Origin of the sequence: Shewanella metallivivens, assembly GCF_028750675.1 — a bacterium.
GTDB lineage: Bacteria > Pseudomonadota > Gammaproteobacteria > Enterobacterales > Shewanellaceae > Shewanella > Shewanella metallivivens.
On the sequence record NZ_JAQQPZ010000006.1, the window covers coordinates 4,094 to 61,764 of the forward strand.

Annotated in this window: 50 protein-coding genes (1 of these 50 cut by a window edge); 6 read left to right on the plus strand and 44 right to left on the minus strand. The window is 39.9% G+C overall.

Features of this window, described 5'->3' with window-relative positions; translation table 11 throughout:
• From PQR79_RS20285 to rfbB, 21 genes are all read right to left on the minus strand, one after another.
• Positions 1-112 (minus strand): pentapeptide repeat-containing protein (locus PQR79_RS20285; protein ID WP_368389130.1); only part of this gene is annotated, 112 nt, incomplete at its 3' end.
• A gap of 278 nt (positions 113-390) precedes the next feature.
• The gene (locus PQR79_RS09415) at positions 391-1,557 is read right to left on the minus strand and encodes a nucleotide sugar dehydrogenase (protein ID WP_238102800.1); all 1,167 of its coding nucleotides are present in this window, start codon (positions 1,555-1,557) and stop codon (positions 391-393) included.
• A gap of 47 nt (positions 1,558-1,604) precedes the next feature.
• Entirely contained in the window at positions 1,605-2,240 is a 636-nt protein-coding gene (locus PQR79_RS09420) for a hypothetical protein (RefSeq protein WP_238102797.1), read from the minus strand.
• 33 nt (positions 2,241-2,273) lie between these two features.
• Positions 2,274-4,985: a glycosyltransferase gene (locus tag PQR79_RS09425; RefSeq protein ID WP_238102795.1), complete on the minus strand. Its 2,712-nt coding sequence runs from the start codon at positions 4,983-4,985 to the stop codon at positions 2,274-2,276.
• A gap of 36 nt (positions 4,986-5,021) precedes the next feature.
• A complete protein-coding gene (locus tag PQR79_RS09430; protein ID WP_238102794.1) occupies positions 5,022-5,915 on the minus strand; it encodes a hypothetical protein in 894 nt (297 codons plus the stop codon).
• Between the two features lie 40 nt (positions 5,916-5,955).
• Entirely contained in the window at positions 5,956-6,405 is a 450-nt protein-coding gene (locus tag PQR79_RS09435) for a GDP-mannose mannosyl hydrolase (protein ID WP_238102793.1), read from the minus strand.
• A 355-nt stretch (positions 6,406-6,760) separates the two neighbouring features.
• Positions 6,761-7,789, minus strand: a complete 1,029-nt coding sequence (gene recA, locus PQR79_RS09440) for a recombinase RecA (protein WP_274408461.1) — start codon at positions 7,787-7,789, stop codon at positions 6,761-6,763.
• Between the two features lie 100 nt (positions 7,790-7,889).
• Complete coding sequence (gene fcl, locus PQR79_RS09445) at positions 7,890-8,849, minus strand: GDP-L-fucose synthase (protein ID WP_238102786.1); 960 nt, start codon at positions 8,847-8,849, stop codon at positions 7,890-7,892.
• A gap of 1,221 nt (positions 8,850-10,070) precedes the next feature.
• A complete protein-coding gene (gene gmd, locus PQR79_RS09450) occupies positions 10,071-11,186 on the minus strand; it encodes a GDP-mannose 4,6-dehydratase (RefSeq protein ID WP_238102784.1) in 1,116 nt (371 codons plus the stop codon).
• Entirely contained in the window at positions 11,186-12,097 is a 912-nt protein-coding gene (locus PQR79_RS09455) for a Stf0 family sulfotransferase (RefSeq protein ID WP_238102780.1), read from the minus strand. The genes gmd and PQR79_RS09455 overlap by 1 nt, the downstream gene beginning before the upstream one ends.
• Complete coding sequence (locus PQR79_RS09460; protein ID WP_274408462.1) at positions 12,090-12,899, minus strand: hypothetical protein; 810 nt, start codon at positions 12,897-12,899, stop codon at positions 12,090-12,092. Before PQR79_RS09460 ends, PQR79_RS09455 begins: the two co-directional genes overlap by 8 nt.
• Before the next feature lie 26 nt (positions 12,900-12,925).
• Positions 12,926-15,232, minus strand: a complete 2,307-nt coding sequence (locus tag PQR79_RS09465) for a glycosyltransferase family 4 protein (RefSeq protein WP_238102778.1) — start codon at positions 15,230-15,232, stop codon at positions 12,926-12,928.
• Positions 15,232-15,843, minus strand: coding sequence for a hypothetical protein (locus PQR79_RS09470; protein WP_238102774.1), 612 nt, complete (start codon positions 15,841-15,843; stop codon positions 15,232-15,234). The genes PQR79_RS09465 and PQR79_RS09470 overlap by 1 nt, the downstream gene beginning before the upstream one ends.
• On the minus strand, positions 15,843-17,159 hold the full coding sequence (locus PQR79_RS09475; RefSeq protein ID WP_238102772.1) for a glycosyltransferase: 1,317 nt from the start codon (positions 17,157-17,159) through the stop codon (positions 15,843-15,845). The genes PQR79_RS09470 and PQR79_RS09475 overlap by 1 nt, the downstream gene beginning before the upstream one ends.
• Before the next feature lie 30 nt (positions 17,160-17,189).
• Positions 17,190-18,725 carry a sulfotransferase domain-containing protein gene (locus PQR79_RS09480; protein WP_238102770.1) on the minus strand — a complete coding sequence of 512 codons (1,536 nt, stop codon included), beginning with the start codon at positions 18,723-18,725 and terminating at the stop codon, positions 17,190-17,192.
• 2 nt (positions 18,726-18,727) lie between these two features.
• Complete coding sequence (locus PQR79_RS09485; RefSeq protein WP_238102768.1) at positions 18,728-20,941, minus strand: coiled-coil domain-containing protein; 2,214 nt, start codon at positions 20,939-20,941, stop codon at positions 18,728-18,730.
• Positions 20,942-21,017: 76 nt separating this feature from the next.
• Positions 21,018-22,250, minus strand: coding sequence for a hypothetical protein (locus PQR79_RS09490; RefSeq protein ID WP_274408463.1), 1,233 nt, complete (start codon positions 22,248-22,250; stop codon positions 21,018-21,020).
• A 90-nt stretch (positions 22,251-22,340) separates the two neighbouring features.
• Positions 22,341-24,437: a hypothetical protein gene (locus PQR79_RS09495; protein ID WP_238102765.1), complete on the minus strand. Its 2,097-nt coding sequence runs from the start codon at positions 24,435-24,437 to the stop codon at positions 22,341-22,343.
• 91 nt (positions 24,438-24,528) lie between these two features.
• The gene (locus tag PQR79_RS09500) at positions 24,529-25,956 is read right to left on the minus strand and encodes a phosphomannomutase (RefSeq protein ID WP_238102763.1); all 1,428 of its coding nucleotides are present in this window, start codon (positions 25,954-25,956) and stop codon (positions 24,529-24,531) included.
• A gap of 5 nt (positions 25,957-25,961) precedes the next feature.
• Positions 25,962-27,368 carry a mannose-1-phosphate guanylyltransferase/mannose-6-phosphate isomerase gene (locus PQR79_RS09505; RefSeq protein ID WP_238102761.1) on the minus strand — a complete coding sequence of 469 codons (1,407 nt, stop codon included), beginning with the start codon at positions 27,366-27,368 and terminating at the stop codon, positions 25,962-25,964.
• Positions 27,369-27,459: 91 nt separating this feature from the next.
• The gene (gene rfbB, locus PQR79_RS09510) at positions 27,460-28,539 is read right to left on the minus strand and encodes a dTDP-glucose 4,6-dehydratase (protein ID WP_238102760.1); all 1,080 of its coding nucleotides are present in this window, start codon (positions 28,537-28,539) and stop codon (positions 27,460-27,462) included.
• A 104-nt stretch (positions 28,540-28,643) separates the two neighbouring features.
• Here rfbB and PQR79_RS09515 point away from each other — a divergent pair, with 104 nt between their 5' ends.
• Entirely contained in the window at positions 28,644-28,850 is a 207-nt protein-coding gene (locus PQR79_RS09515; protein ID WP_238102758.1) for a hypothetical protein, read from the plus strand.
• 103 nt (positions 28,851-28,953) lie between these two features.
• Here PQR79_RS09515 and PQR79_RS09520 read toward each other — a convergent pair whose 3' ends face one another.
• The 23 genes from PQR79_RS09520 to PQR79_RS09630 form a co-directional block, all read right to left on the minus strand.
• Positions 28,954-29,295, minus strand: a complete 342-nt coding sequence (locus tag PQR79_RS09520) for a four helix bundle protein (RefSeq protein ID WP_238102756.1) — start codon at positions 29,293-29,295, stop codon at positions 28,954-28,956.
• A 547-nt stretch (positions 29,296-29,842) separates the two neighbouring features.
• Positions 29,843-30,937, minus strand: coding sequence for a dTDP-4-dehydrorhamnose reductase (gene rfbD, locus PQR79_RS09525; RefSeq protein WP_238102754.1), 1,095 nt, complete (start codon positions 30,935-30,937; stop codon positions 29,843-29,845).
• A gap of 42 nt (positions 30,938-30,979) precedes the next feature.
• A complete protein-coding gene (gene rfbC, locus PQR79_RS09530; RefSeq protein WP_238102752.1) occupies positions 30,980-31,525 on the minus strand; it encodes a dTDP-4-dehydrorhamnose 3,5-epimerase in 546 nt (181 codons plus the stop codon).
• A gap of 359 nt (positions 31,526-31,884) precedes the next feature.
• Positions 31,885-32,796, minus strand: coding sequence for a glucose-1-phosphate thymidylyltransferase RfbA (rfbA, locus tag PQR79_RS09535; RefSeq protein WP_238102747.1), 912 nt, complete (start codon positions 32,794-32,796; stop codon positions 31,885-31,887).
• A 64-nt stretch (positions 32,797-32,860) separates the two neighbouring features.
• Entirely contained in the window at positions 32,861-34,357 is a 1,497-nt protein-coding gene (locus PQR79_RS09540; protein ID WP_238102740.1) for a KpsE/RkpR family capsule polysaccharide export protein, read from the minus strand.
• A gap of 2 nt (positions 34,358-34,359) precedes the next feature.
• On the minus strand, positions 34,360-35,010 hold the full coding sequence (locus PQR79_RS09545; protein ID WP_238102738.1) for an ABC transporter ATP-binding protein: 651 nt from the start codon (positions 35,008-35,010) through the stop codon (positions 34,360-34,362).
• 27 nt (positions 35,011-35,037) lie between these two features.
• On the minus strand, positions 35,038-35,823 hold the full coding sequence (locus PQR79_RS09550; RefSeq protein ID WP_238102736.1) for an ABC transporter permease: 786 nt from the start codon (positions 35,821-35,823) through the stop codon (positions 35,038-35,040).
• Positions 35,823-37,562 carry a polysaccharide biosynthesis/export family protein gene (locus PQR79_RS09555; RefSeq protein ID WP_238102726.1) on the minus strand — a complete coding sequence of 580 codons (1,740 nt, stop codon included), beginning with the start codon at positions 37,560-37,562 and terminating at the stop codon, positions 35,823-35,825. The genes PQR79_RS09550 and PQR79_RS09555 overlap by 1 nt, the downstream gene beginning before the upstream one ends.
• A 5-nt stretch (positions 37,563-37,567) precedes the next feature.
• Positions 37,568-37,957 (minus strand): hypothetical protein, encoded by a 390-nt coding sequence (locus PQR79_RS09560; RefSeq protein WP_274408464.1) that lies wholly within the window; start codon positions 37,955-37,957, stop codon positions 37,568-37,570.
• Positions 37,958-38,003: 46 nt separating this feature from the next.
• Entirely contained in the window at positions 38,004-39,041 is a 1,038-nt protein-coding gene (gene wecA / locus PQR79_RS09565; RefSeq protein WP_238102722.1) for a UDP-N-acetylglucosamine--undecaprenyl-phosphate N-acetylglucosaminephosphotransferase, read from the minus strand.
• A gap of 891 nt (positions 39,042-39,932) precedes the next feature.
• Positions 39,933-40,442: a transcription/translation regulatory transformer protein RfaH gene (gene rfaH, locus PQR79_RS09570; protein ID WP_238102710.1), complete on the minus strand. Its 510-nt coding sequence runs from the start codon at positions 40,440-40,442 to the stop codon at positions 39,933-39,935.
• A gap of 390 nt (positions 40,443-40,832) precedes the next feature.
• Entirely contained in the window at positions 40,833-41,390 is a 558-nt protein-coding gene (locus tag PQR79_RS09575; protein WP_238102700.1) for a DUF4136 domain-containing protein, read from the minus strand.
• A 574-nt stretch (positions 41,391-41,964) separates the two neighbouring features.
• On the minus strand, positions 41,965-43,707 hold the full coding sequence (locus PQR79_RS09580) for a sugar phosphorylase (RefSeq protein WP_238102698.1): 1,743 nt from the start codon (positions 43,705-43,707) through the stop codon (positions 41,965-41,967).
• An 18-nt stretch (positions 43,708-43,725) separates the two neighbouring features.
• Positions 43,726-44,949 carry a glycosyltransferase family protein gene (locus PQR79_RS09585; RefSeq protein ID WP_238102697.1) on the minus strand — a complete coding sequence of 408 codons (1,224 nt, stop codon included), beginning with the start codon at positions 44,947-44,949 and terminating at the stop codon, positions 43,726-43,728.
• A gap of 1 nt (position 44,950) precedes the next feature.
• Complete coding sequence (locus tag PQR79_RS09590; RefSeq protein WP_238102696.1) at positions 44,951-45,808, minus strand: HAD-IIB family hydrolase; 858 nt, start codon at positions 45,806-45,808, stop codon at positions 44,951-44,953.
• A gap of 1,017 nt (positions 45,809-46,825) precedes the next feature.
• A complete protein-coding gene (ruvX, locus tag PQR79_RS09595) occupies positions 46,826-47,245 on the minus strand; it encodes a Holliday junction resolvase RuvX (RefSeq protein WP_238102695.1) in 420 nt (139 codons plus the stop codon).
• A 298-nt stretch (positions 47,246-47,543) separates the two neighbouring features.
• Positions 47,544-48,104: a YqgE/AlgH family protein gene (locus tag PQR79_RS09600; protein WP_238102694.1), complete on the minus strand. Its 561-nt coding sequence runs from the start codon at positions 48,102-48,104 to the stop codon at positions 47,544-47,546.
• Positions 48,105-48,132: 28 nt separating this feature from the next.
• On the minus strand, positions 48,133-48,462 hold the full coding sequence (gene yciH / locus PQR79_RS09605; RefSeq protein WP_188916676.1) for a stress response translation initiation inhibitor YciH: 330 nt from the start codon (positions 48,460-48,462) through the stop codon (positions 48,133-48,135).
• A 157-nt stretch (positions 48,463-48,619) separates the two neighbouring features.
• A complete protein-coding gene (gene hemH / locus PQR79_RS09610; protein WP_238102693.1) occupies positions 48,620-49,633 on the minus strand; it encodes a ferrochelatase in 1,014 nt (337 codons plus the stop codon).
• 367 nt (positions 49,634-50,000) lie between these two features.
• Positions 50,001-50,534 carry a glutathione peroxidase gene (locus PQR79_RS09615; protein WP_238102692.1) on the minus strand — a complete coding sequence of 178 codons (534 nt, stop codon included), beginning with the start codon at positions 50,532-50,534 and terminating at the stop codon, positions 50,001-50,003.
• Positions 50,535-50,649: 115 nt separating this feature from the next.
• Positions 50,650-51,753, minus strand: a complete 1,104-nt coding sequence (locus PQR79_RS09620; protein WP_238102691.1) for a putative porin — start codon at positions 51,751-51,753, stop codon at positions 50,650-50,652.
• A gap of 116 nt (positions 51,754-51,869) precedes the next feature.
• Positions 51,870-52,982, minus strand: a complete 1,113-nt coding sequence (locus PQR79_RS09625; protein WP_238102690.1) for a PilT/PilU family type 4a pilus ATPase — start codon at positions 52,980-52,982, stop codon at positions 51,870-51,872.
• Positions 52,983-52,993: 11 nt separating this feature from the next.
• Positions 52,994-54,031, minus strand: coding sequence for a type IV pilus twitching motility protein PilT (locus PQR79_RS09630; RefSeq protein ID WP_238102689.1), 1,038 nt, complete (start codon positions 54,029-54,031; stop codon positions 52,994-52,996).
• Positions 54,032-54,058: 27 nt separating this feature from the next.
• On the opposite strand from PQR79_RS09630, the gene PQR79_RS09635 reads away from it, so the two are divergent.
• The 5 genes from PQR79_RS09635 to rdgB all read left to right on the plus strand — a co-directional run.
• On the plus strand, positions 54,059-54,745 hold the full coding sequence (locus PQR79_RS09635) for a YggS family pyridoxal phosphate-dependent enzyme (protein ID WP_238102688.1): 687 nt from the start codon (positions 54,059-54,061) through the stop codon (positions 54,743-54,745).
• 274 nt (positions 54,746-55,019) lie between these two features.
• Positions 55,020-55,838: a pyrroline-5-carboxylate reductase gene (proC, locus tag PQR79_RS09640; RefSeq protein ID WP_238102687.1), complete on the plus strand. Its 819-nt coding sequence runs from the start codon at positions 55,020-55,022 to the stop codon at positions 55,836-55,838.
• A 124-nt stretch (positions 55,839-55,962) separates the two neighbouring features.
• A complete protein-coding gene (locus PQR79_RS09645; protein ID WP_238102686.1) occupies positions 55,963-56,511 on the plus strand; it encodes a YggT family protein in 549 nt (182 codons plus the stop codon).
• A gap of 184 nt (positions 56,512-56,695) precedes the next feature.
• Complete coding sequence (locus PQR79_RS09650; protein ID WP_372942299.1) at positions 56,696-57,103, plus strand: DUF4426 domain-containing protein; 408 nt, start codon at positions 56,696-56,698, stop codon at positions 57,101-57,103.
• A gap of 168 nt (positions 57,104-57,271) precedes the next feature.
• Positions 57,272-57,671, plus strand: the 5' portion of a protein-coding gene (rdgB, locus tag PQR79_RS09655; RefSeq protein ID WP_238102684.1) for an RdgB/HAM1 family non-canonical purine NTP pyrophosphatase. The gene runs 233 nt beyond the window's last position; the window shows 400 of its 633 coding nt (coding positions 1-400); it begins with the start codon at positions 57,272-57,274; its stop codon lies beyond the right edge, outside the window.

Consider the following 57,671-nt stretch of genomic DNA (forward strand, 5'->3'; position numbering starts at 1 on the left):
AAGCGCCTTGAAGCGAAGCGCCTTGAAGCGAAGCGCCTTGAAGCGAAGCGCCTTGAAGCNNAGNNGAAGCGCCTTGAAGCGAAGCGCCTTGAAGCGAAGCGCCTTTCACCACAGCCAGTAGGTATCAAAGAGCTGATCCCCGATAAAATCACTCGAGGATGACGGCTTTTTGAAGGTAGGTATCAAAGAGCTGGATCCCCGATAAAATCACTCGAGGATGACAGGCTTTTTTTAAGCGCAGCGCCTTGAAGCGAAGCGCCTTTCACCACAACCAGTAGGTATCAAAGAGCTGGATCCCCGATAAAATCACTCGAGGATGACGGCTTTTTGAAGCGAAGCGACCTTGAAGCGAAGCGCCTTGAAGCGAAGCGACCTTGAAGCGAAGCGACCTTAATCACTACCAAATAAATCGCGTGTGTATACTTTGTCGGTTACATCTGCAATCAAATCATCAATACGGTTGGCGACAATGACATCTGCAATTTGTTTAAATTCATTAAGGTCATTGACTACTTTGGAGTGGAAAAACTCAGGTTCGGTCATCACCGGCTCATAAATCACAACCTCAATACCTTTCGCTTTTATGCGCTTCATAATGCCTTGAATAGCAGAAGCCCTAAAGTTGTCGGAACCCGATTTCATCACCAAACGATATATGCCAACCACTTTAGGGTTTCGGCTCAAAATTGAATCGGCAACAAAGTCTTTACGAGTACGGTTTGCATCAACAATGGCACCAATAATGCTGTTAGGCACATCAGCATAGTTTGCGCGTAATTGTTTAGTGTCTTTTGGTAAACAATAACCACCGTAACCAAAAGAAGGGTTGTTATAGTGCCCACCAATGCGTGGATCTAAACTCACCCCTTCAATAATTTGTCTGCTGTTTAAACCATGGCTTTCTGCGTAGCTGTCTAACTCGTTAAAGTAGGCGACACGCATGGCTAAGTAAGTATTAGAGAACAGTTTAACGGCTTCCGCTTCTGTCGAGTCAGTAAACAACACTTCAATGTTGTCTTTTTTTGCCCCCTGCACTAATAAATCGGCAAACTGTTTGGCACGTTCTGAGCGCTCACCCACAATAATCCGTGACGGATACAAGTTGTCGTGTAACGCTTTTCCTTCTCGTAAAAACTCAGGCGAAAAAATAATATTATTAGTATTAAATTTTTCAGTTAAACTTTTGGTATAACCCACTGGCACTGTCGACTTTATCACCATAACGGCATTTGGGTTAATGGCTAATACATCACGAATTACCGCTTCCACTGAACTGGTATTAAAATAGTTTGTTACCGGGTCATAATCGGTCGGGGTGGCAATAATCACAAAATCAGCATTTTGGTAGGCTTGCTGTTTGTCTAAGGTCGCACAAAAATCGAGATCAACATTGTCTAAAAAAAATTCAATTTCAGTATCAATAATTGGTGACTGTTTATGACCTAATTTAGCAACTCTGTCTGCCATAATATCTAAAGCAACAACCGTATTATGTTGCGCCAACAGTATCGCATTAGATAAACCAACATAGCCTGTACCCACAACAGCAATTTTCATGCACTGCCTCAAACATTCACTAAACTGTAAAACAACAAATAAAAGGCTTATTTAGATTGCAGCAACTTGCGATACTCCATCACTTTATCACGAATAAAAGGGCCTTCTGGGCGTGCCTTGTGAGCTAACTCCATTAACCTTAGGGCTTTCGGCAAATCCGTTTTCTCAATATTAACTGCATGATCACGAATAAAATCGACATCCTGCTGGCATTCTATATCGTCAAAAACCACTTTGTTAATGTCAATTCTAGTGGGAGGGGTCATCCGCAAAAAACGATATCCACGATTAACAATATTATCTATTTGTGGTTGGGTGATTGCCTCAAATGCACTTAAAAAGGCTTGCTTGTCTTGATTATTCGCAACAACGCAAATCGCCCCACTTTCAAGCGCATTAATTAATTGGCTGCGGCGTTGCGAAGCAAAAATAGTCGCTAAATCTGTACTTAATTGTATATCGTTATCGCCAACCACCTTTTGAGCTAAAGGCATAAACCCTTTGGCTGTTAAGCGCATAAACCACTGCTTATTTAAATCGTTTACGCTAACAGATACCGTTTTATCAGCATCTAACGTTATTTTGTTAACAAACAATAAATTCAATGCCGAACAAATTGCCTTATCTTGTAATCTGTTCGGCATAATTTTTACCGCTGCCGAAAGAATTTTTTTGTTTATCATTTAAAAATATCCATTGTACTAATATTGTTCACCTTAGTGGCTGTTCATCCCTAAAAACTCAAATACGGTTCGCATTTTGTTTCGGCCTTGCTCAAAAGAATACTGCTCAGAGGCTAGTATCCGTTGGTTATGAGATAATCTGCTCCACAGAGATTTGTCATTATTTAACGACAATATGTGCTCCACCCACTGTTGTGGTGTCTCGGCAATAAGCGTGCTGATGTTATGGCTTAAGCCTGTGCTTTCGGCGGCAATAGGCGACAACACACTAGGCAGCCCATACGCTGCCGACTCAAGCACTTTGCCCTTAATCCCCGCACCAGATAATAACGGCGCAATAAAAACTTTATGGCGTTGAAAAAGCTCACTCAAGTTTTCAACATAACCAATAAACTTAACTTGCGGATGTTGATACTGTTTAAAAGTATCGGGCATATTACTGCCGTAAAAATACACCGTAATGCTTGGGTCTTGGTCTACTAATAAAGGGAAAACCTGCAGCATAAAATATTCAACCGCGTCCACGTTTGGTATATGGCGATATCCGCCCAAAAAGGCAATCCCTTCTCTGCTTTCAAACGATGCCGGTAATGGTTTTTCATCCAACACCCATGGGCATTTAAAAATATTGTCTTGCCTTAACACATGCGAGGTAATCACTGCGTGTTCAGTGTCATTGTACGACAGCACAGCATCCGCTTTGCTGATCACATCAAGCTCAAGCCGTTTAGTGTTTAAAGCATTTGCTAAAGCTTGTTGAGTATGCTCAGGCGAAGATTGCATGGCTAAAGCGGAGCGTATTTCACGTAAAAAGTGTAAGTCTGCATTATTAAAAATAATCGGTAGATTTGGCGCGGTTTGTTTTAAAAAATCGATAAAATGAGTCGCAACATTATAACGGGTAATATAAATCGCACTCAGCTCCGGCAAACGCTGACAAATCGCATCGCCTAGAGTGGGGTAATACGGTGCATAACACATCTCTACCCCTTGCGACTGTAACTGAGCGGTATAGCGGTCAGACTCAACAAAGTTCATCGGCACAAAGATAACCTTGTAGCCTAATGACTGTATTAATTTCAGTTCTTGGATTGCCGCATACGATCCCGCATCTTGGTCAGGTGATGGCGTTTGAATATCTAACATCAGCACTGTGCCCAAAACGGGTTGGCCGGTCACTACAGAAAGGGGATGGTGTTCGGCAAACTGTTGCCTAGCCTGCTGTAGTAACTCCGGATTAATGTGCGAAAGGACAGACTTATCGACATTGGGGGCAACGTGACAATAATCTTGGGTTTCACACACCTCAAGCCCCTGCTTGCGTTGTTGTTTCAACGCTAACTGCCAATAAAAAAACATATCCTCAATGCTCTGGCAGTAAGACGGAATTGCTTGTAAAGATAAGTCACACTTACGGTAAGCCGTCGCCGTGCCTATGGCAAAATCAATTGCTTTTACAAAACGCTTACGGCTGTCATTAGCAGAATATCGGCGCTGCTTGTCCGTCGACTCGGTTAATAAAGTTGATAGTTCAGAATATAAACCTGAACTATCAACCAATAACCCAGTATCATCAACAAGACGCTGAGCAGAAAAGCCGACATGCTCAATCATCAATGCATTAACCAAACGGTCAATACTCCCGACACCCAGTTCGCAATAGCTTGGGCAAAAAACGATATTATCACTGTTAGCTCGGCTTAATAGTGCTGCCATTATCTCTGCCAAGCTTGCTTGCTCAGCAACATCAACGTTAACAATATGGCTCGCATAACGGTTAATGCCATGACGACTGAGCACATTCGTTAGCCCTAAAACCTCGTAGTCGTTATTAGGCATACTGAGATACAGTGATGCTAACAACTTACTTAAATCTGCAGTGACATTTTCACTGTCATTCATTCTGCCATTAGCACTTTTATTATCACAGAAAGTGAACGGCAAAATAATGCTAACCCTAGGGTTAGTCACATGTGGAAAACGAAAACCATTTTGGCTATTCAGCGTTAAATGGTGATAGGCATTAATTGCATTTGCACTGTCTAGACCATCTGCAGCAACAGCGTTAATTTTGTTGGCTAGTAACGCTAACCGATTTGTGTCAACACAGCCTTTTTGTTGACGCGTTTTTTGAACAACATCGACATGTTCTGCCACCAAAGGCAAGAGTTCAATATAATCGCCCCAAACAAAACAAGGTGAACCATTAACGGCCAAACGAAAAAAGCCAGCAGTGAGCCAGCTAAATTGTGGTGGTATGGTAAGCGTAAACTGATTGGTACCCGGTGAGACTTGAATCGTTTTTGATGCTAAAAGCTGCTCATGGCTATATAAACTTAACTCAAGCTCACGAGCTTCAACACTTTGGCAAACAAACTGAAATTGACGAGGCTGGCATGCCAGCAGCTCGATAAAAAAAGAAGGCTCACCCGCAGGAATAGCAAAACTTGCATCTGCTATCGGTAAGCCTTGTTCATCAATTAGGGTCAAGGTTTTACCGGCCAATGCATGTAGGGGTAAATCAATTGAAGTTGAAAAACCGCAATGACCCGAGCCAAAACCTGCTTGTTCGAGGTCTTCACGAAACAGGTTAGCAACGCCTTGAGCGACAACATGACCATTGAGGCAAACATAAAAACTCGCTGCCACATCTGGGGTTAACGGGTTAAAAACCCAGCCCAATAATTTGCCAGAATCAAGCACATCAATGTAGCCCATCACTGGGCTTTGTTGGTTTTCTAACATAACGGTTGTCACCACTGCGTTGAAATAAATGAGCCGTTATTTAACGAAATGGGCTGTTAATACTTTTTCTAACACATTCATACGGGCAGAAAGCTCAGCAATATTACTCACTGCCACATTAACTACCGTATTCATTGAGGTTTGTTCGTTTGCAGGTGTCGCGGTTTCAATTTGCTCAGCAATGCGGGCTGCTTCAGCAGCAACAAGTTGCTGAAAATCACCTAACTCATTTGCAAACTTAGCTAAAAACTTGGCTTTTTCTATCTCTTGGGCACTGGCTTGCAACTCGACCGGAGCCACAGGGCTCAGTAAGCCATCCACGTAAACGTTACAGCTCACTGCTTCAGCCGGAAAGTTTGCCTTATTTAGCAATAAACTAAAACCGTACTTACCATCACCAATATTAGCTTGCAGCAAATCGTCACGAAACATGTCTGCAACACCATGAGCAAGTACCGTGTCATTATGTTTTAGCTCTACCACAACACGGCGCTCAGCTTGATTCACATGACGACACCAACCAATCACTTTGTTGTTGTCTACGGCATCAACATAACAAGTGTAGTCGTCAACACTTGGCGCACTTAACGCTAAAGGATAAGCTTGCTCGTTAACCTTATGGCCGTCGATATACACATCAACTTGGCTAATATCTTCCTTTAAAATCGACGGATTTGGTACTAACGAAAAGGCTGAATCACCAAAGCCTGCTGCCGCTAAGTCTTCACGTGCCGTATCTGCTACGGTCTGCCATAGTAACGTAGACCCAGAATAAATTTCGATTTTTGCAGGTGTATTTTTAGCCTCTTTATTGAATGCCCAACCAGAAATCATCTCAGCAGACACAATATCAATATGAAACTGATATTGCTGTAACGGAGCCGGTGCGCTCATCTGTTGTTTTAGTTTTTTTTCAATTTTTTTAAGCATAATTTAGTTGCTCTATTGCTAATGGGTAAATCACTCAGTATTAATCAATATACCATGCACTGTGCTTATGCACATCGTCACGGCTGATCATTTCTTCTCGGGTAAACCAACGGTATTGTTGGTGCTGTTGGGCTGGTAATGCCGCCAAATCAATATCTAACCGTATTTTATAGCCTAACACAACATAATGAGTTGAAACTTCATCACCAAACACACTATCGGTATAAAAGTGCTCAAACGGCCCAAGACATGCCGCCTGGCTTCGGTTTATTGTAACGCCTAACTCTTGTTGCCCGAGTCGAGTAAATGCATCATCCAGTGTCTCATTTTTTAACACTCGTCCACCTGGAACAAACCAAAACCCCTGTGCAGGCTTGTTATTTCGCAGGCCTAATAAAAATTGGCCTTGGCTGTTTTCAACAAGTAAATCGATAGACACTAACGGGGTTGAATCAATAACCGTTGTAAAGGTATTTTTATCTAAGAACATAAATGACCAACTAGAAAGTGACAAGTAACAAGTGACAAGTAGCAAGTGACAAGTAGCAAGTGACAAGTGACAAGTGACAAGTGACAAGTGACAAGTGACAAGTAACAAGTAACAAGTAACAAGTAACAAGTAACAAGTGACAAGTGAGAAGTAGCAAGTGACAAGTGACAAGTGACAAGTGACAAGTGACAAGTGACAAGTAACAAGTGACAAGTAACAAGTGACAAGTGACAAGTGACAAGTGACAAGTGACAATATATTACAAAATATGCCATGGATAACATGGCATACTTTTAATAGTGAGTAATTTGGAGAGCAACGATAAGCAGCATCAAAATAATCAATGATATAACAGTTAACTTAGAGCAATGGCATCTTTGCGAGGAAAATGTATGTCGAGAATTTTTTGTTTAATTTCTTCATATATATGAGGTGTCGAACGTAAAAACTCGCTGGTATTATCGCGCCCTTGGCCAATTTTATTATCACCATAAGCATACCAAGAACCTGACTTCTCGATTATTTTACCATCAACAGCTAAATCTAATAATTCACCGTAACGATTAAAACCTTGCCCATAAATAATTTGCGTTTTAGCTTCTTTAAAAGGCGCTGCAATCTTATTCTTTGCAACTTTAATTTTAATTTCATTACCGATAACCTCTTCACCTCTTTTTATTTGCCCAGAAGAAGAGCTATAAGCACGCATCTCTAATCTCACTGAAGCATAAAACTTAAGCGCATTACCGCCAGTGGTCGTTTCAGGGTTACCAAACATCACACCTATCTTCATTCTAATTTGATTAATAAAAATACATGTACAATTAGATTGTTTTAGATGGCCTGCAATTTTTCGCATCGCCTGAGACATCATACGAGCTTGCAAGCCCATGTGCGAGTCGCCTATTTCCCCTTCAATTTCTGCTCGAGGAGTCAATGCAGCAACTGAGTCAATAACAATTAAATCAATCGCACCAGAACGCGCAAGGCTATCACAAATCTCTAAAGCTTGTTCGCCATTATCTGGTTGAGAAACATATAAGGCATTAATGTCCACACCTAACTTTTGAGCATATATTGGGTCTAATGCATGTTCAGCGTCAATAAAAGCACAAGTTTTACCTTCGCGTTGAGCAGAGGCAATAATCTCCAACGTTAGCGTTGTTTTACCCGATGCCTCTTGACCATATATCTCAATAATTCTACCAACAGGCAAACCACCAGCACCAAGGGCGATATCTAACGCAAGCGATCCCGTAGGGATGGTTTCTACATCCATTGCTCGGTTCGCGCCCAAGCGCATAATAGACCCTTTACCAAATTGCTTTTCAATTAGCTTAATCGCGGTATCTAATGCATTTTCTTTACTCATCACCAACCTCACAAAAACACTGTATGTAAAAACAGTATCATTTTGGCGGTTTGCGCTATTATAAGCAAGGTTTTATTTCAATAACTCAATAAAGAAGTTACCGATAACAAGTTTATCCACGAAAGTTATCTTGATTGGCTAAAAACCACTGATAGGCATTTTTTAATCCGGCTTCAAGGCTATACGAATATTGCCAGCCTAATGCTGCCAGTCTATCAACATTCATTAATTTACGTGGAGCACCATCGGGTTTCGTGGTATCCCACACGATGTTGCCATTAAACCCTGTGACTTTGGCTACCGTTTCAACTAACTCCCTGATGGTGCAATCAACACCAGTACCAACATTAATATGGCTTAGCATTGGTTCAGTGTTGGCATCGTAAATCGCCTTATCCAGTTCCATAACGTGAATAGAGGCTGCCGCCATGTCGTCAACATGTAAAAACTCGCGCATCGGCTTACCACTGCCCCAGGCAATCACTTCATTGTCGCCACGAAGTGCCGCTTCATGAAAACGGCGCAATAATGCGGGGATAACATGAGAGTTTTCTGGGTGAAAGTTATCGTGCGGGCCATATAAATTGGTTGGCATCACGCTGCGATAATCCACGCCATATTGGCGATTATACGATTCACATAACTTAATACCGGCAATTTTAGCAATGGCATATGGCTCGTTGGTTTCTTCTAACGTACCTGTTAATAAGGCCGTTTCTTGCATTGGCTGTGGCGCTAACTTAGGGTAAATGCACGATGAGCCTAAAAATAATAATTTTTGCACACCAGCTTTATAGGCACCATGAATGATATTGCATTCAATCATTAGGTTTTGGTAAATAAACTCAGCAGGGTAAGTATTGTTAGCATGAATGCCCCCAACCTTTGCGGCCGCCAAATAAACCTGCTCAATGCCCGAACCGGCAAAAAAATCGGCTACGGCTTGCTGATTAGTTAAATCAAGCTCTGTGCGGCTACGAGTGATTATCTCAACATCACCTTGTGCTTGAAGTTGTCTTACAATGGCTGAACCAACCATACCATTGTGGCCAGCAACAAATATTTTTTTCATCTCAAATCACTTAATTAATTTCATATAAAGAGAACACTGAGAAACACAGTAGTAAAAAGATTACATTATCACCACAGAGAACACAGAGAATCGTTCTGAGTTAAACAATAAACATCCTATTTTTACTCGGCGCCTCGGTGGTTAATAGCGCTTGATTGCACCACAAGCAACCCCAGAAGTTAAAAGCCTTGTTTCACCACAGAGGACACAGAGAGCATCGAGAAAGATAATCAAAAGAAATTCTTTAGTCTTTACTCGGTGTAGCGCGCAGCGCCTCGGTGTACTCGGTGGTTAATCGCGCTTATTTACTCAAAAGGACCAAGCCTAAAGATTCAATAATCACCACTGAGGACACAGATAGCACCGAGAAAGATAATCAAAAGAAATTATTAATCTTGACTCTGTGTAGCGCGAAGCGCCTCGGTGTTCTCGGTGGTTAATCGCTCTTATTTCCCCAAAAGGACCAAGCCTAAAGATTCAATAATCACCACAGAGGACACAGAGAGCACCGAGAAAGATAATCAAAAGAAATTCTTTAGTCTTGACTCTGTGCAGTGCGAAGCACCTCGGTGTACTCGGTGGTTAATCGCTCTTATTTACTAAAAAGGACCAAGCCTAAAGCTTCAATAATCACCACTGAGGACACAGAGAGCACAGAGAAAGATAATCAATAGAAATTCTTTAGTCTTGACTCTGTGCAGTGCGAAGCACCTCGGTGCCCTCGGTGGTTAATCGCTCTTATTTCCTCAAAAGGACCAAACCTAAAGATTCAATAATCATCACAGATAACACAGAGAAAAACTCGGAGTCAGAGCAAAACCAAATAAAATATCTGATCTTTACTCGGTGTAGCGCGCAGCGACACGGTGCACTCGGTGGTTAATCGCTCTTATTTCCCCAAAAGGACCAAGCCTAAAGATTCAATAATCACCAAAGAGGACACAGAGAAAAACTCGGAGTCAGAGCAAAAACAAATAAAATATCTGATCTTTACTCTGTGCAGTGCGAAGCACCTCGGTGCCCTCGGTGGTTAATCGCTCTTATTTACTCAAAAGGACCAAGCCTAAAGATTCAATAACCACCACAGAGGACACAGATAGCACAGAGAAAGATAATCAAAAGAAATTCTTTAGTCTTGACTCTGTGCAGTGTGAAGCACCTCTGTGCACTCGGTGGTAGATAACTCTTGATCTCGCCTTAGTGGTAAAACGCTTAAAGCCTTTACTCTTTAGCCACAGACACATCAAAACCGTGTTTTTCGAGTAAGGCATGCTGCTTAGCTTTACCTAAATCGTGTTGAACCATTTCAGCACACATTTGCTCTACGGTTATTTCTGGTGTCCAGCCCAACTTAGCTTTTGCTTTAGCAGGGTTACCCAATAAGGTCTCCACTTCTGCAGGGCGGAAATAACGCGGATCAACTTTTACAATCACATCACCCACTTTTACGCCTGGGGCATTATCGCCGCTTACAGCAGTCACTGTTGCTATCTCATTGATACCTTCACCGCTAAACTCAAGCTCAATGCCCGCCTCTAGTGCTGACATTTTTACAAACTCACGCACAGAGATTTGCTTACCTGTGGCAATAACAAAATCATCTGCTGTATCTTGTTGTAACATCATCCATTGCATACGCACGTAATCTTTCGCATGGCCCCAATCACGTAATGCATCCATATTACCGAGGTACAAGCATGGCTCTAACCCTTGAGCAATATTGGCAATTGCACGGGTAATTTTACGGGTTACAAAGGTTTCACCACGACGCGGAGATTCATGGTTAAACAAAATACCGTTACAAGCATACATGCCGTAAGACTCACGATAGTTAACCACAATCCAATAAGCGTACATTTTCGCTACAGCATAGGGTGAACGCGGGTGAAACGGCGTAGTTTCTGTTTGCGGAATTTCTTGTACCTCGCCGTAGAGCTCAGAGGTAGATGCCTGGTAAAATTTGGTCTTTTTCTCTAAGCCTAAAAAGCGAATCGCTTCTAATAAACGTAGCGTCCCCATAGCATCAACATCAGCGGTATATTCTGGGCATTCAAACGATACAGCCACATGGGATTGCGCACCAAGGTTATACACTTCGTCTGGCTGCACATCTTTAATAATGCGGGTTAAGTTAGATGAATCGGTTAAATCGCCATAGTGTAAGAAAAACTTTGGGTTGGCGGCATGACGGTCTTGATATATATGATCAACTCGTTCAGTGTTTAGCGATGAGGCACGGCGTTTAATACCATGTACCTCATAGCCTTTTTGTAATAAAAATTCGGCTAAATAGGAACCATCTTGCCCAGTTACACCGGTGATAAGTGCTTTTTTCATTAATGACTTCCCGTATAAGATAATAAATAATCTGTAATATATTCACCGTACTTTTTTCTCATATGATTAAGAACGGCTAGTTTAAAGTCTTCTTTCTGAGAATTAGATCTCGGAGGTTTGAGAACTTGATGGCTATCATTAGAGCCCATTTGCTGCCCAGATAATGCAAAAAATGACTGTACTTTTTCGCTCACTCCATCGACTAAATCATCTTCGTATATTATACTGTTAACTGATTCGTTGGGTAATAATCCAATTAGATTATCTAAATATAAATCTGACCATATTAAAGCAAACCAAGACCGCAGTAAAATATTGTCATCGACATTAAACTCTAGTTCCTTGCCAATTCCCCCTCCAAAATAGGTGCCAGTCTGTTGAGCACTTAAAGATGAAAGCAATTGATCTAAGAGGGATTTTCTTTCCACCCTATACATTGTTAAATCTTCGAAAGAGCCGAAAAAACTTGCTAGTGATTGATTCAATCCTTTTCCTGGAAACTTGTTATTAAGTAAGTGCGATATCACAGGTAAATCAGAGCCCATCAATTTATGAGACACAGTATTATTCATCTCACCTTTATACCAAACATCATTAAAGTTTATTGGTCCAAAGTCTCCGCGAAAAGAATGATTGAAGTGTTCTCTAGGATTACCTTTTTTTGTTTTCGATTTCAATAATTGACAGAAGTAAGTTGACCCACTTCGTTGCGTAGATAAAATTATCGTGGTTTTTTTTGCAAATAATTTATCATCTAAAAATGTTGATGAAACGGATCTTTGACTATGATTTATCCAAGGCATACCTTTAAAATCTGAGAGACTATAACTATTAGATATCAACATCTCTTTAAACTTATTAAGCTTTTGCTCAATTGTCAAAAAAGCAACAACAAATTCATTATTAGTCATTGCTAATCCTCTTAAAATCACCAACTTTGATTGGCACAGTTACATCATCAAGATGTTGCATATTATGTACATCCATAAACTTTAGTAACGAAGAAGGATTTGACACTTTCAAAGATGCAAGATTTCTAGAATCTTGCTGCTTCAAACTTGGTTGAAACATCATATTAACGTCTCGACTTTTGAGCCCTAAACTCTCTATAAAGTTCTTTTTACCGTCTAAATAAAAGAACCCTTCATATGTTGAGAACGAAACATTAACATTAAAATTAAGCAGTGCTGCTTTAACCGACTCAAAAAAATCAAAAATATGATTATTCCACCAAACAAATTCAACCTCATCAAACACTACCTTTTTACCTCCTGTACTAGCATTTGCATATATTCCAGTTTGTGTTGATATCTTATTGGAAATGTAACTATGAAAAGGATTTCTCAATAAAAATACAACATGATCAACAGTTGACAAAACACTATTTATTTGCTCTTTATTTTTAAGGTGGTTTGGGAATATTTTAAAAACAAAGTTATTTTCAACAGACATTGATGATATTCCATCCAAATATCTAGCAGGATCATTCAATGCAAAATCCCTTATCCCACTCAAAGGAAATCCAAGATGAATAAAATTATCTTCTTTGTTTTTTTGGGAGCCAAAGCCTAACTCTAAATGTTCATGAATTATCGCCTCATTCATATGAAAAATCTCATAAAACGTACGAACATTATAATTATTTTCTAACTCACGCATTATGGATGTTGAGCCAGATCTTGGGTGTGATATAAAGCATATTTTTCTATTCATTTAATACTCGACAATATAATTAAAATTTAAACATTACTGTATAATTTAAGATTATGTAAACTTGTCACTTTTGACCAAGAGAAATCTACTAGGTATTCGCAATGTTCATCCTCAGAAGTTAACAAATTTATTTCATCAACAAATTGAGTTTTAAAATTACAGAACTTAGCAGCATTATTAGTATAATAACGAGTAGATGGCAAGTCTGAAGTGACTATCGTTGTACTTGCTGCAACAGCTTCTAAGATTGCGTTGTTAGCAGCCCCTCCTTTCAATGGCAAAAACATCAACTCACAACGCCGGTATAACCAATGAAGTGCTCGGTCTGAAATGCCGCTATTCAGCAACAGAATATTTTCATCATCGTTACCAAGCACTAATTCTAAGCCTCTTGATACCGCAACAAATACAATGTCGTTTTGCGCTTTAAACGAACGAGCTACTTCTAAAAACATATCATAATCACGCAACCAGTTACCGACGGTTATGATAATTTTTCTACCTGCAAACTTAGTTTGCAACTGATCTATTTCTTCAAGTGCGGCATCGGCAACATCAACGGGTAATGAAGGCATAAAATGTTCATGCGCAACACCGTGAGGTACAACAACTAATTTACTTTCTTCAACGCCCAAATCCAAAAAACTTTGCTTTTGACAAGGGGACATCAACTGTATAGTGTCAAAGCCTTTAAGGAAAGATGCATCAATTATTAGCTCTTTAATTACATAGTCTGGCTGATGAAAAGTAGCTACTAACTTAGGGCCATTTTTGACGGCACCATTCAATTTTGCCAATGCAATCATTAACCCAGCATGCTCACCATCAACAAAATGAACGACATCGTAGCTGTGGTATTGAGCTAAAATTTCCTGCTCTGTTTGAAATGCATTTACTTGATAAGATTTAATATACTGATTTGCAGTATTTAACAAGTCCCAACGTTTGCCATCATTTCTAAATGGTGTTTCTTGATGACCAAGAGGTATAAGCACTTCTTCCACATCAAAGCCATATTCAGGTAAATATTCTACAAAACCTCCTGGGCCAGATAACTTAGTAAAATGTCCATATGCAGTGCGTACCACCAGAATTTTCTTTTTAGCTTCAAAAATCGAGTTTTCACTGGTTTTTTCAGAAAGATTTAATGCTTTAAATAAGTGTTTACCAAAATCATCCAAAAGTGTTTTTACGTAAATATTATTGTAAATTTTGGGCGTGATTACATTTAAATGATTTGACTTAAGCAATCGAACAAGTGCGTCACTATCACCATAATCAACAGCATTAAAGTTAGCACCAATTTGAGTTAACTCCTTAGCATGCCATGTGTTATTACAAACAACTATAGACTTATCCTGAGCATGCCTTAAAGTGTCCCATAGAACGCCAGACGTTTTATATTGATAATATTCAGGATCATAAAGTAAAAAGTAGCACGATGCAGAAGCAAGTAAATTCTCATAAGCTTTCTTATCAAGATTGCCATTAATAACTTGAATATTCTTGTCGTTTAAAGCAACAAGTTTATTGACTAAAGGTAAATATACATCTGAACCTGGGAATTCATCATTATAGTGAAAAACAAACTCATAATTTTTGCAGGCTTCGCTCAACTTACAAATAGCATCTATAGTAAACTCGATACCTTTATCCCATTTAGGTCCACCAAGATAGGTTAATACTCTTTGTTTTTTTCCATTTGAAATATTTTTACCTCCACCACATACCGATGGATGAAGGTTCATTTGCTTCTCTGGCCACAACATCTGGTAAGCATCAAGGTAAAGTTGTGTTGGAGACTCAATTCTAAAACAAAAACGTCTTTCATTTTCTAACTTTTTAAAAATACCAAAAGCAAATTTATGCCTCATGTATTCTCGTAGACTTTGCGTTTTAGCCTCTCCAAACTCGACAATTCTACCAGGAGAAAACATGGTAGATATATACACATCAATGCCTGAAACACCGTAATGATATAATGCTCTCGCTAATCCCTCATATACATAACTAAATGCCGTGTGTATGATTATTTTTTCACCTACATTTAATTCAAGCATTTTAAACAAGTCACAGAAATGCTGATAAAAGTCTTCAACAATCACTTCATATTCATCAGGTCCTAAATCATGATAACCAACGGGATACATGTTAAGGTCAAAATACGATAACACCTTAGCTTGCCCGAAATGACCTCCAGAATAATGTTTCCCTGCCACGATAATTAGTTCATCACATTCTTGACATCCTGAAGAAATAAGGCTGTTTACAACTTGATGATGGGAATCTTGATGTTCAAAACCAGGATCTAAGACAATATATTTCTCGGCCATTATTTAGCTCCTAACCCATTTTTGATAAAATAGTCTGCAGCATTATCGAGTTGATAGCCTTGTTCTATATGCGCTACAATTCCATTTGAAACTAAACCTGTGCGAATACAAAAATGTAATTCTTGCTGTGTCATTTTATTATACTCATTTCGTTCAAACATCAACAAAGCAGTGAGTGGTAATGTAAGTAGTCTCTCACCAGATTCTTCCTTGAAAAATGTTTTAAATTGAAAGTGAATAGAACCTGAACCTTCAGGGATATCTAATTCAACAAATAAGTCCCCCTCTTGGTTTTCAGTCACTGTAAACTCAATGTCGCCACCCAAATCATTCACAATACTTACAGACTCTAATCGCTTTATAACTTCACTTATACTTATTATTCCTAGTGGTAATACAAGAAGCGCACTAAACGGCTGCGGTATACATTGAAAGTAAATTTCTGGTTTATCACTCAGCCAAGAAAAAACGATACCGTTATAAACTTCTGCAGGATAATTTCCTGCCAAACATATTTGTTTATTCTGTTTTAATTGCTGAGCAACTCGTTTTACTTGCGATATATTTTTCACATCGCTATTTGAGATGAAGTGATAAAAAGGTGATAACACTAGATTGTACTCCTGACTTTTTTATATAACGCAAGTAGTTCATTTGCAATATATTGAGGTGAGTAGTTGACTGAACTCCCCTCTCTCCAAGCAATAGTTGTCTCTCGTAAATCGCTCACTATCCCTTTTAACAGAATGTCACATAAAGCTTCAGAGTATCCATCTTCCGACACTTCCTGAACTAATCTTCCGTTTAAATTGTGATGAACAATATCCGGGATGCCACCTAAATTGAAGCCTAATACAGGACAACCACACATCAAAGCTTCTAAAATGATATTGGCAAAATTTTCTTCAATTGAAGTAAAGGAAAGTAAATCGGCCGACTGAAATAATTCTTTTACTTGCTGCTCATTCAAGATACCCAAATGTTGGTAAGAAACATCTGGATGAGTGCACTCTAGAATATGATCTCCTCCTCCAAAAGCTACAAATTTGATTTTAGGTAGACTTTTCAAACCAAACTTTTTAGTGTTAATTTTTTTTACAGCGTGCTCAAAAAAACTAAAACCTTTACGGATTTCATGATTGTTTTCGGCACCAGATACAATAACCAACTCTCTTGAGTGAAAGCCTAGTTTTGATCTAAGCATTTCACGTTCGCTGTTAGAAAGCGGTTTGAAAAAATTAATATCCACACAGTTCCTTATAACCGAACTGCTTTTATTGCCAAGCGTACCACCTATGGATGAAGCTCTATATTCCTCTTCTAACCAATTACTTGGAAAAATATAATGAGGTTTTATTTGTTCGAAGGTGCTTTTCTTTTCGTGATGAGAAGATGAGATCAATGCCATCGAATCTGCATTCAAGTGTGAGCAGTCACTGCAATCAAGTGTATGTTTATTACAACCAGCATCATAATGGCATGCACCTGTAAAATGGTTCATGTCATGTCCTGTTATAACTATCTTGACCTTTATTTCATTCAGGTCTAGCAACAACCGGGAACTAACCAAATTAGAAGTCCAGTGAAGATGAACAACATCAAACTTCTCTTTTACTATATAATCAAATATTAACTGATCAAATTCTGTTTCTTTTTTCCAAAGAGACATGTATGTGTTACTTACATTTGTTCGGTTTTTAACAAGGTAGTTTTGAAAAATCAAATCTGTTTTTACATATTTAGCCATATTAGGCTTTATAAAAATATTATCCCCATCTACTTCTAAAATCGCTTCATATTGCTCCCAGCATTGCTTAATAAATAAATGCTTTACTTCACAACCAATTGATCTTAGTGCTTCAGCTTGGCGTTCTGCGGCTATTGTAGCCCCGCCACCATGATTCGTTGATAGCTTTAAAATTTTCAAGTTAACTTAATCCTTTATCTTCATAAACTATTATAAATACGCGTTATCTGTTAACCACTTCCTATAACTGACTTCAATTTTATTTACAATATCTGGAGATAGTTCACTCCTGAAATCAGTCTTCATACTTGAAATATGGTTTGGATGAAGTTGAGTTTCCTTATCATATTTAGTAGGTGCTTTGGTCTCAGCGAGAAAATGTAAAACGTCATCAACTGTTGCTTTATCTGATTCTATTTCTAATACACTGCACACTTCATCAACCAAATTGTTAGGTTCATTTAAAATTCTTGTATATTCAATCTCAAAATTTGACTTGTTTTTCCAAAATGGATGGACGGAATCAACTAAACGAGCAGCTTCTTTTAACACTGTTGTTTCTTCATTTTCTATCCACCCCATTCTCATTAACGATACAAGAACATTTCTAATATCTCTGCGTGTTGAAATAATTACATCTGCCTGACTAGAAAGCCTATGTTCGGGGCTATGCACTTTAACAATATGAATTTTTGATGGGTTACTAGGAGAATAATCGTCGATCCAACAGCTATAAAAATCTAATTTTTTACTTTTATGAATTTCACGCACACAGTTAAATAACCAAGTGCTACCGCTTCTTGGCATGGTTGCTATAAGTATAAGCCTTTTATCTTTAGGCTTTAATAAATTTTGCAAAATAAAATAACTTTCTGAACTACCAACGTCCTCCATATCAGGACATGTTTTAAGTTTGGTGTTATAGCAATCAATATCACTTGCTTTCCATCTATCGAGCAGGGGCATATTAATTTCAAAAGACATTAATTCAAAACTGTCATTAAAACCTATTTGAAAATATTCACATATTGTTTCAACTGTTTTTTCTGGCGAAGCGCATAAATCCTCATACTTAACAAGTTTTGCAGAAGAATAATCTGATATAAAAGTTAACACTCTATCGCAATACTCATTAAATGATAGAGTTCTATTTTTAAAGAAATCTGCACACGCTAATGACGAAAAGGAATCTATAGTATCTCGGTATAACACTACAGATATAACATTGAAGTCTTCCTCTAGCAATTTCAATATCGATTGATTACTTATTTCTTCTGAGAACAAGTAATCATAATAAGCATTATCCCGAATAACCAAATTTAAACCAAGCTGAGTCACATGTTGATAGATATTTTTAATATTTTCTAGAAAAAGCTGTCCATTTAGTTTTGAACTTAGAGGTATTTTTGTATTTTTTACTGCACTTGTCAGCTCCAATGAGGGTGAATCACGGCTAGCAACTAGAAATGGGTGAACTTCATTTAGTAAATAGACGTTAGGCATTGCCGAGATATACTGAGCAAGTTCAGCACCACCGCTACATGCTAAATGGTGGATTATACGAATCGTTGGTTTTTTAGGTTCATGCTTTTGGCAAATAGTCTCACAACGATCTAATAGTGATTGCGTATCTAGGGCCTCGTCTAATATTGCTGGATAATTAGTCTCATCCATTAACACCGACTCATCGATGAGTTCTACAGCTTCATCCAGTTGTTTTTTAAATAATTCAAAATTAGAAGGCATTATTAATCCCTCTCAACATGTTCTATAGCATTAAGTAACTCTGGGTGCTCCTGCTGCAATTTAAAGTAATATTTTGATGCTAAAGTTAACTTTTGCTTTAACTCTTTAACCAGCTCAATCAACTCTTGTTCTGACTGTACTTTTTCAGCATAACTTTTACGCAGGTGTTCTAAGTCTAACTGTGATTTAGCCAATATTTTTTGGCCTAAATGACTGCTACGACTCATTTCTTTTATTTCTTGCTTATGTATTTCAAGTTGGTTGCTTAATGATTCAGCCCAGCTTTTATGCTCTAAATGCCATTTATTCTCATTGTCACGCTGCGTAGTTCTCTCTATTAACTCTGCTTCTAATTCGGTGATTTTAGATTGTAGTTTTGTGATGTGTGATGAGGACTCATCGCATTTAGCCTGTAAATCTTTTTGTTGTTGTTCTAATTGGCTTTTTATCTGCGTTTTTTCAGCCTCAACCTTGTTCCTCTCATCTCGCAACTTGTCACTTGTTACTTTTAACTCGTCTCTCTCTACTCGTAACTGGTTACGCTGCTCTACTGCCTGTGCTCTTTCAGTTTCAACCTTGTCACTTTCTGCTTGCAACTTTTTACATTGCTCTACCGCCTGAGCTCTTTCAGCTTCAACCTTGTCTCTTTCGACTTGTAACTTGTTACACAGCTCTACTGCTTGCGCTCTTTCAGCTTCAACCTTGTCTCTTTCTGCTTGTAACTTGTCTCTATCTTCTCGCAACTTGTCACTTGTTACTTTTAACTCATCTCTCTCTGCTCGTAACTTGTTTCGTTGCTCTACCGCTTGCACTCTTTCAGCTTCAACCTTGTCTCTTTCGACTTGTAACTTGTCACTCTCATCTCGCAACTTGTTTCGTTGCTCTACCGCTTGTGCTCTTTCAGCTTCAACCTTGTCTCTTTCTGCTTGTAACTTGTCTCTATCTTCTCGCAACTTGTCACTTGTTACTTTTAACTCATCTCTCTCTGCTCGCAACTTGTTACATTGCTCTACCGCTTGCACTCTTTCAGCTTCAACCTTGTCACTTGTTACTTTTAACTTCTCTCTATCTACTCGTAACTGGTTACACTGCTCTACCGCCTGGGCTCTTTCAGCTTCAACCTTGTCTCTTTCTGCTTGCAACTTGTTACATTGCTCTACTGCTTGTGCTCTTTCAGCTTCAACCTTGTCTCTTTCTGCTTGTAACTTGTCTCTATCTTCTCGCAACTTGTCACTTGTTACTTGTAACTTGTCTCTCTCATCTCGCAACTTATCACTTGTTACTTTTATCTCGTCCCTCTCTACTCGTAACTGGTCTCTTTCTGCTTCTAACTGGCTAAAGTCATTGGTTAATGCTAAAAACTCTTCACTTGCATTGAGCTGATATTGCTCTAATTGTAATTGTGCTTTTTTATCATTTTCACTAAGTCGTTGTTCATTTTTTTGTAACTCAGCTTTCAGTGATTCTACATTTTTAGATAATTGTTGATTTAACTCATTGACTTGCGAAATTGAATCAGACAACTTAGTATCACCTGAGATTGATGATGATTGATTTTCATTTAGCACCAACTCGTAAGTTATAAATACTGAATCTGACTTTACTGAGACCAACTCATAACCTAGAGCAAGTAAATGATTAAACGCCTTGAACTTCGCTGTTGAATATTCAGATGATGAGCTATCTTTAATTGATTGAATAATAATATTATCAAATAAAGCCAACTCGCTATAATGGCTTTGATTAATAAAATCAAACTCTAATCCATTAAGCTGAACAACTAACATTGTTATTTTGCTTTCGGTGAGTTGCTTATCATTAATGGCAGGGATTAACTTTACGACATCTTCAAGACAAAATGGATCGGCTAATGACTCTTCAATAACTTTTAAATTTTTAAATTTTTGCGTGAGCTTATTGACACTCTTTATACCACTAAACTGTACCGGTTGTGTTAATTGAAAGTTAACTGAGTTTTCAAAAGGGTTGACCACCTTGTGATAAACAGAAACATTACCAACCTTTTCAAATTGTTCATTTAATGACTCGCACTGACTTAACACCCCTTCGAACAAGTGAATGTGTGTAGGTGATAACGTTTGATAATAAGTTACATCTGTTCCTGTACCGGCTCCTAAATGAACAATAACATTCATTTTTGCTGATTTAGTTTTTTCATTACTTAACGGTTTTGATGATGAAAGATTGTTACTCATTACATTATTCCTTTAAAGGAGGCACTAAGCTTATTTTTATTTTTTAAAATATTAATAAAAATATTAACTAGCAAACTTAATCAACAATATTGTTAAACCATTCTGTTAGTGCAACGAACAGTTTATCACTGTAGGTGTTATTTTTTTCGCCTACTGGTTCTTTTGGATTAACAACCTTAGTCACTTTTAAGTTTTTAGGGCGAATGTTAACTAACGTTTTATTAAGTTCTATAATACTGTTACAGTAAAAATGGGTTAAATTGAGTCGTTTGGCTTCACGACTTATCCAATTCTCTGACATATTTATAACGTCTAGTTGGTGGTATGCTGCTAACCAGAGCACGCCAGAACTTTGATGTTGATACACTGTTGCATCATAGTTAAATAAAACCGCATCACTCGCTTTAAACAGTTTGATGAGTTCATGATGTTCTAAAAATTGATTAATTACGGTCAAATCACTATGTTCACCAGCTAAGCTTTTAAGCTTTATATCTGTTTCACGTAATATTTTTGAGTTATTGGTTATAGAGTACTGAATGACAAATTGACAGTTTGAGGCATTCGCTAACAAAATATCAGTAATATTAGGGAGTTCTGAAAAACCTTTATTTAACTTTGCATCGCCTGTATACAAGATAATCGTCACTTTATTATTGTCTGATTTATCTTCCACATTATCAGCTGTGATGACACCTGAATTATAAACATTTATTTGTTGATTGGAGTTATGGTTATTTTTTTGGTTTTCTCCAACCAGCAAACAAGGTTGGATATCAATGTTTATATCTAATAGTGATGAGTATTGTTTTTGTAACTCATAATCTACTGCAAAAAATTTAACACTGTCGTGTTTGGTTAAATGTCTAAAGGCCAACTCATAATGCATTTTACGCTTAATGCTTTGTGTTGAATCTAACGGGCTGTACATTAAACCGACGATTATTGTTGTTTTTGCAACATATTCAGCCCCATGATTTTGTTTCAATACATCTAATGCTAATGCTAACGCTTTAGCATGTTGCCAATTTAGGGTATGGCACCAAAATACTATTTTTTGCTCTTTCTTATTCGTCGAAAGGCACAATCTGATTGCACTAATATATTCTAAGGCAAGACGGCTGCAGTATTGCTGTAATTCTTGATAGCTAGGTAACTGGTAAAAATACTGGTAAAAATCGGTTGTAAAGTGATGAGTGACCTTAACCTTGCTGTTTAAGTTTTCTGTAAATGCTGTTGGGCAATCTTGGTGGCATAAAAGCTCAATACTAACGTGTTCATTATTTGTGAAGGCATCAGCTATCGCCAACACCGTCGCGGGGTGATGCCCTCCTAGCTCTCGTAAACCTGGGTCTAGTATTATCAGCCGTTGTTGAGAAGTTTGGTTAACCGACATTGATTATAACGTCATTAACGATAAGGTATTTTGGAGGTAATGTGGTGCACTCACATCACTGCTTATTGATATTGGTGTCCACAGTCCGCCTTGCTGGAATTTGATGTAATAAAACTCTAATTCTTCTTGCAATTGATTAATTTGCAATAATGCTAATTCATTTTCAGACTCTAAATCACATACCTTTAATTCAAGAGCATTAATTTTTGCTTGATATTCATTATCGTTGGCAATGGATTGCTCAATTGAAATGCTATTGGCCATTTTTTGGTTATACTCATCTTTAAGCTGTTTTAGTTCAGCATTTTTATGTTCAATCTTTTGCGACAGTGTCTGATTGTTTAAAAACGTTTGCTCAAGTTCTTCTTGTAACTGACTTATTTGCAGTAATGCTAATTCGTTTTCGCTAGTCAAAAACTCTTTTTGTCGTTCAGTTTGTACTAACAACTCGAGATTACCTTGATTATCAGCCTTGAGTTGTTCGCTATTAACAAACGATTGCTCAAGCTTTTCTTGTAATTGACCGATTTGCTGTAAGGCTAACTCGTTTTCACGAATTAACGATTCTTGTTGTCGTTCAGCTTGTGCTAACAGCTCGAGATTAGCTTGATTATCAGCCTTGAGTTGTTCGCTATTAACAAACGATTGCTCAAGCTTTTCTTGTAATTGACCGATTTGCTGTAAGGCTAACTCGTTTTCACGAATTAACGATTCTTGTTGTCGTTCAGCTTGTGCTAACAGCTCGAGATTAACTTGATTATCAGCCTTGAACTGTTCGCTATTAACAAATGATTGTTCAAGTTCTTCTTGTAACTGACTTATTTGCAGTAATGCTAATTCGTTTTCACGAATTAACGATTCTTGTTGTCGTTCAGCTTGTGCTAACAGCTCGAGATTAACTTGATTATCAGCCTTAAGTTGTTCGCTATTAATAAATGATTGTTCAAGTTCTTCTTGTAACTGACTTATTTGCTGTAAGGCTAACTCGTTTTCGTTGGTCAACAACTCTTGTTGTCTTTCAGCTTGTGCTTGTAACAGCTCGATACTGACTTGATGATCAGCCTTAAGTTGTTCGCTATTAACAAATGATTGTTCAAGTTCTTCTTGTAATTGACCAATTTGCAGTAATGCTAATTCGTTTTCGCTAGTAAGCTTTGCTTGCACTATTTCTGACTGTGCTAATCTGTCAATGAATGACGCCGTATCAAGGGCTAACTGTTGTTGTATTTGTTTGTTTTGCTCTGTAACAGCATGATGCTCAATTGCCAGCTTTTGGCTTTGGGTGTGCGCGAGCTCAAGCTCTTCTTGCAACTGGTTTATTTGCAATAACGCTAATTTTTTTTCGGCATCGCCTGCCGTAGCTTGCTCTTTTAACACGCTATTTTGCTGTTGCAAATCATCATTGTGGCTTGCTAATTGTGTTACATCATGTTGAGTCTCTTTAGCCGTGGTTAGCAACATTGATAACCCAATCGCTAGCCTTGCTTCTGCAGGTAAACCATAGTCGGTTTTAGTAATGTCTGCAGCGCCTTCTAACTGCTCGAACAATTGCTGTAGCTGAGGATTGTTTTTGATACTGTTAATAGACTGAACGATTTGGGCGATGCTCAGTAAATTTTCAGCTTGTTGTTTTACTGTTAGCGTTTTAAGCACTAAGCCAGAAACACTATTGAGTAATTTAACGATTTGCTCAACATGGTTAACGATATCTGCTTGATTTATAAGATAAGAGTGCTCCATATTGGATAAGTGCAGATCTAGTATTGCGCTTGAATGACTGACCCAATCTTGCTCGCTGAGTGATGGCGCTATACTCACTTCAGGCGCTGAATAAAATGAAATATAATGATAATTATCGCTATTTAAAGGGGTACTATTTAGTAACTCAACATCACCATTATAAAAGTAAATCGCGACTTTATCTTGGTATTCTGTTTGTGTTTTACCTTGCTGTAAGTGCAATAAATAGTCATTTAATTGTTGTAGGTTATTACTTGCTACAGCGTCATTTAAGTTAATTGCATTGTGACTTACAAACATATCAACTAACGCTTGTTTATTTTCGATATTTAATAAACCACAAAAAACCAATAATTTCATGATATGCCCATTAGTGTATGTTATGACTTAAATTGTTATTTACCCAATCAACCTGAAGATGCATCTTCAGGTTGATTGGGTATAGGTCCCATTATAGGGTTTGTAGTTTTAACAGCGTGTTATTAACATAATCGATTGCATGTTGCTCAACATCTGATTCGGCATAACAACGTAGCTCTGGCGCATTACCTGATGGACGTAAATGGATAATATCTCCGTCATGAAAGGTAATTCTTAAGCCATCTGTTTGGTTAATATTTGCGATAATTTTTTGGGTATAACCCAGTGCTAAAACAAATTGTTGTGGTGCTTCTGTCGCGTTGGCGATGATAGCGTTACTGCGCTCGGTTGCGAAATTTTTAATACGATCGCTAGCCGTAATGCGTTTAGGTAAAGCATTAACCGATTTTGATAACGGTTCTGTCATGCTTGCAGTTAAGGCAATAATCGCCGGTAATACTGCGTCTCGAGTCGGTAAGCTTTTTAATACCTTGTCACCTACTGCAATATCACTGCCTAACAAAAAGCCACCGTTGGCCTCAAACCCAGCAAAAGAACGGTATTGATTTTTTAGCGTGTCAAATGCGGCAATAACATAAGGTGAACCGATTTTTGTTCTTATAACTTGCTTAAAACGCTTTGTTAACTCAATGGCCGTATTACAACTCACAGGAACCGCTAGCGCCTCAATATTTAGTGCTTGGGCGCACAGTAAGCCTAAAATATCTCCTCGTAACCATTCGCCATGTTCATCGGCAAGCAATGGTCTATCGCCATCCCCGTCGGTAGAAAATATTGCATCGAGTTGATATTGTTGAGCCCATGCTCTGGCTTTTTGTCTGTCTTCTTCGGCTACGGCCTCGGTATCGATGGGCACAAAAGTATCTGTTCGCTCAAGTGCAATGACCTCTGCACCCAGTGTAGTGAAAATATGGTGGTATAAGTCTCGGCCCGCGCTTGAATGCTCGTAAATACCAATGCGCTTACCCATCAGTGGTTTATTTGAGTACAGTGACGTGTAACGTGCAATATATTGAGTAGAAGCATCACTATTTGTTGATAAACTAGGGATATCGGTTATGGCGTTAAATTCAACGCGAGCATTTAAGATGTCTTGTTCATCTTGTTTACTTATTTCACCGTCTGCTCTGTAAAACTTTAAGCCATTACGGTCAAACGGAATGTGGCTGCCTGTAACCATAATGCAGGGTATGCCTTGTTGCATGGCTACATAGGCAAGAGCAGGCGTTGGCACTACACCATAGAAAATAACCTCTATATTGGCTTGTTTGGCTGCTTGCGCGCAAGCCATTGCCATAGTGTAACTACTGGGCCTATTATCAATAGCAAGTGCTAATTGAGTCAATTTGCTGCTAGCCTGCATGACGCTAATAAACGCATGGGTAAATGCTGCACACACATCGTGAGTAAAGTCGCTGACTAGGCCCCTAGCGCCACTCGTACCAAATGCAATATTGCTGTTGGTTAGCACATCATAACTATTGAGTGTAGTTGACATAGTGATTACCCCTTGACTCGGCCATAACGGTCTTCGAACCTAACAATGTCGTCTTCGCCCAAATAACTCCCTGTTTGCACCTCAATCATTTCGAGTGGTATTTTCCCTGGGTTTTCTAGTGCGTGAATTGTCCCTAGAGGAATATAGGTTGATTGGTCTTCTGTAACAATAATGGTTTGTTCACCGTTGGTGACTTTAGCGGTGCCAGAGACAACAATCCAATGTTCGCTGCGGTGATGGTGCATTTGAATTGATAATTTTTCACCGGGCTTAACCGTAATTCGTTTCACTTGGTCGCGGTCGCCAAAGTCAATAGAGTCGTACTTACCCCAAGGTCTGTACACTTCACGGTGCAAATGATGCTCAGTTCTATTGCTTGCTTTAAGTTGTTCGACAATGGCTTTAACATCTTGAACGTTATCTTTATGGGCAACCAATACTGCATCTTTGGTTTCGATAACGACAATATTATCAACACCCACAGCAGCAATTAATTTATGCTCAGCATTAAAATAGCTATTGGTGCTATTGTGGGTTAATACATCGCCTTGCAAAACGTTATTATTTTGGTCTTTGTTAGAGATATCCCATAGCGCAGACCAGGCACCTACATCACTCCATTGTGCATCTAATGGGATGACCACAGCATTAGCTGTTTTTTCCATGACGGCGTAGTCGATTGACTCCGATGGGCATTGTTCAAATTGCTGTTGATTAATGCGTACAAAATCTAAATCGGCACTTACGTCTGCCATTGCCGCTTCGCATGCTTGATAAATATCTGGACGGAATAGCTTTAACTCATCTAAATACTGCGAGGCTTTAAATAAGAACATACCGCTGTTCCAGTAATAATCACCGCTGTCTAAATATTGTTGAGCCGTCTCTAGGTTTGGTTTTTCAACAAATTGGCTGACAGTGAAGCCATCAAAGCTATTGTCACCACGCTTAATATAACCGTAACCCGTTTCGGCATGTGTAGGTACAATACCAAACGTCACCATTTTACCTTGCTGAGCAGCAACAATGGCTTGTTTAACGCTTTGCTCAAATGCTGCAGAGTCTTTAATGACATGATCGGCAGCCAGCACCAGCATCATGGCATCTTTATCTTGTTTTTGTAATTGAAAAGCAGCTAGTGCAATGGCTGGGGCGGTATTGCGCCCAACGGGTTCTAAAATAATTTGCTGTAATTGGTCAATTTCTCTTAACTGTTCTGCCGCCAGAAAACGATGGTCTTCGTTGCAAATAACGATATTACTGTGAGTAAACGGCAAGGTGCGATTAACCGTTTCTTGCAACATGCTATATGAACTGGTTAATTTTAAAAATTGCTTTGGGTGAAGAGCTCTAGACATTGGCCATAAACGACTGCCCGTTCCACCGGCCATAATAACTGAAGTAATATTCATTTCGACTACCATAATATAATTTAAATAAGTGCGTTATTAGTGTTTAAATACCTAAAAGTACTTAATTGAAGTCAGCTTAGCGGTAAGCTTGTTAGAGTAATGGCTGCCACCATTGCTGGTTGTCTAAGTACCAGTCTAAGGTTTTAGCAAAGCCCGTTTCAAAACTTTCTGCTGGGACATAACCTAGTTCGTTATTGGTTTTTGTGGCATCAATAGCATAGCGTCTGTCGTGACCGGCACGGTCTTGCACATAGGTGATTAAGTTTTCAGTTTTACCGGCAATCGCTGATAAAGCATTTGGGTAACGTTCAGCTAAGTTTGGATTGGCAGCAAACTTTTCGCTCATCACTTTACAGACTAACTTAACGATATCGATATTCGCCCACTCGTTGTTACCGCCAATGTTGTAGTTTTCGCCTATGCGGCCTTTGTTAAGCACTAGGTCAATACCTCGGGCGTGATCTTCAACGTATAACCAATCACGAATTTGCTGACCATCACCATAAACCGGCAATGGTTTGTCGTTAAGGATGTTGGTGACAATTAACGGGATCAGTTTTTCAGGGAAGTGGTATGGACCATAGTTATTTGAACAATTTGAGGTTGTTACCTCTAAGCCATAAGTGTGGTGATAAGCACGTACTAAATGATCGCTCGCCGCTTTTGATGCTGAATAAGGCGAATTAGGCGCGTATGCCGTTTCTTCGGTAAATGCAGGGTCTGTTGCACTTAAAGTACCGTAGACTTCGTCGGTACTCACGTGATGGAAACGGTGTTCTGGTGTAGGGTTGCCTTGTGCTTTTGGCTCGTCTATCCACTTTTTCTTAGCTGCTTTTAATAGACTATAGGTGCCTAGAATATTGGTTTCAATAAAGGCATCTGGCCCTGTGATTGAACGGTCTACATGTGACTCTGCGGCAAAGTGAACAATGGTATTGAGTTGATGGGTATCAATAAGGGATTCGATTAGTGCGGTATCACATATATTGCCATGCACGAATATCATATTACTGTTATTGGCAACGATATCTAAATTGGCTTTATTACCTGCATATGTCAACGCATCTAAAACAATCACTTTATCTTGTGGATATTGTGCTAACCAATAGTGAACAAAATTAGCACCGATAAATCCTGCACCACCTGTGACCAGTAAATTACGTTGTTCCATTTTTATATTCCATTTAACGATTTTAGGGCTTTACGCCCGTTAGTTTTAATCTAAAGTGACGAGTGACGAGTGGCAAGTTACAAGTGACAAGTGACAAGTGACAAGTGACAAGTGACAAGCTGCAAGCGGCAAGCGGCAAGCTGCAAGCTGCAAGCGGCAAGCTGCAAGCTGCAAGCGGCAAGCTGCAAGCGGCAAGCGGCAAGCTGCAAGCGGCAAGCGGCAAGCTGCAAGCGGCAAGCTGCAAGCTGCAAGCGGCAAGCTGCAAGCGGCAAGCTGCAAGCGACAAGCGACAAGCTGCAAGTGACAAGTGACAAGTAACAAGTGACAAGTAACAAGTGACAAGCGGCAAGCGGCAAGCTGCAAGTGACAAGTGACAAGTGACAAGCGGCAAGTGAACAAGTGGTGTGACTGAAGTTATTGAAGCTTTTTGGCCATTAGACTTGCAATCATTCTTGAAATTTCTTCTGACTCTCTAATCCATTTATTACCGATTTCAGATGAAATATATTCAATCTTAATTCCGATATAGATTTGAGTTCTTAATTCTCCGCAAGAACCTTTGGCATAAGACAAAAAGTTAGCAAACTCTTTCCTACTTTTTCTTTCAAAACCCTCAGCAATATTTGAAGGTACTGACAATGAAGAACGTGTGATTTGATCTTTAAAACCAAAATCACGTGAACTCCTGAAATAAGTATAAATTTCAGCTGACAAAATCACCGAACGATTCCAAATTTCAAGGTCTTCAAATCTCATAAACAGTCCTTTTCACTGTTATTTAGTGATTCTAAACCTTAGCCCAACACTTAACTTTTGTCTGTTTGCTTTTTAGCTTATTTCACTTGCTAATTTCTCAGATCTTCTTGTTACTTGTCACTTTCACCTTTAACCTGCTCTTTTCTCAGATCTTCTTGTTACTTGTCACTTTCACCTGTTCTTTCTCAGCTCTTCTTGTTACTTGTTACTTTCGACTTTAACCTGCTCWTTTCTCAGCTTTTCTTGTTACTTGTCACTTTCACCTTTAACCTGCTCTTTTCTCAGCTCTTCTTGTTACTTGTCACTTTCGACTTTAACCTATTCCTTTCTCAGCTCTTCTTGTTACTTGTCACTTTCGACTTTCACCTGTTCTTTTCTCAGCTCTTCTTGTTACTTGTCACTTGTCACTTTCGACTTTCACCTGTTCTTTCTCAGCTCTTCTTGTTACTTGTCACTTTCGACTTTCACCTATTCTTTTCTCAGCTYTTCTTGTTACTTGTTACTTGTCACTTTCGGCTTTAACCTATTCCTTTCTCAGCTCTTCTTGTTACTTGTCACTTTCGACTTTCACCTTCTCAGCCTCAAGCGCCTGTAGCATAGATTTTAATTGTGCGCGCCAGTGTATGGTTTTTACACCTGTCAGCTCTTCTGCTTCGGTTTTGTTAATAATACTGAATGCAGGGCGTTTTGCTGGCGTTGGATAGCTTGATGCAGGTATTGCGCTGATGGGTATTGCTTTATTGAGCAAGCCTTGTTCTATTGCTAGCTCTTGGATTGCAACTGCAAAGTCGTACCAGGATGCTACGCCCGCATCGGTCCAATTAAGAATTGTCGTCTGATTTAATGTCTTGCTCTCAGCTCCAACCTTGTCTCTTGCATCTTGTATCTTGTATCTTGCCTCTTCAGCCTTGTTACTTGCTACTTGTATCTTGTATCTTGCCTCTTCAGCCTTGTTACTTGCTACTTGTAACTTCTCTCTTGCCTCTTCAGCCTTGTTACTTGTTACTTGTATCTTGTCTCTAGTCTCTTCAGCTTTGTCACTGCTCTTCTGCACTAACGCCCAAAGCATATTAGCAAGACCTGCAGCCCAAGTGGGTGTACCGACTTGATCATACACAACACCTAATTGCTCTTTTTCACTCATTAAGCGCAGCATGGTTTTTACAAAGTTATTACCAAACTGAGAGTACACCCAAGCTGTACGCACTATGATGGCCTGTGAGCCTAAAATGCGGCTAACAGCTTGCTCACCTGCGAGCTTAGAGGCGCCATAAACACCCAGTGGATTTGTTGCATCAGCAGACACATAAGGCGTGGTTTTAGTACCATCGAAAACAAAGTCTGTTGAAATATGAATTAATTTTGCATTAATGGCTTTACATGCAGTTGCAAGGTTAGCTGCACCCATTTGGTTAACGGCATAGGCTGCATCAATGTCTGACTCGGCTTTATCAACTGCTGTGTAAGCTGCAGCATTAATAACGATGTCGGGCGAAAAACTGATTAATATCTCGTTCACCATAGCAATATCGGTAATATCAAGTGACTGACTGTCAAAGCATTGAATTTCTATATTGTCAGGGCAACTGCGTTGTAGTTCTGAACCAAGCTGGCCATTTTTACCTGTTATTAATACTTTCATTTTAGTTTTTGTTCGTCTTTTTATGGGTGGTATTCAATAACGTTAAAAAGTTGGCGCATCTGCAAACGCTAATCCTGCTTCATCTTTGGCTGACAATGATGGTAATTTACCATCAACGAGTGGCCACTGAATGTTAACAGTTGGGTCGTCCCATTTAAGCGACACTTCAACCGATGGGTTATACACATCAGTACACTTGTATACAAACTCGGCCTCTTTAGATGTTACATAAAAGCCATGAGCAAAGCCTTCTGGCACCCAAAGTTGGCGTTTATTTTCTTCGGAGAGATACACCCCAACCCATTGGCCAAAGGTGGCTGAATTTTTACGCATGTCAACGGCAACATCAAACACTTCACCGCGCGTGACACGAACTAGCTTGCCTTGTGTATTAGCTGTTTGATAGTGAAGACCGCGTAATATGCCATGAGAAGATTTACTGTGATTTTCTTGTACAAAAACACGCTCAGCGCAATGCCGGTTAAATAATTCTGTGCGAAAGGTTTCCATAAAAAAACCACGCTCATCACCAAACACTTTTGGCTCAATGATTTTTACATCTGGAATGGCTGTTTCTATAAATTTCATAATCTCTCTTGATGTTTAAGTGACAAGCGGCAAGTGACAAGTAACAAGTGACAAGTGACAAGTGACAAGTAACAAGCGGCAAGCGGCAAGCGGCAAGTAACAAGTAACAAGTAACAAGCGGCAAGTAACAAGCGGCAAGTAACAAGCGGCAAGTAACAAGCGGCAAGTGACAAGCGGCAAGTGACAAGTGACAAGTGACAAGTGACAAGCAGCAAGTGACAAGTAACAAGCGGCAAGTGACAAGCAGCAAGTAACGAGTTGCAAGTGACAAGTAACGCGACGAGTGGATTGTTTTTTCTAAGCCTTTACTTGTGACTTGTGACTTTCTACTTTAACCGTCTCAGCTTTTCTGCTTCTGCTTAAAATACTTTTTGTTCTAATATGTCGAGAAGGTATTGTCCGTAGCCTGACTTTTTAAGTGGTGCGGCTAACTCGCGAAGCTGTTGTTCGTTGATATAACCCATGCGGTAGGCTATTTCTTCTGGGCAATTGATTTTTAATCCCTGGCGTTTTTCGATTGCACGGATAAAGTTTGCGGCATCTAATAAATCGTCTAATGTCCCTGTGTCTAGCCATGCGGTACCACGGCCCATGATTTCAACATTTAACTCTTGTTTAGCCAGGTATTGCTCAATGACATCCGTAATTTCTAGCTCGCCACGGGCTGAGGGCTTCACATTTTTAGCGTACTCAACCACTCGGTTGTCGAAGAAATATAGCCCTGGAACAGCATAATTTGATTTAGGCTTTAACGGCTTCTCTTCAATCGAAATCGCTTTACCAGATTCATCAAACTCGACAACACCATAAGACTTAGGATTTGAGACATGGTAACCAAATACGGTTGCCCCCGTTTCACGCGAGGTTGCATTTTGCAGTGAAATCGATAAATCGTGACCATAAAACAAGTTATCGCCAAGTACTAATGCCGCACTTTGCCCTTGTAAAAAATCTTCAGCGAGTAAAAACGCTTGCGCTAAGCCATCTGGGCTTGGTTGCTCAACATAGTCAAAGCGGATGCCCCAATCGCTACCATCACCTAATAACTCTTTAAAACGCGGTAATTCATCTGGGGTTGCAATGACTAAAATTTCAGTCATACCAGCAACCATTAACGTTGAAATTGGGTAATAAATCATTGGCTTGTCATACACTGACATTAATTGCTTACTGACAACTTTAGTTAAAGGATATAAACGTGTACCCGTTCCACCCGCTAAAATAATGCCTTTACGTGTAAATTTGTTAATAGGTTTTGAAACAATGTTCATATAAAATCCGAAAAATAAATCGAGATACGAGATACTCTCAAAAGTAAGAATCAGTCAATGGTGACTAACGAAGTTCTTTTGCTGTGGCGATAATAATTTTACCGATACCAAATAACATTAACTGAAAAAGTAAGAATAATAATATGTTATAAATACTTTTGGGATATTGATTGTCTTGAGGCAGTGTTGCTGACTCTACAACCACTAAATATTTTAGTTGTCGATATGCCTCTATTCTTGCTTTGTCGAGCGATATTTCTGAAGATGTATAGCCTTTTAGTGCTAATTCTAACTCAATTTTTAAATCGGCAAATTGTGTCAGAATTTCGCTCACAGAAGTCATATTTATTGCCAACGAAGGATCTGAACTGTTGCCATTACTTGAATCGTTTGTCCCTTTACGCTGTAAAGACAAACGCTCGCGCTCTAACTCCAGTTGATTTTTTAATGCGGTTAATTCTGATTCCAGCATAACAACTTGTGGTGCCTTTGCAGTCATTACCGACTTTAACCCTTTTAGTTCGGCACTTTTTGTTGCAATTAAGCTTTCTAAACCATAAGTGATTTGCTGAAATGCAGCCCCCTCAGCCTCTGGGTCAAGTAAGTTATTTTTTTGTTGAAAGGCCAAAATATTTCGTTGTACATCTCGCAGGCGGGTTTCTACTTTTTGATGTTCACCCTGAATGAATTCTAATTGTGCATCTGCGAGTTGATGGCCAATGGAATTGATATACCACTCAGCGCGGTCAACAATCGCTTGAGTTAACTGGTTAGCAAATTCAGGTGAGTAGCCTTGAGTTAATATTTTAATTACACCCGATTTATCATCAATTTCAATCAGGGTGTGAGCAGTATAATATTCAAGTAATTCTTCAATGGTCGCATCACTGCTCAAACGAGAGAAAATATCGCCACCCTCATGATAATGTTGCTGAATATTAAACTCTTTCTGTAAATATTTAAGCATATCTTCAGAATGAATATAAGCTTTAACCAATTCAGTATCTGCCATTGAGCTAGACCCAACACCTAGACCGCTTAAAATAGCCATTGATGGGTCCATTGTCGACATACCGTCTGGCTGTTGGATAATCAGCTGTGCTCTACTCTCATACCTTGGTGCCGCCCAGACCAATTGATAAAACGCGAATAATACAAAAGGGAGCACTAAAAACAAAAACCAAGGTTTATTCACTTTTTGAGAATTAGGATGGTTATTTATACTTGACGCCATTGATGAAACTTTGGTCATTAACGTTGGAGCTTCATGGCTGACGGTGGGCTCAATATGACTCGATTCTGTTGAAGAACTGGTTTGTGTCATTTTGGCTTTAGAAGCAATTTCTGCAGACAATCTATTTAATGTTTTATTAATATTGTCATTATTAGGTTGTAGATTTCGTGCTCTTTGCATAATGCGACGAGCCAAATAAATATCATTTTTTTCAACTTCATTTGACAGCTGAATTAGTTTTTCACCGTTATCCCAGATTGACTTGTCTGTGCGGAGTCCTATTTCTTGAAAACGTTGTTCTATTTTATCTATTGCTTGCTGACTCATATTTATAATGCCTGATACTGAGCAATACCTTGCTCTAGATCGTTGTAAAAAGTTAATTGACCTTGATGTAACACAATGGCACTGTCACAAAAGTGCCTGAGTTCATCCATTTCATGACTGACCATAATCACATTGGCATTTTTACTTTTTTGAGTAAGTGCTTGGCGTGCTTTATTTCTAAAATTGGCATCGCCAACAGAAGTGACTTCGTCGATTAAATACACATCAAAATCAATACCGATAGAACACGCAAATGCTAATCTAGGCTTCATGCCACTTGAATAGGTCATAACTGGTAAGTCAAACTTTGGTCCAAGTTCGGCAAAATGTCTGACACGTTTAACATACGTATCGAGATCTGCGACACCGTTTATCATGCCGATAAAGCGGGCATTTTCAGCCCCGGTCATTTGCCCATGAATACCCGTTGTTAATGCAACTGGCCAGGACAAATGTAAGTCAGTAATTATTCTGCCTTTATTAGGGTACTCGCTGCCAGCTAACATTCTGAACAGGGTTGATTTACCTGCACCGTTACTGCCTAGAATGGCAATATTATGTCCCGATGGGATATCAAAACTGACGTTCTTAAATATGTATTGATGACCAAGCGCTGAAGGATAGTATTTAGTGATATTTTCAAGTCTAATCATTAAACATATCCAATGAAAATTGGTTTATCATCGACTTATCGCCTGCTTCCATGATATGTGGTAAATAGACATCGAAAAAAATAACATCACAAGTGTGGTAGTAAACAAATAAAACTCACTCACCCCCTCTGCACTATATGAGCTATAAGCCGCATGTCTTGTTAATTCAATACTGTGTAAAATAGGATTCCAGTCTAGGTAATGCCAATACTCTTTGGGGATATCGAGTAAAGAAAAGAATACTGCTGAAATAAAAAATAATGGCCTAACGAGAATAGTTTGTACTTTAGCGACTTCAGGGATATAACACTGAATAATGGCAACCGTTAACCCTAATGAAAAACTAATAATCCACAAACACCCACCACAAACTAAAATTGTGAGCGGATCGTCGACCCTAAAATCCATTCCGATAAAATACATAATAATCAAGATTATGATGTACACAGCTATTTTTACGAGTAGATAAAATAATGCGGTTGCTAACACGCTGCTGATTGGCTGTACCTGCCTAAAAGCGAATAAAGCTTTATTTTTTTTTATCGAGTTGGAGCTGTTCATAAATGTATCTAAAAATAACTGAATAAACAGCATGCCATACATCATAAATTCAAATGTGGGTATGGTATGGGTGTCTGCCCCGCTCATACGACCACGAAGAAAAGACAATATAAAAATGAAAGACAGTGGACTAACGACCGCCCATGCTAACCCTAATTTATCATTAAAACTGGTCCGAATTTCGCGCACAAAAAGGGCAAATATGACGTCGCGCCATATTGCCCAATTATTTCGTTTTATAATCGTGGTCATTAATTTGTGGCTACATTGGCAGCAATGGCAATTTGGTAAATAATTTGAGTGACGTCTTTAATCGACTGCATGATTTTTGCGTCGACTTTAGGCAGCACTAAAATTTGGTCGCCCGCTCTTAGAGGACCTTTGGCATTGAGGTCTATCATTCCGTTTGGATGAATAACCATAATTTGCTCATAGTTTGCGCGTTCGCTATAACCACCGGCCCATGCGATATAATCTTCAACACTGGCATTTTTATTAAACACTAATGCTTGTGGCATGAGCACTTCACCACCCACTTGAATTAAATCTGTTTTAGCAGGAATAAATACGATGTCGCCTTGTTCTAGCTGAATATTAGCGACTTTACCTTGATCAGAGATAACAACCTTACCCAGTGGCATTATCTTGCGTGCTCGCTCGGTGAATTCAAGGATCATCTTGCCTTCTTCTGCGCGAATTTTTGCTTCTCCGTCGGAAGACGCTGGCGCAGTAAACACACTTCGCTCTAAACGTTCAAGAGATTGATCAATCATCTCTTTTTGTTTTTGCGCAACACTCTTACGTTGAATGTAGATAGACTCATAGTCTGTTAGATTTTTATCCACTTCAATTTGAGCAAGTAGGTCGTGTAGTCGGGTTTCTTTTTTTACCGCAAAGTACGAGGGGCCTAAATAGCTACCTGATATTTGAATATCGAAAACTTGTGCACGGATATCGTCATTAAAGATAACGCGGTCACCATCACGTAGGTTAAAGGTTTCAAAATCATTGTAAGGTAAATATACGGAAAAGGGTCCATCAATACGATCACCGACAATGCCTACATGGCTGACTTTAGCCAGAGGCAAAGCAAATTTAGCCAATTGTTGGCCATTTGCTTGGTTACCTGTAAATTCAAATCGGAATGGGTTTCTTACGCTACCAGACACAACCACAGTGGCTTTTTGTCGTTCGACTAAAATAACGTCATTATCTTTAAAATTAAATTTAGGTAGGTACCCTTTTAGCATGAAGTCGTATAAGTCTATCTCTTGTACAACCTGATTTTGACGAAGTACTTTAATTGAACGATAACTACCTCGCTCGGAGTCTATACCGCCAGCTCGTTTTAAATAATAAAGAATACTGTCTGATGCGATACCGGCATATTGACCAGGGCGGATAACACTGCCACTGATATACACACTCACAGGGGTAGCGGTTAAAAGGTTTACGTAAATTTCGACACTATTTTTATAAACTTGTTTAATTTTTTGACTAACAAAATTGTTTAATTGGCTTGCTTTTACGTCAGCTACATAAACAGGCCCAACATTGGTAATGAACAAGTTGCCTTGATTATCAACGGTTATGACTTCTGATTGATTTATCGCGCCCCATAACCAAATAGAGACTTTATCACCTGGTGCGATGGTGTAATCTTCGTTTAAACCGTCGATTCGCTCGCTCTCATACCCACCAGCAAATAAATTAGCACCAAAAGGCGGTGGTAGACCAATTTCAGATACCGGCAGTAATTCTGCTGCGGTCATTTCTCCGGGTAGCATAATCCCATCACGGGGTGCTTTGGAATAAGTGCTATTTTCTAGAGAAGCATTGGGTAACGCTGTTTGTGTTGTGCCCATGCTTTGTAGGTTAGTTAATGACATTTGATTGGGCTCTGCCGCAGTTGCGCTGAACACCCATAACTGGACACTCGCCAGTAAACCTATAAGCAATTTATGACAATATATTTTGATAGTTTTATTCATGTTAATTACGCTCCAAAGTCAATTGGGTTGTCTTTACTATCAATAACCTGAGGGATAATTGACCATTGAACGCTTTGATTGTCTTTACAAATTATACGGCGTTGTTTATCGGGAGCACTTGTTGTGTCATTTAAAAACACTTCTCTGCATTGCTTGCCAAGTGCTGAGAAGTACTGTTTGCCTAATGTAAATTGCACATCGTTATACACACCAGTGTATCCTTGGGGCTGCTGAGAAATGATTGCGTTTAATTCTGCAGGCAGTACATTTTCACCCATTGATTTGATGGGTTGCTCTAACAACGGCATAGACGCTTCGATAATAGGTGGAGAAGAGGTGCAGCCTATAAGAACGAGCATTATGGCAGAGAGTGACACGATACAATTTTTTTTCATATTTTTTGTAATCTAATGATTTTTATTAAAAATTAAAATAATCCAGTTATTTTTTTCTGCTATTTAAACGGTTCCACATATGCTGAGTACATAATGCGTAACCTATGAATAAAAAGATAAAAAATGTAAACAGAATCCATTCAGGAACAAAGTAGATTTCAGCAAGGCAACCCATAAAAGCAAACACACAAGCAACTGAAGATATCGCAACTAGAGCATACCTTCTGCTGTAGCCATATGCTTCGAATAAATGATGTAAATGCTGCCTATCGGCGGTAAAAGGTGAACCGCCAGATTTCATTCGGCGGATCATAACTGACACCATATCGATTAATGGAATCGCTAATATATACAATGCGGTGACAGGTCTAAAAGCGGGTGTATCTAATTCGGTACCAACAATCATCAACCATACGATTGTTAAACCTATAAACATGTTCCCAGAATCACCCATAAATACTTTGCTAAAAGAATGATGAAGGTTCAAGTTAAACAATAAATATGCAAGTAGGGCCGCAATAAATAATACGGGCAACAAATACCATTCGTTAGTGTGTCTGCTGAGTAAAAATGCTAATGCACCAAATGCTATGAGGCTAAGCGCACCAGCTAAACCATCGATACCATCCATCATATTGATTGCATTAATGCCTGCAATAATCGCAATAACACTGACTGCGGCCCCCGCGTAGCCCAATTTGAATTCAAAAAAACCTAAAATTGAACCAAAGCTTTGCAAGTATGTTTCTGTGCCAAATATCATTAATGAGGCAACGATAATTTGGGAGATGAGCCTGACTTTGACCGATAACAAGTACCTGTCATCTAATGTCCCTAAAAACAAAACTAATGCTGCGGCAACGAGATAAATATTTAAATTTTGGCTGTGTTCAATAAAAACCATTGAGGTTATCAACACCGAAAAGTAGATAGCGATACCTCCAATTAGAGGTATATGACCATCATGCACTTTTCGCTCGCATGGATAATCAAGTAGTCCTGTTTTTACGGCGAGTGGCTTTACAAGTTTGATTGCAAAAAATGAAACTAGAAAAGTCACCGAAACTGGGAGCCAATAATCCATTATTTTTCCCTTATTTATGATTGATGAAAGTGTTGTGATTTAAGCAAACTATAAAACACGAAAATGACATTTGAAAATTTGGCCAAACGACAATTGAGATAATAAAAATCAGCTATCGCGGCTGTGTTTAACCTGTTACACACAGGGCGTAAGATTAAGGCTCGATGATTTTACTAAACGGGTATACCAATAAACAATCATTAAGTTTGTTAGATGATTTCAGCGTTACACTAGTGTGTATCAACACCTTGTTCGTGGTAATCGTAGTCGTTACATTGATGATATTTTAGCACAAGAACGCCAACGAGCTGCATCGCAAAGCCCTGTGTATTTCCCTACGGGCTAGGGCAGCTGAAGCTGTTAACAATTGTTGCTGACAATTATTTTCGGACACGCTACCGACCCGCGTGGCGGGTGAGACGCCCTGATTCAGTACATCTTGTACTTCTCTCTTCGAGCCAGCTGAAGCTGTTAGTGATTGTTCCAGACAATCACTTTCGGCGTCCACTAAAAGACAGAAACTATTCTGTCTTTTGCCTTTATAAAATACGTCCTGTATTTTCCCTTTGGGCCAGCTAAAGCTGTTAATAATTGTTCCAGACAATTATTTTCAGGCACGCTACCGCCCATGGATTGCGGCTTCCAAATTGCCTGAAAATAATCTGCTTGTGTTTGTGCACGCGTATTGTACCTAAAAAGCGTGCATTAATCTGTTCAAAAAGTACACACAACATAAAATGCTAACATTTTTTAAACATTTGATGCTATTCAAGCCGTTGAAAGCCAAAAACCAAGCTTTTTCCTTCTGTAACACCCGGATAAATACATCTTGAAAAAAATTTATAGCAAAAGTCTCACACAAGTTATAGTGAAAGTCTCACTAACAATAAGTTAACTATCAGTTTTGTTTTCAATGGCTTGCAAATTATCCAGCTCCACTAAAATGCGTTTTTGTTGCCCCATAATAGTGAACAATACATGGCAACGTTTATCTGGGTTGTTTTCGTCGAAAATGGCCTCAAGATCTTTAAATGGGCCATCAATAAATTTCACTTTATCGCCTTTCGATAACGGTTTTTCAACTTCAGGCACATGACCTTGAACACGCCGCTTAAGGGCGGAAATAATTCGGTCGTCAATGGGAGTCATATCTTCTCGACAGCCTACTATGCGGTTAGCACCACGAGTATTGTGGATTTTGCTAACGCTAGTGACTTGTGGGTCAAAGTAGATAAATAGATAACTGGGGAAAAGCGGTACCGTGACCATTTGGCTTTTATTACGGACCGTTTTTTGCTGGGTAATCATAGGTAAATAACTTTCGACTTCTTGCAAAGCCAAATTTTGCTGAGCACGGACTTCATCACGTGGTTTGCAATACAGTAAATACCAAGATTTCATTATTACTCGCTTGTGTTAATTTACTCAAAAACCTTGAGTAAGTGACTTCCCATTCACAACAAGATTTTAGCAAACTTACTCACCCATTTGAATGATTTTATGTGTTGAACGCCTATAAATACAGCACTTGAAGTGAATATAACGCTTTAACTGAATCCATGCTAAAAATCTAATTAATCTAACACTTTGATTTATCGAAAACTGCACTCAAATTAGCAGAGCAGTAATAGTGAATGATTGCACTAGGTTAATACCATTTGTCGTTGATCAAAAACTGCTGGATACATTCTGAGTGGTCATATCTGCGTATATGCTTAGGCAAAAAAACCTCGGCGTTAACGTCGAGGTTTGATGCGTTGGTGTCAGCTTGATATTAGATTGTTGATTAAGCTACTGCCCTGTTTTTGGAGGGTAATTCATCATAACTTGACCAATTGCGTTATTGATTGATTCTGCACGCTCTTGAGGTGTGTTTTGATCTCTTATTGTGTCAGCGACGGTACCACGCCACACTAACTTACCCGTTTTGTTATCGACTAAATCAACGATCATGGTACCAACCTCGTATTCACGCACCACTGTTTCAGTTTGCATTGAACCACCGAGTCCCCAACGAGGGCCATAATACGGGTTGTAACCGAAATGGCTATTGAAGGTGTCGATGTTGATTTTTTTATCTATTTTGGTGATGTAATTAACCAGTAAGTCTGCGCTTTGCTTGTCGACTTTACTGATCCCTTTTTGGCTTAACTGTGTTTCAATGGCAGAGCGAACACGCTGATCCATTAGCCCATCTAGATGATATACACCATCATCGTTTTTCTTTTCTATCCATGCGTAGGATTTGTATTGATCAAATGCGACTGAAGGATCGAAGTCTGAACTTGATTTTAAGGTACTGCATGCACTTAACGCTAAGACCGCGGCGGCGATAAACAATTTTTTCATTACAGACTCCAAAATAGCATTTACTAATAAGCATAAGCTTATAGAGCGCAACAATGTTGTCAAGTTAACTAGGGTTTATAAACCTATAGTAAGAAAAGAACTTATTTTACTTGCCGTCCCGGCAATGCTGTTGAAAACGGGACCCACCAGATTCGTCGTCCCGGCAATGCTGTTAAGTCGGGATCCAGCTGTTATTTTTTAAGAGCAAACACCTAGATCCCCGATAAAAGACCTCGGGGATGACGGCAAAGAAGTACACTTTAACCTCGCCCCTTGTCACTTGCCCCTTTTACCTCACCAGCTAAGGACTTGTTTCACGTCGTCCCGGCAATGCTGTTAAGCCGGGATCCAGCTGTTATTTTTTAAGAGCATACACCTGGATCCCCGATAAAAGACCTCGGGGATGACGGCAAAGAAGTACACTTTTGCCTTGCCCCTTGCCCCTTGTCACTTGCCCCTTGCCCCTTGTCACTTGCCCCTTGTCACTTGCCCCTTGTCACTTGCCCCTTGTCACTTGTCACTTGTCACTTGCCCCTTTTACCTCGCCCCTTGTTACTTATCCCCTACTCTTCACCTAGCCTTTATTGCTGATCCACACGGTTTGATATGGTTGCAATTGTATTGTTTGGGTAATGTCTTCTATTTTGGTGCCGCTGAGTAAATCAACCCAATGTTCTGAAATCACTAGGTTTAACTCATTTATTGGTAAATCGGTTACTTGGTCTGAGACATTACTAATACAAAAAATACTTTGTTTACGGTTTCGGCTTTGACGCCAAAAACCAAATAGCTGTAGCCCTAAATGTAAGGTGAATTGTGTCGCACTGGGATGGAATGCGGCTTGTTGGGTGCGTATATTGATGAGCTTTGTCATCGCTGACAACACCTGACTGTGAGTACTTTGTGCATCACCTAATTGTTGCTTTAATGCATCAAGGTCCCAACGGTGGCGGTTAATGGCGCGATTGTGTGATGTATTAGCGAGTTTTTCATAGTCATTCCGGGTGCCCAGCAAGCTGTGAATGTATATTCCTGGTATTCCCTCAAGTGCCAACATGATGCTATGTGCACACATAAAGCGTTGCATACCCCATAAATCTTTACCTTTTGTGGTGCCTTGCAGGGCATCGTAAAGAGCAATATTGATTTCGTAAGGTTTTTGCTCGCCGGTTTCGCTGGTTCGTGCTGATATTTGCCCACCAAATTGTTTCATGGTGTCGACGAGGGTTTGAATTTCATCTTCGTCGAGTAACCCTTCGGCCGGGCGTAAGCCAATACCATCATGAGAGGCGATAAAGTTAAAATAGGTAGTGCCATCTTGTGCTGGGGGCATGCTCATTAACCAACGTTTTAAATACAAGCAATTACCGGTAATAAGGGTGTTGATTAATAAAGGGGGTAGTGAGAAGTTATAAATACAATGTGCTTCGTTTGCATTACCAAAATAAGTTAGGTTTTGGGTATTTGGAATATTGGTTTCGGTGATGATTATGGCATCATTTTGTGCATGTTCTATTAACGTACGCAGTAAACGAATGATTTCATGAGTTTGTGCTAAGTTGATGGATTTACTGCCCACTATTTTCCATAAAAAGGCGACTGCGTCGAACCTAAATATACTCACACCAGCATCTAAGTACTGACGAATAATAGTCACAAACTCTATTAACACCTGTGGTTTTCTAAAATCAAAATCCACTTGATCATGACTAAAAGTACACCACACATGTTGGATGCCTGCGGGCGTTTCTGTAGGTCTTAATAGTGCTGAAGTTCGAGGCCTTACAACGTCAGATAAATCATCGCTAGGTTGTGCCGTAAAAAAATAATCATGACCTGGCCCCTCACCTTTACAAAAGTTTTCGAACCATAAACTTCGACTCGAGCAATGGTTAATCACTAAATCCGACATTAACCGACGTTTACTGGCAATGGCACTAATGTCAGCCCAATCACCAAGGCTTTCATTGACACTGGAGTAGTCAATAACGGCAAAACCATCGTCCGAACTGTACGGAAAAAAGGGTAAAATATGCACACTATTGATACAGCCAAGGTAGCTGTCGATAAATTGTGCCAAGGTAGTTAGTGGGCGCTCACCCTGTTGCAATATACTGTCACCATAGGTAATCATTATGGTGTCTTTTTCAGACCAGTGATTTACAAAAGGTTCTGGTACCTGACTAAATTCGGTAATGCGCATGATGTCGATCAACCGATTCACCAATTGGCTTATCGGTAGATCAATATCGATGTCTTTATAAATACATTCCAGTTGATGCTGTAGCTTTTGTTGTAATCCATCCAATACTGACATAAAAAAACCTTATATTAATCATTTACTGAATTCAGCATTGTCGGCCTCGACCGCAGCTTTTAGTTGTTCAAGTACGTCAGGCATTGCACTCACCACTCGGCTCCAAGTTGGCATAAACGGTGTTTCCATTGGGTTATCTAAGAACCGTTGTCCTGCCGTGACAATGTTTTGGGCAAACATCTCAACGGCCTTTTCTTCTAAATGGATATCGGTGGTTAACCCATTCATTAATGCATCATTATGGTAAGTTTCGACATAATCGAGTGCGACACGATAATAAGTGGCTTTTAGTGTACGAAATGATTCGGTGCTAAAAGTGTTTCCTTGGGTAGCTAATTTACGGAAAAACGCTTTAGTAATATCAATCGACATTTTTGATAAGCCGGCATCTTCGTTGTTAAGCGACAAGTCTTGATGTTTGTGGTCGTAATTATCTGCAATATCGACCTGACAAATACGGTTAGGGGCATAATTGCGTTGCATTTCAGACAGTACGCCAATTTCTAAGCCCCAATCACTCGGAATACGTAAATCAGTTAACACATCGCGTCTAAATGAAAACTCGCCCGCTAATGGGTAACGAAAGCTGTCCATGTAGTCTAAATATTCGTTATAACCCACGACTTTTTTTAATGCTTTAATCAGTGGCGTAACCAACAAACGTGATACGCGGCCATTAATTTTGCCATCAGATAATCTAGCGTAATAACCTTTGCTAAACGCATAATTAAATTGAGGATTGGCGACAGGATATAACAATCTCGCTAATAGGGACTTCTCATATGTCACGATGTCACAATCATGTAATGCCACCGATTCAGATTTACCCGAGGCCAACATGTAACCCATGCAATACCATACGTTACGGCCTTTGCCTAACTCTGTGGGTGCTAAACCTAATTTTTGTAGTTTGGCATCTAGCGCTTGAAGGCGTGGGCCGTCGTTCCATAAAATACGGTGATGTTGCGGTAACTCTCCAAAAAAACTCAGCGCATGTTTATATTGCGCTTCGTCTGCCCGATCTAAGCCTATGACGATTTCAGACAAGTAAGGCACATCTTTAAGTTTTGCCACGATACCTTTTAGTGCATCGCCCTCTAGCTCAGAAAACAGCGAAGGTAATATCAACCCTAGTGGTCGAGTTTTGGCAAATTTAAGCAGTTCTTGTTCAAGCTCATCATGACTACGACGAGTTAAATTGTGCATTGTAGTGACAATGCCATTTTGATAAAAATCAGCCATATTATGCTCCTGTCAATGACGCAGATGTTGAAGATGTGGCCAATGAGGGTGTGAGTAGTGTCGCAGTAATACACTCAGCCCAACCTTTAGGACCGCACTCTTGGCTTTTAATGGTTTGTTTTTTACGTAGGACCGGAAAATCATGGGTTGGAGATTTTATTTGAATGGCAATATCAGCCGCTTCTAACATGGCACTGTCATTACCACTGTCACCTAACGCAATTGTCGTGACCGGCGTTTGATACTGGTTTGCATATACTTGGGCAAGCCAATTCATGGCTTTGCCTTTGTCACTTTCACCACCTATGTGTAAAAAACGACCACCTTGTAACATATGCGCGCCGAGGGATGTCATGTGTGCAATAAATTCTTGCTTACGTGCATTATCACCTTTCCATAATAATGGTTCAGAATAATGCCTTACCAATGCAAGCCGTGCTTTGTCGGGGGCAAGGTCGGTGACTTCACACAATTCTTCAACGCTGAATGACGAAAAACCCACATACTCGTCTTCAAACTCAACGGCTTGTTGAGCTAATAACTCAAGCCAATGCTGGCGTGGCGGGCAAAACTCTTTAACCCAGTAATACCCTTGGGTAACGGTGTCTTTGGGTTGCTCATCAAAGTATCCGATAGGAATATAAATAACCGCACCATTTTCAGAAATAAATGGCGAGTTAATGCCGATGGTTTGTTGTAGCTTTTCCATTTCAGCAAAGGTTTTACTGGTATTAGCAATAATGGGAATATGACGTTCATTGAGTGCTTCAATAACATCAATGGCATGGTTGAAACTATAGTCAAAGTGGTCGAGTAACGTTCCGTCAATATCAGTGAAAATCAGTGGTCTGCTGGTCATATCATGTCCCTTTAACTTAATACTGGATAGCGCGGTAAGAACAATCTTAGTTGTTACTTTGCGATATTACTAAATTAATAGATTCAGAATATGTGCCAGTGCAGAAAGCGTTGCCCCGGAATGGAACAAACCACCTTTTACTCACTGTATTTTAAGGTATTTTATTTTTCAAACCTAACGCGGGGAATGGCATTTTAGACTTTAGACGACTTACACATGTGCAAGGCTTTAAGTAAATTGCACCACATTAGTGCATGGAGTGGATAAAAAGGACGATAAAACTTGTTATGGTCAATATTGGTTAGACATTGCTCAACTAAGCCCCAAATACCAAGAATTTATCCCCAATAAATACTGAGAATGACGGCATAGAAGCACACTTTTACCTTGCCCCTTGCCCCTTTTACCTTGTCACTTGTCACTTTTACCTTGCCCCTTGTCACTTTAACCTTGCCCCTTGTCACTTGCCCCTTTTACCTTGCCTGCTAAGGACTTGTGTCACGTCGTCCCGGCAATGCTGTTGAACACAGGACCTATCAGATTCGTCGTCCCGGCAATGCTGTTAAGCCGGGATCCAGCTGTTAGCTTTTAAGAACAAACACCAGGATCCCCGATAAAAGACCTGGGGGATGACGGCAAAGAAGCAATGCTGTTGAACACAGGACCTATCAGATTCGTCGTCCCGGCAATGCTGTTAAGCCGGGATCCAGCCGTTATTTTTTAAGAGCAAACACCTGGATCCCCGATAAAAGACCTCGGGGATGACGGCTTAAAGAAGCTCACTTTAACCTCGGCCCTTGTCACTTGCCCCTTTTACCTTGTCACTTTTACCTTGCCCCTTTTACCTCACCTGCTAAGGCCTTGTGTCACGTCGTCCCGGCAATGCTGTTGAGCCGGGAGCCAACCGTTAGCTTTTAAGAGCAAACACCTGGTTCCCCGATAAAAGACCTCGGGGATGACGACTTAAAGAAGTAATGCTGTTGAGCGAGTGACAATCAACACTATCAAGATCAAGTTTTAAAACTGGCTTTCGAAATAACTTTCGATAATCAATACGGCTGATACGGCATCGACTTGACCCTTAGTCAATGCTTTAAAACCGCCTAACTCAAATAAACGCGCTTTTGCATCTGCTGTGGTGAGACGTTCATCTTGAGTGGCGATTTTTACCCCAAAACGTCCGTTAATTCGATTGGCAAATTTACGAGCTCGCTGGGTCATTTCTTGCTCAGTACCATCCATATTTAATGGCAAACCGACGACCACTAAATCGGGTTGCCACTCTTTAAGTAACTTTTCAATATCATCCCAGTTTGGAATACCATCAACCGCTTTGATTGATAACAGGGGTGTGGCGCTTGCCGTTATGGCTTGACCTATCGCAACACCAATACTTTTGGTGCCATAATCAAAGCCTAAAACCGTTTGAGGTTGCATGTATTTCTCTTTAATTAATCTTTAGATTTAGCTGCTAGGATTTACCCGCTCGTCATCTTCAAATGCTTTTATTGAAGATCCAGGTGTTGCTATAGATTTTAGGCCTTAGGTTCTAAACTCCACCTGCTCGTCATCCTCAAATGCTTTTATTGAGGATCCAGGTGTTGCTACAGATTTTAGGCCTTATGCTCTAGGTTCTAGGTTCTAAACTCCACCTACTCATCATTTTCAAATGCTTTCATTTAAGATCTAGGTGTTGTGGTAACGTCTTGGCGCTAGATGCATATCGATACTGCTGCTAAGCGTGGCCGATTTGTGTCGACATCTGCCAAAAATCGAACCCTAATGCTTGAGTGGCGCTTTGCCATAGCTGTTCATGGTCACCATTAAACAACAGTTCAGGTGAGGCTTTTATTGTGAGCCAGGTATTTTCAGCTAACTCTTGTTCAAGTTGATCTTTACCCCAACCTGCGTAACCCAATGCAATAATAAATTTATCAGGGGATTTACCGGTACCAATTGAAGTCAAAATATCGCGCGAAGTGGTCAACATGGAGTAATCACTAATCTCAACGCTGTTGACCCAGTGTTTTTGTGGCGTATGAATAACAAAACCACGGTCGGGAGCCACTGGGCCGCCAATCAACACTTGTTCATTGATTGAAAACATGTGTTCTGGCGACGGATTTAACTCCATCTGATCAAGTAACTCTTCAACATCAACGCCTAAAGGGCGATTAACCATTATTCCCATCGCGCCTTTGTCGTCATGTTCACAAATATAAATCACCGAGCGTTCAAAAAACGTATCATCAAGTGACGGCATAGCAATTAATAAATGATCTTTTAAGCTATCCATATACTCTCCCAAATCGTGCTGTTAGCGTTTATCCACCCGCTAATTTCACGGTGAAATTCAATTTCTCTAATATGGACTTTATTAATTCACGGTTGTCTGTTTGCACCTCAATATTGAAGTCTTTTACTGTACCACCACAGCCGCATTGTTTCTTAATCTTTTGTGCTAGCTCTTTTAATGCTTTTTCGTCGAGCCCCAGGCCTTTAATGACACTGACGCCTTTACCTTTACGGCCTTTAGTGTCTTTATGAATTCGCACTATGCCATCACCTGTTGGCACTTCGGCTTGTTCTTTGGGCTCATCAATACGCCCTTTGTCTGTGCTATATACCAGCGAAATATTTGGATCTATTCTCATAATCGTTGTTTTTGATAACCGTAGTTTGAGTTTAACAAATCGTAAAAGCTGAGGCGAGGAGATAAAGAGACTACATTAGAGTACGAGTGACCAGCAGAAATAGAAAGAGATTACTGATGGCAATATCAGTAATCTCTTAGAAAGTGTTTACACAACGTTATAAGTAAGGTTTAACCAAGTTTGCCATCATATTGATGTGGTCATCGTTATCATTTAAGCATTCAATGTAACGGAAGTCTTTGCCACCAGCATCTTCAAATACATGGCGGTTTTCACCTTTGATTTCTTCTAACGTTTCTAAACAATCAGCACTAAACGCTGGGCAAATAACGGCGATGTCTGTAATGCCTTTAGCCGGCAAACTGCCGATGGTCGCGTCGGTGTAAGGTTGTAACCATTTAGCTTTACCAAAACGTGACTGGAATGTGGCAACATAATCGTCTTCACTTAGCCCAAGTTTCTCAACCACTAAACGGGTGGTTTTCATACAAAAACAATAATATGGATCGCCAAGGTGTAAATTACGTTCAGGCATTCCGTGATATGACATCACTAGCTTTTGCGGTTTGCCATTAAGGTCAAAGTCTTTTTGGATCGATGCCGCAATCGCATCAATAAAGTCAGGGTTGTCATGGTATGTATTAATAAAATGAAGCGACGGTAAGTAGCGCCATTTCATCATTTCTTTGGCGAGCGCATCAAATGCTGAGCCAGTTGTTGGCGCTGCATATTGTGGATAAAGCGGCAGTACCACTAGGTTATCAACGCCTTGTTTATGCATTGTTTGTAGAGTACTGGCCACCGACGGTGAACCATAGCGCATGGCTAAATGTACACTGGCATCATGTCCTTGTGCTTGTAAGCTTTGGGCAAGCTTAGTTTGCTGACGCTCACTGATGTCTAATAATGGTGAGCCTGCATCTGTCCAAACTTGTTTGTATAGCTCGGCTGATTTAGCTGGGCGGATACGTAAAATAATCCCATGCAGAATAATCATCCACAGTAATTTTGGTATTTCAACCACGCGAGGATCTGATAAAAACTCAGCTAGGTAGGTCCTTACCGCTGATGCTGTTGGGGCATCTGGAGTCCCTAGATTTAAAAGTAATACGCCAGTTTTACCACGCGCTTTATGACCAGTGTCTTTATCTAGCCCTGAAAATCTAGCCAAAATATCTTCTCCATAATCAGTCAAGGTGCCTTTGCTTTGTAAAATAACAATAGTGTTATCTGTAAAGCAAAGGGGTACTAGGGCCTATTGAGCTTTCAAGGTTATTTTGCTGCGTATTGTTGGCTACTCCCCACATATATCACTGCGCTGCAGAGACTTTGAGGTGTAGTTATTCTACATAAAAAGTCGATAACGCAGTAAACGTGGTCAACAAACGCTGCCCGAAGGGTTCGGCTAAAAACGTTTTTAACTCGAACAAAATTCAACCAACAAAGAACAGCAGCCCCTGGTTACTATTGTTTGTATTGTATCTTATTATTTATAAACAAAAAGAGCGCTAGGTAGCGATTTTTTATCTTTGAGTATGCTACAAAACAGACTCAATGGCTTTTTTCATTTGTTCGCTGTCTGGTTTCACTCTTGAATTAAATTGCTGAACCGTTTGCCCATCACCTGAAACAAGATATTTATAGAAGTTCCATTTAGGTGCTGCGCTTTTCTCTGCTAAAAATTTAAATACCGAATTTGCAGCATCACCTCTAACGGCTGAGGTCGCTACCATGGTGAAGTTAACTCCATAATTGATAAAACACACATCGGCGGTTTTAGCTTCATCTTTTTCTTCTTGGAAAAAATCATCAGAAGGAAAACCAATCACGACTAATCCTTTATCGGCGTATTGTTTGTGTATTGCCTCAAGTGCTTCAAACTGTGGTGTAAAACCGCAATTTGATGCGGTATTAACAATTAATACTGGCTTGCCTTGCGTTAGCTGACATAAATCGACATTTTCTTTTGAATGTAATTTACGCGCTTCAACATTGAGATAATCAGGGCAGCTTGCCGCCGATAGTCCAAAACTGCTGGTAAGAAGCACTGCGGTGGCGAGAAACTTTATCATCTTGGAATGTCCTTTTATGTAGACCAATAAAAAAGGTATTGATAATTAACTCATCAATACCTTTATAGAGTATTCTCAACATTACGCTTTTTAGCGAAACTAAGATCAGTTTGCCTTAGAAATAAAAGCCAACATTGATGTTTAATCTAGAATGCCAAGACGTATCACCATTATCGATACCGATACCCGAACCGTTAACGAAGTACATATTTTTGCCTGCAATCCAGTCTACGTATGAATACAGTTTACCTGCACTGATAGCACATCCTGTAACGTTTTGGATTGAATCATCAAGACCTTGACCAGAAGACATGACCTGACTGTAATCGTTATAACAGTTTAATTGAGTAATTGGGCCCCAATCTACGTCAAATGATTTAGCAATGTTCACAATGGCAACGTCAGCTTCTGCCGCAATATCAGACTGATATTGGAAAGCGCTTATTGCAATACGGTTGCTGTCTTCTACGTCGTAGTCATAATGCATGTACTGTAATTGTAATTGCCATTTTTTCCAATCAGCTTGCCAATGTGCAGCAGCAGCGATGCTATCAACATCTTCGCCAGCGGTATTAGTGGCATTAGCCACAAAATCTAACTGGCTAAATTGGAACGAAGCACCCAACTTGTGGCTCACGTCACCTGTGGTAAATTCACGTTCAACACGAGCATTAAACTGAACTGATTCTTCATAAGAAGATTGATCCGTTGTTGCCACATCAAATGAGTAACGGTCATAACGTGAACCATTACCGTATTCGTCATTTGCAAAATAAGCTAAATCGTAACGCCAGCCATTTTGTTCGTTTTTATAATGAATACCTGCATCATAATCATCTTCAAAACCAAGATAATAAGCAGCGCTAAACCAAAATGAATGAGCCGCGTAAGGTAAGAATCCGAATGGAACTTGAGTTACACCGACTTGTACCGACTGAGCTTCATCAAACTGATACCCCATGTAAGCATGGTGAATAACATCCATGTCTTGATACCAACGGTATTGAGCAGAAGCGAAGATACCATCTTTACTTTGATAATTAACGTCAGCACGAAACAATTCAAATTCTAGTTTTGCGTTGTTATCGTAGTCTTTCCAACCGTAGTTAATCCGAACTGCACCACCGATGTCTAATTCATCAGTGACTTTCGCAGCTGATGCAGAAACAGAAAACAATAATAACGATGAAGCAAGAGCGGCTTTTTGCCATAAATACATGTGACATCCTTGAGAGGTTTTAAAAACATGTTGTAAATTAGTAAGAGATGATAGCAACAAAGGCCATAAGTTGCTGCTTATAACCTGCTAAAACGTTAACTATATACTGAAAAAAACTAATCCATGTCTAAAGTGATACCTTCCATAGAGCCTGCTGAAGAGGTTTCATTGCCTTGTAATTTAATCATTAGGCGTAAATCATTAGGTGAATCTGCATGATGTAACGCATCAGCGTAGCTAATCTCACCTTCTATGTATAAGTCGAGTAAGGCTTGGTCAAAGGTTTGCATGCCCTGCTCGCGCGACTTTGCCATGGTTTCTTTGAGTAAATGCAGTTCATTTTTGGCAATCAAACTGGCCACACGAGGGGTATTAATTAACACCTCAATGGCAGCACGACGACCGGTACCGTCTGATTTTGGAATAAGCTGCTGTGCAACAATGCCACGTAGGTTTAATGATAAGTCAAACAGCAACTGATTGTGCTTGCTTTCTTGCACTAAATGCATAATTCGGTCAAGTGCTTGGTTGGCGTTGTTGGCGTGCAATGTCGCCATACATAAATGGCCCGTTTCTGCGAATGACAGAGCAAACTCCATTGTTTCTTGAGTTCGAATTTCACCAATCAAGATAACGTCTGGCGCTTGGCGCAGTGAACTTTTAAGTGCGGCATCAAATGAGTCGGTATCAATTCCCACTTCTCGTTGGGTAATAATACTTTTACGGTGGTTATGCACAAATTCGACTGGGTCTTCAATCGTTAATATATGCCCTCGAGCATGGGCATTACGATAGCCTACCAGTGCAGCAAGAGAGGTTGATTTACCTGTACCCGTTCCCCCTACCATAATAATTAAGCCACGCTTACTCATGACCAAATCTTTTAAAATGGCTGGCAGCTTTAAGTCGTCAACCTCTGGGATTTGCGTTTCAATACGGCGCATAACACAACCGGCTGACTCACGTTGCCAAAATGCACTCACACGAAAACGGCCTAATTCTTTAGCGGCGAACGCAAAGTTACATTCGCTACTGTCATGAAACTCTTTCTTTTGAACCTCAGTCATTAACGACTCAACAAACGCTAACGACTGCTCTGGCGTTAATTTGGTCTCAGATAATTGACGTAATTCACCATCGATTTTAGCGCTAGGCGGAAAACCTGCGGTAATAAATAAATCCGAGGCCTTTTTCTCGACCATAATATTTAAAAACGGACGAACATCCATGATCCTAATCCTTAAAAATTAGCTTGTTTATTCGAGCTTTTCTGCATGGCATCTTCACGCGTAATGATACCGCGATTAACCAAGTTTTGTAGGCATTGGTCAAGCGTTTGCATACCATGTGCCATGCCCGTTTGGATTGCAGAGTACATTTGCGCGACTTTATCTTCACGAATAAGGTTACGTATCGCGGGTGTTCCCATCATAATTTCGTGAGCAGCAACTCGACCGCCGCCAATTTTTTTAATCAAGGTTTGTGAAATAACCGCCTGCAACGATTCTGACAACATAGTACGGACCATGCCCTTTTCACCTTCAGGGAAAACATCGACCACACGGTCAATGGTTTTAGCGGCTGAGGTGGTGTGCAAAGTACCAAACACTAAATGACCTGTTTCAGCAGCGGTCATGGCTAATCGAATGGTTTCAAGGTCTCGCATTTCACCCACTAAGATAACATCGGGGTCTTCACGTAGTGCGCTTCGTAGTGCTGCATTAAAGCTATGGGTATGCTTGTGCACTTCGCGTTGGTTAACCAAACATTGTTTGTTTTGGTGTACAAATTCGATAGGGTCTTCAATGGTTAAGATGTGGTCATGGCGGTGTTCGTTAATATAGTCGACCATTGCTGCCAATGTGGTTGATTTACCCGAACCGGTTGGCCCTGTCACCAACACCAAGCCCCGTGGATAACTGGATATCTTCTTAAAAATATCAGGTGCACCAAGCTGCTCTAATGACAAAATTTCAGATGGAATGGTACGAAATACTGCGCCAGCGCCACGAGACTGGTTAAAAGCGTTAACACGAAAGCGCGCGAGGTTTGGCACTTCAAATGAAAAGTCAATTTCGAGGTGTTCTTCGTAGTCTTTTCGTTGTTTATCGTTCATGATGTCATAAACAAGACTATGAACACCTTGATGATCTAGCGCTGGTAAGTTAATTTTTCGCACTTCACCGTCGACACGGATCATTGGAGAAACACCAGCTGAAAGGTGTAGATCTGATGCTTTGTGTTTTACACTAAAAGCGAGTAATTCAGTGATTTCCATTGTAGAGACATCCATTTAACCAACATTATGACAACAATAGCAGACAGAATATCAATCGCCCAGAGCAGAATGTCACAAGCGGCGCAAAATTGTTCGCGATCGCCAAGTGAAATCAGCTTACTTGCGGTAAGTAAAACCAAACCCATTAGTGACATCATTACCGCTTATCAAGCTGGGCAGCGACGTTTTGGGGAAAACTATGTGCAAGAGGGTGAAAGTAAAATCACCGCGCTGACGGGTGATTACCCCGATATAGAATGGCATTTTATTGGACCATTACAATCCAATAAAACCAAAATCGTTGCAGAACATTTTGATTGGATGCACACCGTTAGCCGTGACAAAATTGCGCAACGTTTAAACGATCAACGTCCTAGCAATAAACCGCCTTTAAATGTGTGTATTCAGGTCAATATTAGCCAAGAAGACAGCAAGTCTGGCGTTCATGTTAACGATGTTGCAACATTAGCGCTGCTCATTAGTCAACTGCCTAATCTTAGACTGCGGGGCTTAATGGCTATTCCAACAGCCACAGACGATATCCGTATTCAACAACAAGAGTTTGCCAACTTAAAAAGCTTGTATGACCAATTACAGCAGCAGTACCCTAATATCGACACGTTATCAATGGGCATGAGTGGCGACTTGGATATTGCCATTGCAAATGGCTCGACGATGGTGCGGATCGGCAGTGCGATTTTTGGTGAGCGATAAGTGTTAGGTTCTAATGCTTCATCTTTATCGTCCCGCTATTTTTGGGGAAAAGTCACAAGGCGCTACGCTGCAAGTAACAAGGGAGCGTCTTCGAGCTAGCTAAATGTGCTTGCTATCTTTTGTCCAACATTTCCAAATGATTTTTTTGGGGATTCAAGTGTTGCTGTAGATTCCCCCTCCGGTTATAAACCGGAGTAGCGTAGCGTCCTTGGACTGAATTAGGTAACATATAAAGTAAGATTTAAATTCACTCTTTTAATTGGATGTAATTGAAATGACTCAAGCAAAAGTATGTTTTATCGGTGCGGGTAACATGACTCGTAGTATTATCAGTGGCTTAGTCAAACATGGTTATCCTAGCGCCCTTATCCACGCAACTAATCCGAGTAAAGGTAAATTAGATGCGCTGGTACAAGATTTCTCAATTGAAGTATCACACGACAATGCTGCTGCAGCACAAGCCGCTGATGTCATCGTATTGAGTGTCAAACCACAACTGATGGAAAGTGTTTGCAATGCTCTCAGTCATTTAGATTTGTCGAGTAAGTTAATCATCACTATCGCTGCAGGTATTCCTGCGGCGCGATATCAGCAATACTTTAAGCAACCCATTAAGCTCATTCGCACTATGCCAAATACACCAACTCAAATTGGTTATGGTATGACAGGGATTTATGCTGACGAAGGTATTTCAGCGCAAGACAAAGCCATTTGCGAAACATTAATGAAAACCGGCGGCAAAGTCGTATGGGTGGATAGCGAAGATGGTTTGAACCAAGTTATAGCATTAGCAGGCAGCTCACCGGCTTACTTCTTTTTGTTTATTGAATCGATGATTGCCTCTGGCGTTAACATGGGTATGGCAGAAGACAAAGCCAGGTTACTCGCCGAACAAGCTGCGTTAGGCGCGGCACAAATGGTCATTCAAAATCAGCAGTTGTCGGTTGCTGAGTTGCGTCAAAATGTGATGTCAAAAGGCGGCACAACCGCAAGAGCGGTTGAAACATTGCAACAAGGTGACTTAGGCGGGCTGGTCGATAAAGCCATGACAAATTGTGTTGCCCGCGCACAAGAAATGGCAGAAACTTTTTAATTTAGCGCTAAACTGAGATGAACGAATATTTATCTCCGTTTACAATGCTTAATGATAATATTGTGCGACTTAATAGGGCTATGAGCCCTCTCTAAATCAATGAAACAAATGTAAGGCAATATTCATGAATGCAATGGTTTTTTTGATCAACACGCTGTTTGACTTGTACCTCATGGTTGTCATTCTTCGTTTTTGGTTACAATTGGCTAAAGCCGACTTTTATAATCCGTTTAGCCAGTTTGTGGTAAAAGCCACTCAACCGATTATTGCGCCTATGCGCCGAGTGTTACCTTCAATGGGGAGTATTGACACCTCATCGATTTTGTTAGCACTGATTGTCGTAGTGTTAAAAATGTTAGTGCTTACTCTCATTGCGGGTGCCAGCTTTGACTTACTCACCATCTTGTTGTTTGCCGTTGTGTCAGTATTTAAAAATGCCGGTGTATTATTATTTTGGATGTTACTTATCCGAGCTATTTTGAGCTGGTTTAACCAAGGCTATAATCCTGTGGTGATGATCATGACTCAACTGACTGAACCGATCTTAGCCCCTGTACGTAAAATTTTACCGTCAATGGGTGGATTAGACTTGTCGGTGTTAGTGGTGTTTATTGCGATGAATTTTTTGAACATGTTATTTGCACAATACATTCCATTTTGGGCAATGATTTAAGCAAAATCACTAAACATAACGCATAAAAGAGCTGCTTAATACCCAAGGTATAATACCAATCCTTATTAGAATGTGATCTATTTTAGGCTAATTGGTATAAGCCACAGCCTTGAATGATCATTTACAGGACGGCCTCATGTTAAAAGCAATCTTAGCTACACGATATATATTTACCCTATTATTAATGTCATTACTGAGTGTAATAGGCGTTGCTCATGCTGAACAAAAACAGCAAGTGGGTAATTTTGACATCCACTACATGGCACTTAATAGCACCTTTATCACTCCTCAAATCGCAAAAACCTATGGCATTGAACGTAGTGGTTACAATGGTTTAGTTAATATCACCGTGCTTAATACTCAGCTACCAGGCAACCCTGCTGTTGCCGTTGAAATATCCGGTGTGGCGAATAATTTAATTGATGCACGCATGACCCTAGATTTTAAAGAAATCCGCGAAGGCAATGCCATTTATTACATTGCCGAAGTGCCTTTTCGTGACGATCAAGAAGTGAATTTTACTGTTGCGATAAAATACACCAACCAACTCAATACCACCCTTAAATTTAAACAAAAGTTCTACATAGAATAATGCTATCAAGCTCGTGCGCTTTGCCAATGCCGGTAAAGCGCACTATACACATCATCCATCTCCCCTAGCCTCTGTGTTTAGCGTATTCATTGCTGATTAGCTCGTTGTATCGTTTTTCAGTCTTATTAGCGTATAATGTCGCAAATTTTTACCTCAGGTCGAGCACTCATGCAATCTCCAACTCAACACATCGTTCTTGCCAGTGGCAACAAAGGCAAACTGGCCGAATTTGCGCAAATGTTTACGGCATATGGCATTGAAGTTTTGCCACAAAATCAGTTTAACGTCCCAGATGTTGCAGAAACCGGCACGACCTTTGTTGAAAATGCCATTATCAAAGCACGTCACGCGGCTGACATTACCGGCAAACCTGCTATTGCAGATGACTCAGGCATTGAAGTCGATGCACTGCAAGGACAACCCGGGATTTATTCTGCTCGCTACTCCGGTGTTGGGGCGAGTGAAACCAGCAATTACCTCAAGCTATTAGATACATTGCAAGGTGAAACTCAACGTACAGCACGCTTTCAATGTGTATTGGTGTACATGCGCCATGCCAAAGATCCTA

Coding starts and splice junctions, on each gene's coding strand:
- rfbC (WP_238102752.1), bottom strand. CDS start 31,525: ATGAAATTTATAGAAACAGCCATTCCAGATGTAAAAATCATTGAGCCA.
- PQR79_RS09625 (WP_238102690.1), bottom strand. CDS start 52,982: ATGGATGTTCGTCCGTTTTTAAATATTATGGTCGAGAAAAAGGCCTCG.
- PQR79_RS09645 (WP_238102686.1), top strand. CDS start 55,963: ATGAATGCAATGGTTTTTTTGATCAACACGCTGTTTGACTTGTACCTC.
- PQR79_RS09620 (WP_238102691.1), bottom strand. CDS start 51,753: ATGTATTTATGGCAAAAAGCCGCTCTTGCTTCATCGTTATTATTGTTT.
- PQR79_RS09630 (WP_238102689.1), bottom strand. CDS start 54,031: ATGGAAATCACTGAATTACTCGCTTTTAGTGTAAAACACAAAGCATCA.
- PQR79_RS09545 (WP_238102738.1), bottom strand. CDS start 35,010: ATGATTAGACTTGAAAATATCACTAAATACTATCCTTCAGCGCTTGGT.
- PQR79_RS09585 (WP_238102697.1), bottom strand. CDS start 44,949: ATGGCTGATTTTTATCAAAATGGCATTGTCACTACAATGCACAATTTA.
- PQR79_RS09460 (WP_274408462.1), bottom strand. CDS start 12,899: ATGAATAGAAAAATATGCTTTATATCACACCCAAGATCTGGCTCAACA.
- ruvX (WP_238102695.1), bottom strand. CDS start 47,245: ATGCAACCTCAAACGGTTTTAGGCTTTGATTATGGCACCAAAAGTATT.
- PQR79_RS09485 (WP_238102768.1), bottom strand. CDS start 20,941: ATGAGTAACAATCTTTCATCATCAAAACCGTTAAGTAATGAAAAAACT.
- fcl (WP_238102786.1), bottom strand. CDS start 8,849: ATGAAAAAAATATTTGTTGCTGGCCACAATGGTATGGTTGGTTCAGCC.
- PQR79_RS09505 (WP_238102761.1), bottom strand. CDS start 27,368: ATGAATATTACTTCAGTTATTATGGCCGGTGGAACGGGCAGTCGTTTA.
- gmd (WP_238102784.1), bottom strand. CDS start 11,186: ATGAAAAAAGCACTTATCACCGGTGTAACTGGGCAAGATGGTTCCTAT.
- PQR79_RS09430 (WP_238102794.1), bottom strand. CDS start 5,915: ATGCTTAAAAAAATTGAAAAAAAACTAAAACAACAGATGAGCGCACCG.
- PQR79_RS09520 (WP_238102756.1), bottom strand. CDS start 29,295: ATGAGATTTGAAGACCTTGAAATTTGGAATCGTTCGGTGATTTTGTCA.
- PQR79_RS09555 (WP_238102726.1), bottom strand. CDS start 37,562: ATGAATAAAACTATCAAAATATATTGTCATAAATTGCTTATAGGTTTA.
- PQR79_RS09425 (WP_238102795.1), bottom strand. CDS start 4,985: ATGTTAGAAAACCAACAAAGCCCAGTGATGGGCTACATTGATGTGCTT.
- PQR79_RS09615 (WP_238102692.1), bottom strand. CDS start 50,534: ATGATAAAGTTTCTCGCCACCGCAGTGCTTCTTACCAGCAGTTTTGGA.
- PQR79_RS09600 (WP_238102694.1), bottom strand. CDS start 48,104: ATGGATAGCTTAAAAGATCATTTATTAATTGCTATGCCGTCACTTGAT.
- PQR79_RS09495 (WP_238102765.1), bottom strand. CDS start 24,437: ATGAAATTATTGGTTTTTTGTGGTTTATTAAATATCGAAAATAAACAA.
- PQR79_RS09455 (WP_238102780.1), bottom strand. CDS start 12,097: ATGACTAATAATGAATTTGTTGTTGCTTTTTTGACAATTGAGCAAAAG.
- PQR79_RS09420 (WP_238102797.1), bottom strand. CDS start 2,240: ATGATAAACAAAAAAATTCTTTCGGCAGCGGTAAAAATTATGCCGAAC.
- PQR79_RS09560 (WP_274408464.1), bottom strand. CDS start 37,957: ATGAAAAAAAATTGTATCGTGTCACTCTCTGCCATAATGCTCGTTCTT.
- rfaH (WP_238102710.1), bottom strand. CDS start 40,442: ATGAAATCTTGGTATTTACTGTATTGCAAACCACGTGATGAAGTCCGT.
- yciH (WP_188916676.1), bottom strand. CDS start 48,462: ATGAGAATAGATCCAAATATTTCGCTGGTATATAGCACAGACAAAGGG.
- PQR79_RS09635 (WP_238102688.1), top strand. CDS start 54,059: ATGACAACAATAGCAGACAGAATATCAATCGCCCAGAGCAGAATGTCA.
- PQR79_RS09580 (WP_238102698.1), bottom strand. CDS start 43,707: ATGTCAGTATTGGATGGATTACAACAAAAGCTACAGCATCAACTGGAA.
- PQR79_RS09575 (WP_238102700.1), bottom strand. CDS start 41,390: ATGAAAAAATTGTTTATCGCCGCCGCGGTCTTAGCGTTAAGTGCATGC.
- PQR79_RS09540 (WP_238102740.1), bottom strand. CDS start 34,357: ATGAGTCAGCAAGCAATAGATAAAATAGAACAACGTTTTCAAGAAATA.
- wecA (WP_238102722.1), bottom strand. CDS start 39,041: ATGGATTATTGGCTCCCAGTTTCGGTGACTTTTCTAGTTTCATTTTTT.
- rfbD (WP_238102754.1), bottom strand. CDS start 30,937: ATGAAAGTATTAATAACAGGTAAAAATGGCCAGCTTGGTTCAGAACTA.
- proC (WP_238102687.1), top strand. CDS start 55,020: ATGACTCAAGCAAAAGTATGTTTTATCGGTGCGGGTAACATGACTCGT.
- rfbB (WP_238102760.1), bottom strand. CDS start 28,539: ATGGAACAACGTAATTTACTGGTCACAGGTGGTGCAGGATTTATCGGT.
- PQR79_RS09500 (WP_238102763.1), bottom strand. CDS start 25,956: ATGTCAACTACACTCAATAGTTATGATGTGCTAACCAACAGCAATATT.
- rfbA (WP_238102747.1), bottom strand. CDS start 32,796: ATGAACATTGTTTCAAAACCTATTAACAAATTTACACGTAAAGGCATT.
- PQR79_RS09465 (WP_238102778.1), bottom strand. CDS start 15,232: ATGGCCGAGAAATATATTGTCTTAGATCCTGGTTTTGAACATCAAGAT.
- PQR79_RS09550 (WP_238102736.1), bottom strand. CDS start 35,823: ATGACCACGATTATAAAACGAAATAATTGGGCAATATGGCGCGACGTC.
- PQR79_RS09590 (WP_238102696.1), bottom strand. CDS start 45,808: ATGACCAGCAGACCACTGATTTTCACTGATATTGACGGAACGTTACTC.
- PQR79_RS09415 (WP_238102800.1), bottom strand. CDS start 1,557: ATGAAAATTGCTGTTGTGGGTACAGGCTATGTTGGTTTATCTAATGCG.
- PQR79_RS09650 (WP_372942299.1), top strand. CDS start 56,696: ATGTCATTACTGAGTGTAATAGGCGTTGCTCATGCTGAACAAAAACAG.
- PQR79_RS09480 (WP_238102770.1), bottom strand. CDS start 18,725: ATGCCTTCTAATTTTGAATTATTTAAAAAACAACTGGATGAAGCTGTA.
- PQR79_RS09435 (WP_238102793.1), bottom strand. CDS start 6,405: ATGTTCTTAGATAAAAATACCTTTACAACGGTTATTGATTCAACCCCG.